Origin of the sequence: Kitasatospora misakiensis (assembly GCF_042656005.1) — a bacterium.
Lineage (GTDB): Bacteria > Actinomycetota > Actinomycetes > Streptomycetales > Streptomycetaceae > Kitasatospora > Kitasatospora misakiensis.
Genome location: NZ_JBHSOF010000061.1, coordinates 1 through 45,315, shown reverse-complemented (window position 1 = coordinate 45,315; position 45,315 = coordinate 1). Strand labels below are relative to the sequence as shown.

General features: G+C 74.2%; 39 protein-coding genes and 1 tRNA gene. 17 read left to right on the top strand and 23 right to left on the bottom strand.

Annotated features, from left to right (window positions below; all coding sequences use genetic code 11):
- Positions 1-108 precede the first annotated feature (108 nt).
- Together ACFP3U_RS32160 and ACFP3U_RS32155 are read right to left on the bottom strand one after the other, a co-directional pair.
- Positions 109-327 carry a heavy-metal-associated domain-containing protein gene (locus ACFP3U_RS32160; protein ID WP_380229280.1) on the bottom strand — a complete coding sequence of 73 codons (219 nt, stop codon included), beginning with the start codon at positions 325-327 and terminating at the stop codon, positions 109-111.
- Positions 328-593: 266 nt separating this feature from the next.
- On the bottom strand, positions 594-1,535 hold the full coding sequence (locus ACFP3U_RS32155) for a PrsW family intramembrane metalloprotease (RefSeq protein ID WP_380229279.1): 942 nt from the start codon (positions 1,533-1,535) through the stop codon (positions 594-596).
- 157 nt (positions 1,536-1,692) lie between these two features.
- On the opposite strand from ACFP3U_RS32155, the gene ACFP3U_RS32150 reads away from it, so the two are divergent.
- A complete protein-coding gene (locus tag ACFP3U_RS32150) occupies positions 1,693-2,892 on the top strand; it encodes a PP2C family protein-serine/threonine phosphatase (RefSeq protein WP_380229278.1) in 1,200 nt (399 codons plus the stop codon).
- Here ACFP3U_RS32150 and dhaL read toward each other — a convergent pair.
- Positions 2,889-3,554, bottom strand: a complete 666-nt coding sequence (dhaL, locus tag ACFP3U_RS32145) for a dihydroxyacetone kinase subunit DhaL (RefSeq protein WP_380229277.1) — start codon at positions 3,552-3,554, stop codon at positions 2,889-2,891. The genes ACFP3U_RS32150 and dhaL overlap by 4 nt on opposite strands.
- 63 nt (positions 3,555-3,617) lie before the next feature.
- Positions 3,618-4,613 (bottom strand): dihydroxyacetone kinase subunit DhaK, encoded by a 996-nt coding sequence (gene dhaK, locus ACFP3U_RS32140; protein ID WP_380229276.1) that lies wholly within the window; start codon positions 4,611-4,613, stop codon positions 3,618-3,620.
- A 133-nt stretch (positions 4,614-4,746) separates the two neighbouring features.
- Between dhaK and dhaM the strand changes: the two genes are divergently transcribed.
- Positions 4,747-5,139: a dihydroxyacetone kinase phosphoryl donor subunit DhaM gene (gene dhaM, locus ACFP3U_RS32135; protein WP_380229275.1), complete on the top strand. Its 393-nt coding sequence runs from the start codon at positions 4,747-4,749 to the stop codon at positions 5,137-5,139.
- Between the two features lie 45 nt (positions 5,140-5,184).
- Here the strand turns inward: dhaM and ACFP3U_RS32130 are convergent, their stop codons facing one another.
- Positions 5,185-6,900 carry a bifunctional 3'-5' exonuclease/DNA polymerase gene (locus ACFP3U_RS32130; RefSeq protein ID WP_380229274.1) on the bottom strand — a complete coding sequence of 572 codons (1,716 nt, stop codon included), beginning with the start codon at positions 6,898-6,900 and terminating at the stop codon, positions 5,185-5,187.
- A gap of 226 nt (positions 6,901-7,126) precedes the next feature.
- Here ACFP3U_RS32130 and ACFP3U_RS32125 point away from each other — a divergent pair, with 226 nt between their 5' ends.
- Complete coding sequence (locus ACFP3U_RS32125) at positions 7,127-9,151, top strand: M3 family metallopeptidase (protein WP_380229273.1); 2,025 nt, start codon at positions 7,127-7,129, stop codon at positions 9,149-9,151.
- Between the two features lie 110 nt (positions 9,152-9,261).
- Here ACFP3U_RS32125 and ACFP3U_RS32120 read toward each other — a convergent pair whose 3' ends face one another.
- Complete coding sequence (locus ACFP3U_RS32120; RefSeq protein ID WP_380229272.1) at positions 9,262-9,888, bottom strand: TetR family transcriptional regulator; 627 nt, start codon at positions 9,886-9,888, stop codon at positions 9,262-9,264.
- Positions 9,889-10,049: 161 nt separating this feature from the next.
- Between ACFP3U_RS32120 and ACFP3U_RS32115 the strand changes: the two genes are divergently transcribed.
- Positions 10,050-11,267, top strand: coding sequence for an acyl-CoA dehydrogenase family protein (locus tag ACFP3U_RS32115; protein WP_380229271.1), 1,218 nt, complete (start codon positions 10,050-10,052; stop codon positions 11,265-11,267).
- A 37-nt stretch (positions 11,268-11,304) separates the two neighbouring features.
- Here ACFP3U_RS32115 and ACFP3U_RS32110 read toward each other — a convergent pair whose 3' ends face one another.
- From ACFP3U_RS32110 to ACFP3U_RS32100, 3 genes are all read right to left on the bottom strand, one after another.
- Positions 11,305-11,892, bottom strand: coding sequence for a hypothetical protein (locus ACFP3U_RS32110; protein WP_380229270.1), 588 nt, complete (start codon positions 11,890-11,892; stop codon positions 11,305-11,307).
- A gap of 101 nt (positions 11,893-11,993) precedes the next feature.
- Complete coding sequence (locus tag ACFP3U_RS32105) at positions 11,994-12,806, bottom strand: enoyl-CoA hydratase/isomerase family protein (protein WP_380229282.1); 813 nt, start codon at positions 12,804-12,806, stop codon at positions 11,994-11,996.
- Positions 12,807-12,918: 112 nt separating this feature from the next.
- A complete protein-coding gene (locus ACFP3U_RS32100) occupies positions 12,919-13,599 on the bottom strand; it encodes a TetR/AcrR family transcriptional regulator (RefSeq protein ID WP_380229269.1) in 681 nt (226 codons plus the stop codon).
- 175 nt (positions 13,600-13,774) lie between these two features.
- On the opposite strand from ACFP3U_RS32100, the gene ACFP3U_RS32095 reads away from it, so the two are divergent.
- Positions 13,775-15,292 (top strand): MFS transporter, encoded by a 1,518-nt coding sequence (locus tag ACFP3U_RS32095; protein WP_380229268.1) that lies wholly within the window; start codon positions 13,775-13,777, stop codon positions 15,290-15,292.
- An 86-nt stretch (positions 15,293-15,378) separates the two neighbouring features.
- Here ACFP3U_RS32095 and ACFP3U_RS32090 read toward each other — a convergent pair whose 3' ends face one another.
- The gene (locus ACFP3U_RS32090; protein ID WP_380229267.1) at positions 15,379-15,939 is read right to left on the bottom strand and encodes a GNAT family N-acetyltransferase; all 561 of its coding nucleotides are present in this window, start codon (positions 15,937-15,939) and stop codon (positions 15,379-15,381) included.
- A 77-nt stretch (positions 15,940-16,016) separates the two neighbouring features.
- Between ACFP3U_RS32090 and ACFP3U_RS32085 the strand changes: the two genes are divergently transcribed.
- Positions 16,017-16,631, top strand: coding sequence for a TetR/AcrR family transcriptional regulator (locus ACFP3U_RS32085; RefSeq protein ID WP_380229266.1), 615 nt, complete (start codon positions 16,017-16,019; stop codon positions 16,629-16,631).
- A gap of 232 nt (positions 16,632-16,863) precedes the next feature.
- Here the strand turns inward: ACFP3U_RS32085 and ACFP3U_RS32080 are convergent.
- Positions 16,864-16,939 (bottom strand) — tRNA-Arg (locus tag ACFP3U_RS32080).
- 657 nt (positions 16,940-17,596) lie between these two features.
- Between ACFP3U_RS32080 and ACFP3U_RS32075 the strand changes: the two genes are divergently transcribed.
- From ACFP3U_RS32075 to ACFP3U_RS32055, 5 genes are all read left to right on the top strand, one after another.
- Positions 17,597-18,112, top strand: coding sequence for a single-stranded DNA-binding protein (locus ACFP3U_RS32075; RefSeq protein ID WP_380229265.1), 516 nt, complete (start codon positions 17,597-17,599; stop codon positions 18,110-18,112).
- Between the two features lie 360 nt (positions 18,113-18,472).
- Complete coding sequence (locus ACFP3U_RS32070) at positions 18,473-19,957, top strand: Cys-Gln thioester bond-forming surface protein (RefSeq protein WP_380229264.1); 1,485 nt, start codon at positions 18,473-18,475, stop codon at positions 19,955-19,957.
- Positions 19,958-20,229: 272 nt separating this feature from the next.
- On the top strand, positions 20,230-21,894 hold the full coding sequence (gene ettA / locus ACFP3U_RS32065) for an energy-dependent translational throttle protein EttA (protein WP_380229263.1): 1,665 nt from the start codon (positions 20,230-20,232) through the stop codon (positions 21,892-21,894).
- Positions 21,895-22,003: 109 nt separating this feature from the next.
- On the top strand, positions 22,004-22,441 hold the full coding sequence (locus ACFP3U_RS32060; RefSeq protein ID WP_380229262.1) for an acyl-CoA thioesterase: 438 nt from the start codon (positions 22,004-22,006) through the stop codon (positions 22,439-22,441).
- 95 nt (positions 22,442-22,536) lie between these two features.
- On the top strand, positions 22,537-23,235 hold the full coding sequence (locus ACFP3U_RS32055; protein ID WP_380229261.1) for a DUF8010 domain-containing protein: 699 nt from the start codon (positions 22,537-22,539) through the stop codon (positions 23,233-23,235).
- Positions 23,236-23,288: 53 nt separating this feature from the next.
- On the opposite strand, the gene ACFP3U_RS32050 is transcribed toward ACFP3U_RS32055, so the two are convergent.
- The 10 genes from ACFP3U_RS32050 to ACFP3U_RS32005 form a co-directional block, all read right to left on the bottom strand.
- Complete coding sequence (locus ACFP3U_RS32050) at positions 23,289-23,693, bottom strand: globin (protein ID WP_380229260.1); 405 nt, start codon at positions 23,691-23,693, stop codon at positions 23,289-23,291.
- A 119-nt stretch (positions 23,694-23,812) separates the two neighbouring features.
- A complete protein-coding gene (locus ACFP3U_RS32045) occupies positions 23,813-25,006 on the bottom strand; it encodes an ABC transporter permease (RefSeq protein ID WP_380229259.1) in 1,194 nt (397 codons plus the stop codon).
- Entirely contained in the window at positions 25,003-25,920 is a 918-nt protein-coding gene (locus tag ACFP3U_RS32040) for an ABC transporter ATP-binding protein (protein ID WP_380229258.1), read from the bottom strand. Before ACFP3U_RS32040 ends, ACFP3U_RS32045 begins: the two co-directional genes overlap by 4 nt.
- 190 nt (positions 25,921-26,110) lie before the next feature.
- Complete coding sequence (locus ACFP3U_RS32035; protein ID WP_380229257.1) at positions 26,111-27,109, bottom strand: FHA domain-containing protein; 999 nt, start codon at positions 27,107-27,109, stop codon at positions 26,111-26,113.
- A 295-nt stretch (positions 27,110-27,404) separates the two neighbouring features.
- Entirely contained in the window at positions 27,405-28,760 is a 1,356-nt protein-coding gene (locus tag ACFP3U_RS32030) for a VWA domain-containing protein (RefSeq protein WP_380229256.1), read from the bottom strand.
- 262 nt (positions 28,761-29,022) lie between these two features.
- Entirely contained in the window at positions 29,023-30,366 is a 1,344-nt protein-coding gene (locus ACFP3U_RS32025; RefSeq protein ID WP_380229255.1) for a PP2C family protein-serine/threonine phosphatase, read from the bottom strand.
- A 3-nt stretch (positions 30,367-30,369) separates the two neighbouring features.
- Positions 30,370-32,907, bottom strand: coding sequence for a serine/threonine-protein kinase (locus ACFP3U_RS32020; RefSeq protein WP_380229254.1), 2,538 nt, complete (start codon positions 32,905-32,907; stop codon positions 30,370-30,372).
- A 5-nt stretch (positions 32,908-32,912) separates the two neighbouring features.
- Positions 32,913-34,367 carry a hypothetical protein gene (locus tag ACFP3U_RS32015; RefSeq protein ID WP_380229253.1) on the bottom strand — a complete coding sequence of 485 codons (1,455 nt, stop codon included), beginning with the start codon at positions 34,365-34,367 and terminating at the stop codon, positions 32,913-32,915.
- Positions 34,368-34,536: 169 nt separating this feature from the next.
- Complete coding sequence (locus tag ACFP3U_RS32010; RefSeq protein WP_380229252.1) at positions 34,537-35,580, bottom strand: glutamate ABC transporter substrate-binding protein; 1,044 nt, start codon at positions 35,578-35,580, stop codon at positions 34,537-34,539.
- Between the two features lie 14 nt (positions 35,581-35,594).
- Positions 35,595-37,019, bottom strand: a complete 1,425-nt coding sequence (locus ACFP3U_RS32005; RefSeq protein WP_380229251.1) for a hypothetical protein — start codon at positions 37,017-37,019, stop codon at positions 35,595-35,597.
- A gap of 308 nt (positions 37,020-37,327) precedes the next feature.
- Here ACFP3U_RS32005 and ACFP3U_RS32000 point away from each other — a divergent pair, with 308 nt between their 5' ends.
- The 3 genes from ACFP3U_RS32000 to ACFP3U_RS31990 all read left to right on the top strand — a co-directional run bounded on the left by ACFP3U_RS32000 (position 37,328) and on the right by ACFP3U_RS31990 (position 40,125).
- Positions 37,328-37,906, top strand: coding sequence for a nucleosidase (locus ACFP3U_RS32000; RefSeq protein ID WP_380229250.1), 579 nt, complete (start codon positions 37,328-37,330; stop codon positions 37,904-37,906).
- A 41-nt stretch (positions 37,907-37,947) separates the two neighbouring features.
- Positions 37,948-38,472 carry a DinB family protein gene (locus tag ACFP3U_RS31995; RefSeq protein WP_380229249.1) on the top strand — a complete coding sequence of 175 codons (525 nt, stop codon included), beginning with the start codon at positions 37,948-37,950 and terminating at the stop codon, positions 38,470-38,472.
- A gap of 108 nt (positions 38,473-38,580) precedes the next feature.
- Entirely contained in the window at positions 38,581-40,125 is a 1,545-nt protein-coding gene (locus ACFP3U_RS31990) for a trypsin-like serine peptidase (protein WP_380229248.1), read from the top strand.
- 93 nt (positions 40,126-40,218) lie between these two features.
- Here ACFP3U_RS31990 and ACFP3U_RS31985 read toward each other — a convergent pair whose 3' ends face one another.
- Positions 40,219-41,169, bottom strand: a complete 951-nt coding sequence (locus ACFP3U_RS31985; RefSeq protein WP_380229247.1) for a sigma-70 family RNA polymerase sigma factor — start codon at positions 41,167-41,169, stop codon at positions 40,219-40,221.
- Between the two features lie 101 nt (positions 41,170-41,270).
- On the opposite strand from ACFP3U_RS31985, the gene ACFP3U_RS31980 reads away from it, so the two are divergent.
- Complete coding sequence (locus tag ACFP3U_RS31980) at positions 41,271-42,098, top strand: SDR family oxidoreductase (RefSeq protein WP_380229245.1); 828 nt, start codon at positions 41,271-41,273, stop codon at positions 42,096-42,098.
- Here ACFP3U_RS31980 and ACFP3U_RS31975 read toward each other — a convergent pair.
- Complete coding sequence (locus ACFP3U_RS31975; protein WP_380229244.1) at positions 42,085-42,708, bottom strand: cysteine hydrolase family protein; 624 nt, start codon at positions 42,706-42,708, stop codon at positions 42,085-42,087. The genes ACFP3U_RS31980 and ACFP3U_RS31975 overlap by 14 nt on opposite strands.
- A gap of 71 nt (positions 42,709-42,779) precedes the next feature.
- On the opposite strand from ACFP3U_RS31975, the gene ACFP3U_RS31970 reads away from it, so the two are divergent.
- Together ACFP3U_RS31970 and gltX are read left to right on the top strand one after the other, a co-directional pair.
- Entirely contained in the window at positions 42,780-43,781 is a 1,002-nt protein-coding gene (locus ACFP3U_RS31970) for a GlxA family transcriptional regulator (protein ID WP_380229243.1), read from the top strand.
- A 50-nt stretch (positions 43,782-43,831) separates the two neighbouring features.
- Positions 43,832-45,205, top strand: coding sequence for a glutamate--tRNA ligase (gene gltX / locus ACFP3U_RS31965; protein ID WP_380229281.1), 1,374 nt, complete (start codon positions 43,832-43,834; stop codon positions 45,203-45,205).
- The last annotated feature ends 110 nt before the right edge of the window (positions 45,206-45,315 follow it).

The window sequence follows — 45,315 nt, the reverse complement described above, 5'->3', positions numbered from 1 at the left end:
ACAAACCCGCTGGCCACAGACCTGAAACGGTCACCCGCGAAGTACGGGCCTAGAAAAGGGCGCGGCGGGGGAGCGGGGTCGCCGGGCCCCGCCGCGCGACGGGGGCTCTCAGGCGGCGCGGCCGACCAGCTCGTAACCGGCCTCGTCGACGGCCGCGCGCACCAGCTCGTCGTCCAGCTGGGCGCTCGTGGAGACGGTGACGGTGCCGGCCTTGGCGTCGGCGGAGACCTCCGTCACCCCGGCGAGGGTGGCGAGCTCCTGGCTCACCGAGTTCTCGCAGTGTCCGCAGCTCATGCCGGTCACGGTGTAGGTGATGGTGCTGGACATCGGGGCCTCCGAAAGTTCGGTACGGCCGCGAGCGTACGCCCGGGCCCTGCTCATGGGAACACCATACCCCTAAGGGGTATTCCGTAGGGATACGGATGATGTGGTGTGGATCGCATTCCGGTTGTCGCTCGGACGGGCCGGACGGCGCTCCGAGAGCAGAGCGTAGGCGGCTGGACACGCTGCGCTCGAATCCGCGCCGTGACGGCGGCGGATTCGGGTGACAGCGGCCGGAGGTAGGACGGCGCGGGCGGCCGGGGCGGCGGACCTCAGGCCGGGGCGGACGGGAGCTGGGTCGGGATCGGCGAGCGCCGCCCGCCGCGGACCAGCAGGCGCAGCCAGGTCAGCCCGCCGAGCGCGACCAGGACCAGGCCGGCCGTGTCGTACAGCGTGTAGAGGTGCACCTGCTCGGTGGTCGGGCTCGGCAGCCGGCCGAGCTCGAACAGGGCGCGCTGCCAGTCCGCGGCGGTGGTCCTGGCCACCAGCCAGACCGCGATGCCGCCCGTCGAGTCCCAGAGCGCGTGCAGCAGCGAGACGCCCAGGTAGGTGAGCAGGACCGGCGCGGTGAACCGGAAGCGGCCGCCGCGCCGCTCGCGGAACAGCACGCCGCCGAGCAGCGCCGTCCACAGGATGTGCCCGACCGGCGCCAGGACGCCGCGCAGGATCTCGCTCTCCACCAGGTTGCGCAGCGAGAGGCCGTCGGCGGTGAGCACGGCGTTGAAGGCGTATCCGGCGCTCTCGAAGGCGGCGAAGCCGGCGCCGACGGTGGCGCCCAGCACCAGTCCGTACCGCAGGCCGCTCACCCGCAGCCGGCGGGTGACCAGCACCAGGGCGGCCAGTTTGGCCGCCTCCTCGATCAGGCCGACGCCCAGGTACATCCAGACCGAGGGGGAGAGCAGGTAGGTCTCCAGGACGGAGGCGCCGAGCACGCCGATGATGCCGCCGACGCCGAAGCAGCCGAGGATCCGGTCCGCGCCGAGGTCGGCGGCGTGGCGCTGGTACGCCCAGGTGGCCACGGTGACCGGGACGAGGAAGCTGCCGAGCAGGACGATCGTCGGCACCAGGTTGCTGTTGCCGGTCAGGAAGGTCACGGCGACGGTCGCGATCCAGAGCGACAGGCCGCCGAGGAGGATCCGAGGCCACTGGGCGGTGCGGACCGCCGGTCGGGCGGTCGGCGCGGAGATGCGCGGGGTGTTGCGGTATCCGGACACCGGCGAGGGCCTCCCTTGTGTGATCCGCTTTCGTCGCACTGTATGACAAATCGGGTGGTTAGGTACCTTTTGGTGCGGCCCGGAGGTCCTGGAGGCCCCGGAGCCCGTGTGTGAGGGTGCGGGGGTGAGCGGGTTGATCGTCCGTTATGTTCGATATGTGTTCCCGATCCGTCGAGCCCGGTCGCCGTCCGACCCGACCGGCGCCGGGCAGCCGTCGGCCCGGCGACGCGGCGCGCTGCTCGCCGTCGACCTGCTCGACATCCCGTTCCGGCGCCGCGCCGCACCCGCCCTGCTCGCGATCGTGCTGGTCGGGCTGGCGGACCTGCTCTCCGGCCGGGACCGCTACCTCGCGCCCCTGATGACCGTCGTCCCCAGCATCGCCGCACTCACCCTGCGGCCGCGCGAACTGCTCGGCGTCTGCGGCGTCGGCCTGCTCGCCGTCTTCGGCCTCAGCCACTACGACCGGGTCGACACCATCAACGACGCCCGTTTCCTGTGGGGCGCGATGATCAGCTACCTGCTGCTCACCGTCTTCTCCGCCTGGGTCGCCAAGATCAGGATGCGCCGGGCCGCCGCCTTCGCTGCGGTCAGCTCCGTCGCGGAGGCCGCCCAGCGGGCCCTGCTGCGGCTGCCCGGCCCGGTCGTCGGACCGCTGCACCTCGCCGTCCGGTACGTCTCCGCCGCCGACGCCTCGCAGATCGGCGGGGACCTCTACTCCGTCCTGGAGACCCCGCACGGCACCCGGGTCGCGGTCGGCGACGTGCGCGGCAAGGGCCTCGGCGCGGTGCAGACCGCCGCCGTGGTGCTCGGCGCCTTCCGCGAGGCCGCGTACGACGAGGCCGGGCTGTGCGGGGTGGCGGCCCGGATCGAGGCCAGCGTCGAGCGGCACGTGCCGGACGGCGAGTTCACCACCGCCCTGTTCGCCGAGTTCCGCCGGCCCGGTGTGGTCGAGCTGCTCCAGTGCGGGCACGTCTCGCCGATCCGGGTCGACCAGGAGGGCCGGGCGCACGTACTGGACGCCCCGGACCCGTGGGTGCCGCTCGGCCTCGGCCGCCTCGCCGTCGGCGAGCCGAGCACCTGGGAGCAGGCGTTCGGGACCGAGGACGTCCTGGTGCTCTGCACCGACGGCGTGATCGAGGCCCGGCACCGCGGCAACGGCGCGTTCTACCCATTGGCCGAACGGGTAGGGCCGCTGGTGTGCGGCGCGGCCCGCTCCGCCGCCGAGCTGGAGGCGGCGGTCGGCCGGGTCTACGCGGACCTGCTGGCGCACACCGGCGGCGAACTGCGGGACGACGCGCTGCTGCTGTTCATCACCCGCACCGATGGGGCTCAGGGTCCGCACATACTCCCCGGCTAGCCGCCCAGGCCCGCCGCGGCCTCGGCCAGGGCGCGGAAGAGCAGGGCGGTGGAGGTGGCGCCCGGGTCCTGGTGGCCGATGCTGCGCGGGCCGAGGTAGGAGGCGCGGCCCTTGCGGGCCTGCAGCGGCACGGTGTCCCGGGCGCCCCGCTCGGCGCCGGCGGCCGCCGCCTCGGCCGCCGCCGGCAGTCCGGCCCCGCCGGCCACCGCCTCCCGGTAGGCGTCCAGGGCGGGCGTCCAGGCGTCCACGATGGTCTTGTCGCCCGGCTCCGCCTTGCCGAGGTCCCGCACCGCCCGGAGCCCGGCCGCCAGCGCCTCGCCGAACCCGGCCGCGTCGGCCGGCGGCTGCCCGGGCTGCGGCAGCGCGGCGCCGATCGCCCGGAACGCCTTGCCGTAGAGCGGGCCGGAGGCGCCGCCGACCTTGGAGATCAGGGTGGAGCCGGTCTTGGTCAGCACCGTGCCCGGGCCGGCCGGCGCGGGGGCGTCCGGGCCGTCCGGGCCGTCCAGGGCGGTCAGCACGGCGGCGAAACCGCGCCGGAGATTGCTGCCGTGGTCGCCGTCGCCGATCGCCGAGTCCAGCTCGGTGAGCCGCTCGTGCTCCTGCTCGACCGCGGCGGCGATCGCGCGGACCCAGGCCTCGGCGAGACGGGTGTCGACGTCCATGCGGATGGCTCCTTCGGTTCCTTCTCCGGGGTGGGCGGGGCCGTGCGAGGGGCCGGCGTCGGCTCAGGCGCGCTTGAGGGCCGGGGTGTCCGCCGGGGCGTCCCACAGCTCCAGCAACTGGCCGTCGGCCTTGGTCAGGGTGAGCGAGAAGCCCGCCATGTCCAGGCTGGTCACGTAGTTGCCGACCAGGCTGCGGGCCACCGTGACGCCGTGCTCGGCCAGCCGGGCGGCGACCTCGCCGAAGACGATGTACAGCTCCATCAGCGGCGTCCCGCCCAGGCCGTTGACCAGCGCGATCACCGTGTCGCCGGCGGTCAGGTGGTGATCGGTGAGGACCGTCTCCACCACCTCGGCGACCAGTTCGCGGGCCGGGCGGAGCTTCTCCCGGCGGCGGCCCGGCTCGCCGTGGATGCCGACGCCGACCTCGATCTCGTCCCCGGCCAGGTCGAAGCCGGGCCGGCCCGCCGCCGGGACGGTCGCCGCGGTCAGCGCGATCGCGAACGAGCGGGAGGCCGCGTTCACCCGCTCGCCGAGGGCGGCCACCTCGTCCAGCGGCGCCCCGCGCTCGGCCAGCGCGCCGGCGATCTTCTCCACCAGCACCGTCGCGCCGGTGCCGCGCCGGCCGGCCGTCCAGGTCGAGTCCTCCACCGCGACGTCGTCGTTGACCAGCACGGTGCGGACCTCGATGCCCTCCTCGGCGGCCAGCTCCGCGGCGAGCTCGAAGTTCATGACGTCGCCGGTGTAGTTCTTGACCACGAAGACCACGCCCGCGCCGGAGTCCACGGCCTTGGCGGCGGCCAGCATCTGGTCCGGGACGGGCGAGGTGAAGACCTCGCCGGGGCAGGCCGCGTCCAGCATGCCGGGGCCGACGAACCCGCCGTGCAGCGGCTCGTGTCCCGAGCCGCCGCCGGACACCAGGGCCACCTTGGGCGCCGCCGGCCGGACGGCCCGGGTGATCACCCGGTTGGCGATGTCCACCGCCAGCTCCGGATGCGCGGCGGCCACTCCGGCCAGCGCGTCGTCCAGGACGGTCTCCGCGGTGTTGATGAGCTTCTTCACGGCGTACGCGCTCCCTCGGCAGACGGTGCTGAACCGACGCTACGCCAGCCGGGCCGCCCGCGACCCGGATCCGACACGCCGGACGACGGGTCACCCGGGTGGACCAGTCGCAGACACGCCCTAGGGTCGGGGCATGAGTGGACACGTGGGCATCGTCCTGGTCTCGCACAGCGCGGCGCTGGCCGCCGGGTTGAAGGAACTGCTGGGGGAACTCGCCTCGGAGGAGGTGCGGGTCGTGGCGGCGGCCGGTACCGAGGACGGTGGGCTCGGCACCAGCTACGAGCTGATCGCCCGCGCCGTGGTGGCGGCGGACTCGGGGGCCGGGGTCGCGGTGCTGCCGGACCTCGGGAGTTCGGTGCTGACCGCGGTGACCGTGCTGGAGGACGAGCCGCGCCCCGGCGTCGTGCTGGTCGACGCGCCGTTCGTGGAGGGCGCCGTCGCCGCCGCGGTGACCGCCGCGACCGGGGCCGCGCTGGCCGAGGTGGTCGCGGCGGCGGAGGAGGCGCGCGGCTACCGCAAGCTGTGAGTCCAGCGGGCGTGCTGAGCGCGGTGCGCCGCTACTTGGCGTCGGCTACTTGGCGTCGGCGTAGCACTCCACCACGGCGGTGCTGAGCGGGAAGCGGACCGGGCTGTCGCCGAAGACCAGTCGGCGGGCCTCGTCCGCCGCCGCGTCCACCGCCGCCGCCACCTCGTCCGCGAAGTTGGCCGGGGTGTGCACCACCACCTCGTCGTGCTGGAAGAACACCAGGTGCGGGCGGTCCGCCGGGTCGGTCACCGGGAGTTCGGCGAGCCGGCGGCGCAGCGCGGCCAGCAGGGCCAGCGCCCAGTCGGCGGCACTGGCCTGGATGACGAAGTTGCGGGTGAACCGGCCCCGGGAGCGGGCCCAGCGTCCGCCGGCCTCCCCGCCGCCCTCGCCCGCCTCGGTCAGGTCGAGGAAGTCGGCGGAGGCCGGCGGGCACGGGCGGCCCAGCCGGGAGGCGACCACGCCGCCGTCCTCGCCGGTGCGGGCGGCGGCCTCGACGTAGCCCATCGCGGCCGGGTAGCGGCTGCGCAGGGTGGCGAGCAGCGGGCCGATGTCGCCGCTGGTCTGGCCGTACATGGCGCCGAGCAGGCCGAGCTTGGCCTTGTCGCGGTCGCCCTGGAAGGCGGTGGCGGCGAGGGCCTGGTACAGGTCGCCGCCGGCCGCGGTGCGGGCCAGCCCGGCGTCCTGGGAGAGCGCGGCGAGGACCCGCGGCTCCAGTTGGGCGGCGTCGGCGACCACCAGCAGCCAGCCCGGGTCGGCGACCACGGCGCGGCGCAGGATGCGCGGGATCTGCAGCGCGCCGCCGCCGCGGCTGGCCCAGCGGCCGGAGACCACGCCGCCGACCACGTACTCGGGGCGGAACCGGCCGCCGCGCGCCCAGGCGTCCTGCCAGGCCCAGCCGTGCGCGACGTGGATCCGGGACAGCTCCTTGTAGCGGATCAGCAGCCGGGCGGCCGGGTGGTCCACCGTCTTCAGCTCCCAGGAGCGGGTGGAGCCGAGCTGGATGCCGACCTCGGCGAAGGCGCGCAGCACCTGGGTGTGCGAGTCGGGGTTGAACGCGCGCCCGCCGAGCGCCTGCCGCAGCTCGGCGGCCAGCTCGGCGAGCAGGCGCGGCTGCGTGCCGGCGACGGTCGGGCGGGGGCCGAGCAACTCGGTGAGCAGCCGGTCGTGCACGTCGGTCCGCCAGGGCAGGCCGTCGTGGGCCATCTCGGCGGCGGCCAGCGCGCCCGCCGACTCGGCGGCCACCAGCAGCCGGAACCGGGCGCGGGCGGTCGGGTCGGCGATCGCGGCCAGCCGGCGCTGCTGCTCGGCGTGGACGGCGACCACGGCGGCCAGCGGGTCGGTGCCGGGCGGCAGCTGGAGCCGGTCGGGGGCGAACAGGGTGTCCTGGCCGTCGTCGGCCTCGGCGGAGCCGGGCTCGGGCAGGTCGTCCGGCACGGGCAGGCCGCGCAGCCGGGCCCAGGCGGCGCCGAGCGACCGCGGGGCGCCGAACCGGCCCTCGTGGGCGAGCAGCAGCGCCTCGACCAGCCGCAGGTCGTGGCAGCGGGCGAGCCGGTCGGGCAGCCGGGGGAGCAGCGGCGCGTACCCGGAGTCGGCGGCGGCCCACACCCAGCGCGGGTGCTCGGCGGCCTCCCGCGCGGCGACGGCGGCGGCGAGGTCGGGCGCGGGGACGGCCGGGCCGAGCGGGGCGCCCGCGTCGTCGAGCGGCTGGAGCCGGCCGCCGGGGCCGTGCGGATCGGGGACGAGGGCGATCCGGGGTGCCATGGGGGGCTCCTCCTCTCGTGCGGACGGGGGCCGTCCGGGGGTGTACGGCCGGTCGGTGTCGACGGTAGCGGGAGGGTACGACAACCGTGGCGCGGACACCGGCGGCCGGGCCGGGGCGTTCGGTGGCCGGGCCCGGGAGCGCCCCGGGGCGCGGCCGACGGCGTCCGCGCCCCGGTGGCCGGGAGGGGCGTAGGCACCGCCGGTGACTCGGCGTAAGGTCGGCCAAATGACCGAGAACCCGTTCTTCACGGCCAGCACCCTGGCCTACGAACTGCCGCCGTTCGCCGAGATCCGGCCGGAGCACTACCTGCCCGCCTTCGAGCGCGGGATGGCCGAGCAGCTGGCCGAGATCGCCGCGATCACGGCCGATCCGCAGCCGCCGACCGTCGAGAACACCCTGGTCGCGCTGGAGCGCTCGGGGACGCTGCTGCGCCGGGTCCGCGGGGTCTTCGACAACCACTCCTCCGCCGACACCACCCCCGAGGTCGACCGGATCGACGCCGAGATCAGCCCGCGGCTGGCCGCGCACCGGGACGCGATCCACCTGGACGCCGCGCTGTTCGCCCGGATCGAGGAGCTGCACGCCCGCCGCGCCGAGCTGGACCTCGACCCGGAGTCGCTGCGGCTGCTGGAGCGCCGGTACACCGCGTTCGTCCGGGCCGGCGCCCGGCTGGGCGCCGAGGAGCAGGCCCGGCTGCGCGGGATCAATGCCGAACTGGCCGCCGCCGCCTCGGAGTTCCGCCAGAATGTATCGGCCGACTCGAAGGCCCGCGCGCTGGTGCTGGACTCCGCCGAGCAGCTGGCCGGCCTCTCCCCGGACGCGATCGCGGCCGCCGCCGAGAACGGCCGGGCGCTCGGGCACGACGGCGCGTACGTGCTCAGCCTGAAGAACTTCTCCAACCAGACCGAACTCGCCGAGCTCACCGACCGCTCGGTGCGCGAGCGCCTGCTCGCCGCCTCGCTCGGGCGCGCCGCCGGCACCAACGGCCCGCTGGCGATCCGGATGTCCGCGCTGCGCGCCGAGCGGGCCCGGCTGCTCGGGTACGACACCCACGCCGCCTACGTGGTGGCCGACGAGACGGCCGGCACCGTCGAGGCGGTCGACGCGCTGCTCGCCCGGCTGGTGCCGCCGGCCGTGGCCAACGCCCGCCGCGAGGCCGCCGAACTGGCCAAGGTCGCCGCCGCCGACGGCGTCGAGGAGATCGCCGCGCACGACTGGGCGTACTACTCGGAGCAGGTCCGGCAGACCTCGTACCAGGTGGACGCGGCGGCGCTGCGCCCGTACTTCGAGCTGGAGCGGGTGCTGCGGGACGGCGTGTTCTTCGCCGCCGGCCTGGCCTACGGGGTGACCTTCACCGAGCGCCCCGACCTGCCCGGCTACCACCCCGACGTGCGGGTCTTCGAGGTGTTCGACGCGGACGGCGCCCCGCTGGGCCTGTTCCTGGGCGACTTCCACGCCCGGGCGTCCAAGCGCGGCGGCGCCTGGATGGACGAACTGGTCACCCAGTCCGACCTGCTGGGGCAGCGGCCGGTGGTCTACAACAACCTGAACATCGCCAAGCCGGCGCCCGGCGAGCCGGTGCTGCTCTCCTGGGACGAGGTGCGCACGCTGTTCCACGAGTTCGGCCACGCGCTGCACGGGCTGTTCTCGGACGTCCGCTTCCCGTACTCCGCGGGCACCGCCGTGCCGCGGGACTTCGTGGAGTTCCCCTCCCAGGTCAACGAGATGTGGATGGTGTGGCCGGAGGTCATGGCCAACTACGCCCGGCACCACGCGACGGGCGAGCCGCTGCCGGCCGAGCTGGTCGAGCGGATCGAGGCGGCGGAGTCCTTCGGCCAGGGCTTCCGGACCGTCGAGTACCTGGCGGCGGCGCTGCTGGACTGGGCCTGGCACACCCTGCCGGAGGGCCAGGAGGTCGCGGACGCCGAGGAGTTCGAGGCGGCGGCGCTGGCCAAGGCCGGTCTCGCGGTGGCGGCGGTCCCGCCGCGCTACCGGACGACGTACTTCGGGCACATCTTCGCGGGCGGGTACAGCGCGGGCTACTACGCGTACATCTGGTCGGAGGTGCTGGACGCCGACACGGTGGAGTGGTTCAAGGGCAACGGGCGGGGCGTGCGGGAGAGCGGCGAGGTGTTCCGGCGGGAGCTGCTGGCGCGCGGCGACAGCCGGGACGCGCTGGACTCCTTCCGCGCGGTGGTCGGGCGCGACCCGGAGACCGGCCCGCTGCTGGCCCGGCGCGGGCTGCTGTAGCGGGAGCTGTTCTAGCGGGGGCGTGCGACGCCCGGCGGCCCGCCCGGGCCGCCGGGCTCGCGCTCGGCGGGCTTCGAGGACGACGCCGACCGCCGTGCCCGGCCGGGAGGTCAGTCGGCCGGGTCCGGGGCCGGGCCGGCGGGCAGCGCGGCGGTCGGCAGGTCGGCGGCGGCGGCGAGCCGGCCCCAGAGCAGGTCGGCGAGGGCCTGGACCATCCGGGTGCGCGAGCAGGGCCGGGCGTCCAGCCACCAGTCGCCGGCCGCCAGCACCATGCCGGTGATGGCCCGGCCCCAGGCCTCGGCGAGCAGTTCGCGGTCGGCGCCGAGGTCGACCTGGTCGGCGACGGCCCGGGTGATCTCCTCGGCGATCTGCTGGAGGGCGGGGGCGAGCGCGTTGCCCGCGCTGCTCGGGTCGCCCGGCTCGGGGTGGGTGAGCAGCCGGTAGACCTGGGGGCGGGCCTCGATCCCGGCGAGGTAGGTGTCCAGCACGTGCTCGACCCGGTCGCGGCGTTCCAGCGGTTCGGCGAGCGCGGCCCGGACGGCGGTCAGCAGCCCGCCGGTGTGGCGCTCGGTCAGCGCCCGGATCAGGCCGTGCCGGTCGCCGAAGTGCCGGTAGAGGATCGGCTTGGTGATGCCGGCCTCGGCGGCGATCGCGTTCATGCTGGCGCCCGGGCCCTCGCGCTGGACGACCCGGTCGGCGGCGTTGAGCAACTGCTCACGGCGGGGCTCTGGGTCCATGCGCTGTTCCTTCGCTTCCCGTGCCGGGCGTTCCGGCGCCGGCGTTGACACCGGTTACCAAGCAGTAGCAGACTCCGACGATGTTACCGGTGGTAACACCCCGGTCGGTCGCACCTTTCGGTCGAACCTTCGGTCGCACCCTTCTTCGGAGGCACCCACCCATGAGCACCTTCTCGCTGGACCCGGGTCCGGACCAGCTCGCCGTCCGCGACTGGCTGCACGGCTTCGCCGCCGACGTGATCCGGCCCGCCGCCGCCGAGTGGGACGAGCGCGAGGAGACCCCCTGGCCGATCATCCAGGAGGCCGCCAGGCTCGGCATCTACTCGCTCGACTTCTACGCCCAGCAGTACTTCGACCCCTCCGGCGTCGGCATCCCGATCGCCATGGAGGAGCTGTTCTGGGGCGACGCGGGCATCGGCCTGTCCATCGTCGGCACCACCCTCGCCGCCGTCGCGGTGCTCGCCAACGGCACCGACGAGCAGATCGGCACCTGGGCGCCACAGATGTTCGGCACCCCGGACGACGTCCAGGTGGCCGCCTTCTGCTCCTCCGAGCCGGACGCCGGCTCCGACGTCTCCGCGCTGCGCACCCGGGCAGTCCACGACGAGGCCACCGGCGAGTGGGTGCTGAACGGCACCAAGACCTGGGCCACCAACGGCGGGATCGCCGCCGTCCACGTGGTGGTGGCCACCGTCGACCCGGCGCTCGGCGCGCGCGGGCAGGCGTCCTTCGTGGTGCCGCCGGGCACGCCCGGCCTCAGCCAGGGCCAGAAGTTCAAGAAGCACGGCATCCGGGCCTCGCACACCGCCGAGGTGGTGCTGGACTCCGTCCGGGTGCCCGGCCACTGCCTGCTCGGCGGCAAGGAGAAGCTGGACGAGCGCCTGGCCCGGGCCCGCGAGGGCGTCCGCAAGGGCGGCCGGAACGCCGCGATGGCCACCTTCGAGGCCTCCCGGCCGGCCGTCGGCGCGCAGGCGGTCGGGATCGCCCGGGCCGCGTACGAGGTGGCGCTCGACTACGCGAAGACCCGGGTGCAGTTCGGCCGCCCGATCATCGACAACCAGGGCGTGGCCTTTCAACTGGCCGACATGAAGACCCGGATCGACGCGGCCCGGCTACTGGTCTGGCGGGCCTCCTGGATGGCTGCCGCCAACCAGCCGTTCACCTCCGCCGAGGGCTCGATGTCCAAGCTCTACGCGGGCGAGACCGCCAAGTGGGTCACCGCGCAGGCGATGCAGATCCTCGGCGGCAACGGCTTCACCCGGGAGTACCCGGTGGAGCGGATGCACCGGGACAGCGCGATCTACTCGATCTTCGAGGGGACCAGCGAGATCCAGCGCCTGGTCATCGCGCGGGCCGTCTCGGGGCTGCCGATCCGCTGAGCCCGGCGGTCGGACTCAGCGGTTCCATCGCGTGGCCTCAGCGCGCGGCCCAGAAGGTGAGCCCGGCCGAGACGGCGCCCACCACCGTGCCGACGACCGTCTGCGCGGTGGTGTGGTCCCGCAGCACCACGCGGGACCAGCCGATCAGCGCGACCAGCGGGTACAGCAGCAGCCACCACGGGGAGAGCGCGACGGCCAGGCAGACCACCGCGCCGCTCGCCACGGCGGTGTGCACCGAGACCTTCCACCAGACGGTGATCACCAGGATCGGGATCAGCGAGGCGAACATCGCCAGGACCGTCGCGGTCAGGTCGCGCGGCGCGTGGGCGGCGAGCATCACCGCGAATCCGGTCGCGACCGAGGCCATGATGAGCGGGAAGATCGTCAGCCGGCGCTGCCGGTGGCCGACGTGCCGGTCGCCCACGGTGCCCTTGCGCATGCCGTACTGGATGAACAGGGTCGGGAGGACGGCGGTGAACACGGCCGCGAACGCGGCCCAGGCGAGGCCGGTCCAGCCGTAGCGGGCGCCGCCCAGCAGGAGCAGCATCGCGATGATGACGTTCTTCGGCTCCAGGCCGTCGGTGGTCCGGCGGGCCCAGGTCGTGGTGGGTGCGGGGGCGGTCATCGCTGTGGTGCTCCAGGGGCAGGTGCGGCTACGGATCAGTCGCATGATCGTACGGCCGGCCTCGGGGCCGCCCCGCCCCCGGAGCCCGCCCCCGGGAGCGGTCAGAAGCGGGGCGGGCGGCGTTCGAGGAAGGCGGTGAGCCCCTCGCGGACGTCGGGGGCCTCGCGGGAGCGGCGCTCCCACGGGGCGAGGGCGGTCGCGGTCTGCTCCGGTGGCACCGCCAGCGCGGCCTTGACGGCGCCGATCGTCTGCGGTGAGCGGGTGGTCAGCAGCCGGGCGAACTCCAGGGCCGCGGCGTCCAGTTCGGCGGCCGGCAGGACGCGTTCGACGAGCCCGAACGCGGCCGCCTCCGGAGCGGACAGCAACTCGCCGGAGAACAGCAGGTACTTGGCGCGGGCCGGCCCGACCAGCCGGGCCAGCCGCAGGGTGGGCACCGCCGGGTAGACCACGCCCAGCTTGGCCGGGGTGATGCCGAGCCGGGCGTCCTCGGCGACGAAGCGCAGGTCGCAGGCGAGCGCCAGCTGGCAGCCGCCGCCGACGCAGGCGCCGTGCACCACGGCGAGGGTCGGGTGCGGGAACGCCGCCAGCGCCTCCTCGGCCGCGACGTTGGTCGCGTGGTACGCGTCGGCGCGGTCCGGATCGCCGTAGACGTCCGCCAGCTCCTCGATGTCGGCGCCCGCGCTGAAGGTACCGCCCGCGCCGGTGACCAGCAGGGCGCGGACGCCCGGCTCCCCGGCCAGCCGCTTCAGCACCTCCGGCAGGGCCCGCCAGATCGCCAGCGTGACGGCGTTGCGCCGGTGCGGGCGGTCGAACTCCAGCACCGCGACGCCGTCCTCGCCGACATGGGCGTTGAGGCCCGCGGTCTCGGTGGGCAGTGGGGCGCGGTCGCGCGTCAGCGGCGGCCGGGTGGCCATGGGCACCTCCGGGAGGGTGTGGGTGCGGCCACTCTTCCAGAGCGGGCCGGCGCGGGTCGGGGCCGGGTCGCGCGGGTCGGGGCCGGCGCGGGTCAGGGCCGGGGTGCCCGGGTCAGGGCCGGGTCGCGCCGTAGCCGCCGAGGCCCCGCTCGGCCAGCGCGAAGGCGCGGTCGGCGTTGGCCAGGGACTCGGGCAGGACGTCCGCGGCCCGCTCGCCGGCCATCATCCGGCGTTGGTTCTCCTCCGTCAGCGTCAGCTGAGTGCCGAGGAGTTGGGCGGCGGCGACCTGGGCGGTCAGCGGGTCGTGCTCCAGGTCCCGGGCGAGCAGCTCGGCCGTGAGCGCCGCCCTGGCCCCGGTGTCGAAGCCGGCGTACGCCCGCAGCGCCAGGACCGGGGTGCGGTGGATCAGCCGGACCACGTCGATCACCTGCTGCTGGTCGCTGAGCCCGGTCGCCGGGTCGAACGCGGCGAGCGCGGCCACGTAGTGGGCGTGCAGCGCGGTCACCGCCGGGACGTCGGGGGCCGCCTCGCGCACCACCCGGGCGGGTTCGCCGATGTGCTGCTCCATCGGCCCGAGGACGAGGTCCTCCTTGGTGACGAAGTAGTTGAAGACGGTCATCTTGGACACCTCGGCGGCGGCGGCGATCTCGGCGACCGAGACCTCGTCGAAGCCGCGTTCGGCGAACAGGGCGATGGCGGTCTGCCAGATCCGGATCGCGGTCTGCCGCTTCTTGCGCTCCCGCAGGCCCAGTCCGGCCTCGTCGGCGTCGCTGCCCACCGCGATTCTCGTCATGAGGTGACTGTACCAGGATCAAAGATGTACCGGGCTGAAGAATTGACCGAGTCAAAAAAGACTGTCATGGTGGAGCCGCGTCGCCCGGTCGGACCGGTCCGGCGCCGGGCTCGACGACACCCGAGACGACGCCCGAGACGACGCCCGAACTCCGCGATCCCTGGGGGGACTTACCATGGCCGCAACCGCGCCGCCGACCGCGCCCGCAGCAGCCCTGATGACCGAGCCGCAGCGCAAGCTGGGCATGCTGCTCTGCCTGATCACGATCGTCCTGGCCGTGCTCGACATGAACATCGTGTCGGCGGCCACCGTGCCGATCGTCCGCGACCTCGACCCCGTCCACGGCGTCGACCGACTGCCCTGGCTGGTCAGCGCGTTCGCCCTGGCCGCCACCGCGCTGCTGCCGCTCTACGGCAAGCTCTGCGACCTCTACGGGGCGAAGCGGGTGCTGATCGGCGCGGTCGGCACCTTCCTGCTCGGCTCGGCGCTCTGCGGGGCGGCCGGCTCGATGGAGCAGCTGATCGCCTTCCGGGCCGTCCAGGGCATCGGCGGCGGCGGGCTGATGAGCGTCACCATGGTGGTGATGGCCCAGCTGAAGGACCCGGAGGAGGACGGCGGCGGGGGCGGCGGCATGGGCGGCATCGTCGGCGGCGGGGGCATGGCCGTCGGTCCGCTGATCGGCGCGCTGCTGGCCGACCACCTCGACTGGCGCTGGATCTTCTACGTCAACCTGCCGATCGGCCTGCTCGTCCTGGTCGGGGCCGTGCTGGTGCTGCGGCTGCCCGCCGGGGCCGGCCGGCGCGGGCTGGACTTCCTCGGCGCGACCCTGGCCGCTGCCTTCGCCACCGGACTGCTGCTGGTCACCGAGTGGGGCGGCCGGACGTACGGCTGGGCCTCGCCGCAGCTGCTCGGCCTGGCCGCGGCGACCCTGCTCGCCTTCGGCCTCTTCCTCTGGCGGCAGGCCACCGCCGCCGAACCGGTGCTGCCGCTCTCGCTGTTCCGCATCCCGGAGGTCCGGATCGGCTTCGCGGTGCAGGGCCTGGTCGGCATGGGCCTGATGGGCGCGATCATGTACGTGATGCTGTACCTCCAGGTCGCCCGGGGCGTCGCCGCGACCTCGGCCAGCCTCTACCTGATCCCGATGGCGGTCGGGATGACCGTGATCGGGATGGTGGTCAACCGGCTGGCCGCCCGCGGCTGGTCGGTCGGCACCCTGCTGGCCACCGGCGCCGCCTGCGCCGCCACCGCGCTGGTGCTGCTCGGGCTGAGCGGGCCGGGGACGTCGCTCTGGCTGATCAGGGCCGAACTGGTGCTGCTCGGCGTGGGGCTGGGGCAGCTGATCGGCCAGCTGATCTCGGTCGTCCAGCTCGCCGCCCCGGCGCACCAGTTGGGCGTGGCCACCACCGGCGTCCGGTTCTTCCAGACCCTCGGCAGCGCGCTGGGCGCGGCGCTCTTCGGCACCGTGCTGGCCCGGGTGTTCGCGTCGAACGAGCCCGGCGTGCCGCTGGGCGCGGTCGGCCGGCTGACCGGCGCGGCCCGGGAGCACGCGGTGGCCGGCTTCGTGGACGCGGTGGACACCGTCTTCCTCTCGGCGGCCGGGGTGATGGTGCTGGCGCTGCTGCTCGCGCTGCGGTTGCGGCGGACGGAGGCGGTCGACGGGCGGGTGCGCGAGGAGCAGGCGCTGGCGGCCTGAACCCCCGAGGGCGCGCGGGGGAGGGGAGCGGGGGAGCGGCGGGGTCCGGTAGAGCGTCCACCGGGCCCCGCCGCCGGGTGCCCGGGTCAGCCGGTGGGGGTGGCCCGGGACTTCCACTCGTGGGTGAGCAGCGACCAGACCTCGCCGTCCTGGTGGACGCCGTTGTGCAGGTAGCTCTCGCGCAGCACGCCCTCCAGGGTGAAGCCCATCCGCTGGGCGACCGCCCGGCTGCGGAGGTTCTCCGGCTTGTTGTGCCACTCGATCCGGTGCATGCCGCGGACGGTGAAGGCGTAGTCGATCAGGTGTCGGACGGCGGTGGTGATCAGGCCCCGGCCCTGGCCGGCGGGCTCGGTCCAGACCCCGATCTCGCAGGTGCCGCCCTTGGCGTCGAACTGTACGAACATCACGCCGCCGACCAGCGTGCCGTCCAGCCAGATCCCGTACAGCCGGGCGGTGTCGGCGGCCTGTCGGTCGGCGTAGCGCTGGAGGACGGCGCGGGCCGAGTCGAGGTCGATGGCCAGGGCGGCCCAGTTGATCCAGGCGTCGATGTGGGCCCGGCCGCGCTCGATGTGCTCCAGGTACTCGGGTGCGTGCCACGGCTCCAGCGGGCGGAGCTCGGCGTTCTCGGCGAGGGGGATGGCGAACATGGGCGTGCCTTTCGCAACGAGGGGTCGGTCGATCGGTGCGTCATGCGTAACAAACGTTTGGTACGTAAGATAACCCCATGACACCGGCCCGTGGAGATCATGAAGCCCGCCGAACCGAAGTCTCGGAGGCGGTCTGGCGAGTGCTGTCCACCCGGGGTTTCGAGGCGCTGACGCTGCGTGCGGTGGCCGCCGAGATGGGGGCCACCACCGGGCTGCTGACCCACTACTTCCCCAGCAAGAAGGCGCTGGTCGCGCACGCGCTGGAGCTGCTGGACCGGCGTTCGCTGGAACGGCCGCGGCGGCTCGCGCCCGCCGACGGGGGGCCGCCGCCGCCCGAGGGGCTGGCCCGGCTGCGGGCGGCGCTGCTCGACGTCCTGCCGCTGGACGGGCCGGGGCGGGCCGGCAACCGGATCTGGGTCGGCTCCTGGGACGTCGCGCTGGCCGATCCGGAGCTGGCCGAGGCGCACGCGGCGCGGTACGCGCGGGCGCGGCGGCTGCTGACGGAGTGCGCCGCGGACGCGCAGCGGCTCGGCGAGCTGCCGGCCGGGCGCCCGGCGGAGGAGCTCGCGGCGGGGGCGCAGGCCTTTGTGCTGGGGCTGGTGGTGCAGGCGATGTTCGCTCCGGCGGAGTTTCCGGCGGAGCGGCAGACGGCGCTGCTGGACACCTACCTGGCGGGGCTGGCCGCGGGCTGACGGCGGCGGCGTCCGGGGCCGGTGTCGGCGGGAGCGGTCCAGGGTCGGTGCCGGCGGATGTTCACGGCGCCGGAATTCCCCGGCGGGGACTTTTCGGCGAGTGCATGACACGCTCGGTCACGGATTGTGCGCGCTGGGTGCCGAAGGGCGGTAGGCCGGTCCCGGGGCGTCCGCAATTGACCGGTACGGGTAATACGCGAACCGTCGGGCGTGGCCGCGGCGCGGTGGTGCGTGGTGCCCCCAGCAGGATTCGAACCTGCGACCTACCGCTTAGAAGGCGGGTGCTCTATCCGCTGAGCTATGGGGGCGGGACGGGCGGCGCCCGGGCGGGCGTGACCGTTGCCGGGATCGGGCGGTGGGCGCGTGGCGCCCGCTGTCCGTCCCCGTGCCTGAGGGTGGGGTGTGGGGGGTGGCGGGCCCCTGCCCTGTCAGGGGACAGGATAAGGGTGCCCCGTTCCTCGACCGGCTGTTACGACATCGTCACGGGTGTGTCGGCCTCGGTGGAGCGGTCCGATAATCGCAGGTGAAGGCCGTGAGTGCAGCGGTCTGGCGGTGTTCCGCGCCGGACGTTGTGCACTCGTTACGGGGCTGTCTGCCCACCCGTTATGGATTCGGCACGGAGAAAGCGCCGGGACCGAGGCCGGCATCGGCGCGGGTGGGGGGCCGCATTCGGGTTCGTTCGGTCGGATGACGTGGCAGGACGGCCGGCGGGGCCACCCCTGGGGGTGGCCCGCGGTCTCCCGGGGCGGCCCGCTGGCCTGCGGTTTGTTGTCATGGCCGCGCAGAGTTGGGGTGCAATCGTCATACAAAGGCTGAAATTCACCCCTGCGGGCGACAGGCGTTTTCCACAGGCCCGAGTTGTCCACAGGATTTCCGATCCGCTATGCGCGGATTTCCCGAGAAGCGCACTCTCAAGGCGCACCGGTCGATTCCGTACGGTGCAACCGGGAGAACGGAGCGTGGCTGTGAACGGGACGCAGGTGACGGTGATCGGAAATGTCGCCACGGAGGTGACGTACACCCAGACCCCCGCCGGGGTGCCGGTGGCGAACTTCCGGCTCGCCTCGACCGAGCGGCGCTACGACCGGGCTCGGGACGGCTGGGTCGACGGCGAGACGCAGTGGCTGACGGTGACGGCCTGGCGGGCGCTGGCGGGTCATCTGATCGGCTCGCTGTCGAAGGGCGACCCGGTGGTGGTGAGCGGGCGGCTGCGGGTGCGGGAGTGGGCGGAGGGGGAGGCGAAGCGGAGCCGGGTCGAGATCGACGCCCGCTGGGTCGGGCACGACCTGAGCCGAGGTACGGCGAAGTTCACCTGGGCGCCGGGCGTGCGGGGTGGGTCGGCGGACGGCGCGGCCGACGGGGCCGGGGCGGCCTTCGGTGAGCCGGTGCCGGGCTGGATCGTGGACGCGCTGCGCGGCCGGCGGTCGGCGGAGGCCGGTGGAGGGCAGGTGTCGGAGGGGGAAGGCAAAGGTGGCGTCTAGGGCCTGACGGGGTGTCGGGCGAGTCGTGTGACTGTCGACAAATATGCGAATCGAGAAGGTCATTGCGCCCGCACGCGCAATGCCGTCCCGGTTAGCGGAATGATCCGGAAATTCTGGCTGCCCGTCAGCTTGTGATGATATTGGGAGGGTTGATAACGATACAGATACGGTATCGTCCTGATTTCGCATGAGGGTTTCGGGGCCTCCGGGGCTCCATAGGATGCGTCTGGTTCACATCGTGAAGCAGCGCCACAGTGGGCGCGGCAAGCAAGGCGGGCTGCCCATGGCATGGCCCGGCCCGGAGGGATCCCAAAGATGTTCCAGAGGCAGGGGCGGACGCTTCCCCGTATAACCACTGTCATGCTCGCGACCGGCGTTGCGCTGGGCGGGGGCCTGTTCGCGGCCGGTGCGGCGGCTGCGGCCGACGCCCCCGGCGGGGCGGTCACGGCAGTGATCCAGCCGACCCTGATGAGCGAGGAGATCGCCATCGAGGGCAGCCACGCCATCCAGGGCGGCCTCTTCACGCTCAAGACCGCCGACGGCGAGATCAAGACGTACTGCATCGACATCGACCACCCGGTCGACATCACCAGCGGGATCGAGTACCAGGAGTCGGACTGGAAGTCGAGCTCGCTCGGCCGCCCGGAGAAGGCCCAGGACGCCTCCAAGATCCGCTGGATCCTGGAGAACTCCTACCCGCAGGTCACCGACCTCAAGAAGCTGGCCGCCGACGCCGGCGTCAAGGGTGAGCTGACCAAGGAGGACGCCGCCGCGGGCACCCAGGCCGCGATCTGGAAGTTCTCGGACGGCAAGAACGCCATCCCGGTCGACGCCGAGGCCAAGCAGCTGCGCGACTACCTCGTCAGCGACAAGAACAAGGGCATCGCCGCCGAGCCGAAGCCGTCGCTGAGCCTCACCCCGGACTCGGTGTCCGGCAAGCCCGGCGGCAAGATCGGCCCGTTCACCCTCAACTCCAGCGCCAACGAGGTGAAGTTCGCCGTCGCCGGCGACTCCGCCGACAAGGTCAAGCTGGTGGACAAGGACGGCAAGCCGGTCACCGACCTGGCCGGCCCGATCCAGAAGGACACCCCGCTGTTCCTGGACGTGCCGGAGGGCACCGCCGACGGCACGGCCACCGTCCAGGCCGCCGCCGAGACCGTCGTGCCCAGCGGCCGCGTCTTCCTCAGCAAGGGCTACACCCCGGCCAAGCACAGCCAGACCATGATCCTCGCCGGCTCGACCAAGCTGAGCGTCAAGGACGCGGCCAAGGCGACCTGGAAGGCCGCCAAGGGCCCGCTGGTCGACAGCAGCGCGGTCGTCGAGTGCGTGTCCAACGGCGTCAAGGTCTCCGTCGCCAACGGCGGCGACGAGGCCGCCAACGTCTCCGTGAAGCCGGGCAAGGACATCACCGTCCAGCCGGGCAAGATCGAGACCGTGGTCGTCCCGGTCGCCGAGGACACCGCCTACGACATCACGGTCACCGGCCCCAACGGGTTCAGCAAGAACTTCAAGGGCGTGCTGGACTGCAAGACCACCAGCGTGACCACGCCGACCCCGACCCCGTCGGCCACCACCCCGAGCACCAAGCCGTCGACGCCGGCGCCGACCACCGCGGCCCCGACGGGCGCCGCTTCGGTCACCCCGAGCAGCACGGTCTCCGCCACCGCCACGGCCGCCCACCCGGCGCCGACCAGCTCGGCCCCCGGCAGCACCGGTGGCCTGGCCCAGACCGGTGGTAGCGACGCCACCCCGATCATCGCCGCCGTCGCCGGCGGTCTGGTCGTGGCCGGCGGTGCCGCGGTCTTCCTGCTGCGCCGTCGCCGCAACGGTGGCAACGCCGCCTGAGGCACCCGCCGCCGGACACCGATCCGGTAGCACCCGGGCGTAGCTCCGCCCGTACGGCCCGGCTCCCCGCACCCCGTGTGCGGGGAGCCGGGCCGCGCCGCGTCCGGACACCGCACATCGCAGCCCGCCGGGTCCGCCCGCCGGGTCCGGGCCGCCCAAGTCGGGCGGGGCCCAAGGCGGGCGGGGGAGCAGCCGTTCGGGGCTCCCGGTCCGGTGCGGCACAATGGAAGGCTGCAAGCCGAATACTCCCGACGACGCCGGAGCGATCTCACGTGGCGGAATACATCTACACGATGCGCAAGGTGCGCAAGGCGCACGGAGACAAGGTCATCCTTGACGACGTGACGCTCAGCTTCCTCCCCGGGGCGAAGATCGGCGTCGTGGGCCCCAACGGTGCCGGTAAGTCCACCGTGCTGAAGATGATGGCCGGCCTGGAGCACCCCTCCAACGGCGACGCCTTCCTCTCGCCGGGCTTCACCGTCGGCATGCTGCTCCAGGAGCCGCCGCTCGACGAGTCCAAGACGGTCCTGGAGAACGTCGAGGACGGCGTCAAGGAGATCAAGGGGAAGCTCAACCGCTTCAACGAGATCGCCGAGCTGATGGCGACCGACTACTCGGACGCGCTGCTGGACGAGATGGGCAAGCTCCAGGAGGACCTGGACCACGCCGAGGCCTGGGACCTGGACGCCCAGCTGGAGCAGGCCATGGACGCCCTGGGCTGCCCGCCCGGCGACTGGCCGGTCACCAAGCTCTCCGGTGGTGAGAAGCGCCGCGTCGCGCTCTGCAAGCTGCTGCTGGAGGCCCCCGACCTGCTGCTCCTCGACGAGCCCACCAACCACCTGGACGCCGAGTCGGTGAACTGGCTGGAGCAGCACCTGGAGAAGTACAAGGGCACCGTCGTCGCCGTCACCCACGACCGGTACTTCCTGGACAACGTCGCCCAGTGGATCCTGGAGCTCGACCGCGGCCGCGCCTACCCGTACGAGGGCAACTACTCCACCTACCTGGAGACCAAGCAGTCCCGTCTCAAGGTCGAGGGCCAGAAGGACGCCAAGCGCGCCAAGCGGCTCAGGGAAGAGCTGGAGTGGGTCCGCTCCAACGCCAAGGGCCGCCAGGCCAAGTCCAAGGCGCGTCTGGCCCGCTACGAGGAGATGGCGGCCGAGGCCGACAAGATGCGGAAGCTGGACTTCGAGGAGATCCAGATCCCGCCGGGCCCGCGTCTGGGCAGCGTCGTCATCGAGGTCGAGAACCTCAACAAGGCCTTCGGTGAGAAGGTCCTGATCGACGACCTCAGCTTCACCCTGCCGCGCAACGGCATCGTCGGCATCATCGGCCCGAACGGCGCCGGCAAGACCACCCTGTTCAAGATGCTCCAGGACATGGAGACTCCGGACAGCGGCACGGTCAAGGTCGGCGAGACGGTCAAGATCAGCTACGTCGACCAGAGCCGCTCCAACATCGACCCGAAGAAGACCCTCTGGGAGGTCGTCTCCGACGGTCTGGACTGGATCAACGTCGGCCAGGTCGAGATGCCGTCCCGCGCCTACGTCTCGGCGTTCGGCTTCAAGGGCCCGGACCAGCAGAAGCCGGCCGGCGTGCTCTCCGGCGGTGAGCGCAACCGCCTCAACCTGGCGCTCACCCTGAAGCAGGGCGGCAACCTGCTGCTCCTCGACGAGCCGACCAACGACCTCGACGTCGAGACCCTCTCCTCGCTGGAGAACGCGCTGCTGGAGTTCCCCGGCTGCGCCGTGGTCATCTCCCACGACCGCTGGTTCCTGGACCGGGTCGCCACCCACATCCTCGCCTACGAGGGCGAGAGCAAGTGGTTCTGGTTCGAGGGCAACTTCGAGTCGTACGAGAAGAACAAGCTGGAGCGACTGGGCGCCGACGCGGCCCGTCCGCACCGGGCCACCTACAAGAAGCTGACCCGAGGCTGACACCCGGTTGTCACAACGGCCCGGCAGACTGCCCTTCGGGGCGGCCTGTCGGGCCGCGGGCCGACCGGCACACACCGCCGCCGGCCACCGAACGTCGAGGAGAACACCCGTGGCACGCCACATCTACGCCTGCCCGCTGCGCTGGTCCGACATGGACGCCTTCGGGCACGTCAACAACGTGGTCTTCCTGCGCTACCTGGAGGAGGCCCGGATCGACTTCATGTTCACCCAGGCCGCCGAGGCCGGCGCGGGCGAGTTCGCGGGCGGCTCCGTCGTGGCCCGCCACGAGATCGACTACAGGCGCCCGTTGGTGCACCGCCCCGAGCCGGTCACCGTCGAGACCAGGGTGACCCGGATCGGCGGCGCCTCGCTGACGGTCGCGTACGAGATCAAGGACACCGCGGCCGACGGCACCGAGACGGTCTACGTCCAGGCGTCCACCGTGGTCGTCCCCTACGACCTGGCCGAGGGCCGCCCGCGCCGGATAAGCCCGGTGGAGCGGGAGTTCCTGAGCCGTTTCATGGACGAGGAGGTCGTCGCGGTCTGACCGCGCACGCCCCCTCCCCGGGCCGCCCGGCCCGGGCCGCCCGGCCCGGGCCCGCCCCCTCGATGCCCCTCGATGTCCGGATGTGAGCCGAAGCGTTGAACAGCACCGCCGCCCTCGCCCTCGCCGACACCGGGGAGGCCGCCGACCTGGCCGCCTTCCTGGTCCGCCTGCTGCGCTTCGACAAGGCGGCGGCGGTCCGGCTGCAGGGCGTGCCGCGACCGGACGGCGGCGGCGTGCTGGCCGTCTTCGGACGGCTGCCGCTGGGCGGTTCCGGCGCGCTGGCGGTGCGCACCGCCCGACTGGCCGGGCCCACCGAGTCGGTCGACCTGACCGTCTCGGCCGGGCAGTTGCTGGACGGCGTCGACAGCGAGGCGAACACCGTCGCGCTGCCCGCTCCGGTGACCGGCCCGGCCTGGGCCGGGCTGCTGCCCCCGCGCACCGGCTGGCGGCCGGTCGGCGCACCGCCCGCCGCCCAGGTGTACGTCGAACTGATGGCCGCCGTGCGGGAGTTCCGCGAGCGCAGCGAGGCCGTCCCGGAGCACCACCGGACCCGCGCGGTGCTCGACGGGCTGGCCGACGAGATCTGGTCCCGCCCGGTCACCGTGCTGCCCGAACTGCCGCTGCGCGCCGCCCACGCGGCCCGGGTGATCGGCTTCCTCGACCCGAAGGCCCCGCTCACCGTGCACCGGGCCGGTGGCTGGCTGCGGCTCTCCGCCCCGGCGGGTTCGGTGGCCGTCCGGACGGCGGCGGCGCCCGGTGCGGGCCTGGGCCTCAGCCCGGTCCGCCCGGCGTAGCGCTCGTCGGCCCGAGGGAGGCCCGAAGAGGCCCGAGGGGTCGAACGCCCCGCTCAGCCCTCGGTGTTGATCATCGAGGCGGCGGCGTAGGTGAGGTAGTCCCAGAGCTGCTGCTCGGCCTCGGCCGGCAGCCCCAACTCGTCGACGGCCACCCGCATGTGCTTCAGCCAGGCGTCGTGGGCCGCGCGATCCACCTTGAACGGCACGTGCCGCATCCGCAGCCGCGGGTGCCCGCGCTGGTCGCTGTATGTGCGCGGGCCGCCCCAGTACTGCATGAGGAAGAGCGCGAACCGCTCCTCGGCCGGCCCGAGGTCCTCCTCCGGGTACATCGGCCGGAGCAACTCGTCCTCGGCGACGCCCTGGTAGAACCGGTGGACCAGCCGCCGGAAGGTCGGTTCGCCACCGACCTGCTCGAAGAAGGTCTCCTCGCTGAGCGTGCCACGCCGGATCTCGTTCACCCGACCATGGTCGCAGACGGCGGCGGGGCCGTACACCGGGACCTGGGGACCAGGACCGGAGGTGTACGACCCCGCGGGGCCTGCTGCGGACGCCGCCGGAACCCGGCCGTCCCGGCGGCTCAGTCCTCCCAGCGGAAGAGCTTCCAGGAGATGCCGGTCAGCACGGCGGCGAAGAGCAGCAGTCCGCCCATGGTCGGCAGCGCGTCCATCACGCCGCCGCCCCGGGTCAGCACGGACTGCGACGCGGTGACCAGGTGGCGCAGCGGCAGCGCCTCGGAGATCGCCTTGAGCCAGCCCGGCATGTCGTCGGTCGGGAAGAACGAGCCGGACAGGAACGACATCGGCAGCACGATGATCTGCGAGATGCCGTTCGCCGCCTCCTCGGTCTTGGCGATCGAGCCGGCCAGCAGACCGATCGACATGAACGCGATGGTCGCGCAGACCACCAGTGGAACGATCAGCCACCAGTCGCCGGTGAGCCGGAGTCCGAAGAACGGCGTGGTGGCCACCACAAGGAAGACGGCCGTCTGGGCCAGCGCCGTCAGCACCGAGACCGCGACCCGGGAGCCGACGATCGCCCCGGCGCTCACCGGGGCGAGCCGCAGCCGGCGCAGCACCTTCTTCTGCCGCCAGCCGACCAGGGTCAGCGAGGCGCCGAAGACCGCGCCGGTGGCCACTGCCCAGCCCAGCAGGCCGGGGGTGAGGAACTGGATCGGCTTGAGCGACTCGTCCTCGACCCGGCTGCTCTCCAGGACGAACGCCGGGGGCTTGCCGCTGGCGGCCTGGTTCGCCTGCTGGACCACGGAGTTGACGATGCCCTGGATGGCGCCGGCGCGGACCTGGTCGGCGGCGCTGTAGCGCACCACGACCTTGCCGTCCGGGCCCTCCTTGATCATGGCGTCGAGGTCGCCCTTGCGGACCTTCTCCAGCGCGGCGGCCTCGTCCGCGCTCTTGGTGATGGTCAGCACCTGCTCCAGGCCGGCCCGGGCCTCGCCCTGGACCGAGTCCAGCACCTGGACGGCGCCGACCTGTTCCACCTTGGCGTGCGGGCTGGAGGCGCCCTTGAGCAGGGTGCCGAAGAACATCAGGAACAGCAGGGGGAAGAGCAGTACGAAGAACAGCGCGGTGCGGTCGCGGACGAAGGCGACCACCATCACCCGGGAGAGGCTGACGAAGGCGGAGACCCGCTCGCGCTCGACCGGCGCCGGGGGCGTGCCGCCCGGGGAGGCCGGCCGCGGGCCGGGGACGGCGGCGGAGTCCGAACCGGACCCCGAGCCCGAGCCGGCCTCCGCGGTGGTGTGCTCGACGCTCATGCGCGGTACTCCCGTCCGGTGAGCTGGAGGAAGACGTCCTCCAGGGTGGCGCCGCGGACCTCCAGGCCCCGCAGGGCGCCGCGGTCGGCCAGCACGGCGAGCACCGGCGCCGGCAGGCGGGTGGACAGCGAGAGGGACACGCCGTCGTCCTCCAGCGAGGAGATCTCGGCCCCGGCGGCGGCGAACAGCTCGCGCGCGGTGTCGAGGGGCAGCAGCCCGGACTCCACACTGATCCGGACGGTGTCGTCGATCTCGCGGACCAGCGCGGCGGGCGCCCCGGTCCGCAGGACCCGGCCGCGGTCCATCACCGAGACGCGGTCGCAGAGCACCTCGGCCTCGTCCAGGTAGTGGGTGGTGAGCACGACGGTGCGGCCCTCGGCGTTGATGTCGCGCAGCAGGTCCCAGAGGTTGCGGCGGGCCTGCGGGTCGAGGCCGGTGGTGGGCTCGTCGAGGAAGACCAGCTCCGGGCCGTGGACCAGGGCGCAGGCGATCGAGAGCCGCTGGGCCTGGCCGCCGGACATCTTGTCGGTCATCACCCCGGCCGACTCGGTCAGGCCGACCCGCTCCAGCATCGCGTCCGCGCGCTTGGGGCCGATGCCGTAGAAGGAGCCGAAGGTGCGGATGGTCTCCCGGGCGGTGAGGCGGTTGAAGAAGGCGGAGGCCTGGAACTGGACGCCGATGCGCGGCAGCAGCTTGGGGTTGCGCGGCCAGGGCGCCATGCCCAGCAGCTCGATCCGGCCCTCGTCGGGCTTGCGGATCCCCTCCAGGATCTCCAGCGTGGTGGTCTTCCCGGCGCCGTTCGGGCCCAGGAGTCCGTAGAATTCGCCGGCCTCGACGGTGAGTGACACCCCGTCGACGGCCTGCACGTCCCCGTACCGCTGACGGATTCCGTCGGCGGATATTGCAGCAGTCATAGCGACTGAGGGTAGGGGCGCCCGGCCGTTGGCGGGAGAGATATGAGCATCATTTGATGATCATTTTTACAACGGTGTCGATTGCCGGACGTGCGCGATCGACCGTGCGGTTCGGCCGGTCCGGCCGGTCCGGTCAGGGGAAGCCCCGGACCGGCCGGACCGAAACGCCGTCGTCCGCGTCCGCGTCCGCTCAGGCGCGGTGCAGGGTGATCGTGGTCCAGGCGCCGATGTGGATCCGGTCGCCCTCGTTCAGCGGGATCGCGGTGTGCGGGGAGACCGGCTCCGCGCCGCCGTTCATCGTGGTGCCGTTGGTGGAGTCCTGGTCGACCAGCACCCAGCTGCCGTCGGGCTGCTCGGCCAGCAGGGCGTGCTGGTGCGAGGCGCCCGGGTCCTCCGGCGCGACCGAGAGGTCGATCTCCGGCACGGTGCCGCGGTGCTGGCTGCGCCGGCCGATCCGCAGCTGGCCGCGCCCGGTCAGCGGGATCCGCCGCTCGGGGCAGTACGGCGGGAAGAACAGGCCGGCCGCCTCCGGACCGCTGCGGGCCATCATGTCGGTGAAGTAGTCGCGGTCGGCCGCGATCACCGCGAACCAGGTGGTCCGCACCGGCTCGGCGGCCGGGGCGTGCGGCGGCTCGGCCTGCGCGGACACCGGCGGGGCCAGGTGGAACGAGGTGCCGAACTCGTCGCCGCGCCGGGCCGGGCCGGGCTGGGCGTAGACCGGGCCGGAGTCCTCGCGCGGCACCGGCACCGGCTGGGGCTGCTGATGCTGGGGCTGCTGATGCTGGGGCTGGAACTGCTGCGGATGGGACTGCGGGTGCGGCTGGGGGTGGGACTGCGGGTGCAGCTGCTCCGGCGGCGCGGGCGGAGCCCCGTACGGCGCCGGGGCGGGCGGCGGGTAGCCGTAGCCGGAGGGCGCGGCGGGCTGCGGCGGGGCCTCGGCGTACGACGGGGCGGCCGGTGCCTCCGGGGCGCCGCCGTACGCCGCCGGGATGTTCAGCGGGGCCGGTGCGGGCGGCGGGGCGGCGGCCGGGAACGGCTGCGGGGCACGCTGCGGCGCGGACAGGTCGTAGTCGTAGCCGCACTCCTCGCAGAACCGCCCGGTCTGCGGGCTGCGGCAGATCGGGCAGATCACCAGGCCCTCGGTGAGGTCGGGGAAGCCCTGCGGGCCCGGCGGCGGGGGCGGCGGCATCGCACCAGGGTGCGGCGGCATGGCACCGGGCGGCGGCATGGCGCCCGGGGGGAGCGTGGCACCGTACGGCGCGCCGGGCCCGCCGTGCGCTCCCGGGGCCCCGGGAGCGCCGGGGAGCGAGCCGGGCGGCGGCGGCAGCGGCTGCGGCGGCGTCATCGGAAAACCGCAGAAGTCGCACCAGTCCTCGGCCTGCGACTCGTGGCCCCTCGGGCAGATCGGCATCAGGTCCCCCCTCAATTCCTGCACGGCCGGGGCTGGGCCCGGCCGGTTCGCGGCCCGGTCGGCGCTTCGGCGGTCACTTCTTCACGCGGACGGTCTTGGTCGACCGGGTCTCGATGATCATCGAGTCGGCCTCGCTCACGTTCTTACGGAACCGAACGGTACCCTCCTTCGGGTCCACCACGTCCACCACCTTCTGCAGCAGCTTGAAGGTGCCGTCGTTCCCGGTCGCGTGCGCGATCCGGACGGCGTCCCCCAGCTTGGCGGTGGCGAGGTGGACGTTCCCCGCGCGGTGCGCCTCCATGCCCTCCCGGACGGCCGCGGCCAGCTCCGCCTGCCCGGTGTAGTGGGCGACCTGCGGGCTGATCCGGGTGGACGAGGCGAGGTCGTCCGTCCAGACCGCCTTGACCAGGCCCTGCGACAGCACCTCGGGCGTCCCCCCGGAGACCGACGGCGGCAGGACCAGGCTCACCCGGGCGGCCAGCATCTCGTTGCCGACCGCCGCGGCCGGGACCTCCACGCAGACGTGGTAGTCGCGGCTCTCGTCGCCCCAGGAGCCGGTCGGGTAGTCGCCGGCCCGCGGACCGGCCTCGGCCCGGCGGGCGGTGAGGTCCTCCAGCGAGGGGGCGACCTGCTTGACGAACTTCACCACCGCGTTGGCGGGCGTCCAGATCCGCAGCGCGACGTCGGCGACCTGCTTGCCCATCGCGCCGGCCATCATCGAGCGGAAGTCCTCGGTCAGGCCGGACGGTTCGGGGACGATGTCGACGGTGCCGAGCAGCGCGGAGGAGATCTTGCGCAGCTCCTCGACCTTCCAGTCGGTGCCGACGCCCCGGCAGTCGGCGGTGAAGTGGCCGGTGACCCGCCCGATCGCCCGCTCCAACTCGGCGGCGGTCTCGTGCTCGTTGTTGCCGTCGGTCAGCAGGATGGCGTGCCGGATCGGGATGTCGCGGCGGGTGAGGAAGAGCTGGTCGGCCTTGGTCAGCCAGCTGCCCATGGCGGTGCCGCCGGCCGCGGTGAGCCGGCGCAGCGACTCCCGGGCCCGGGCCCGGGTCTCCGGCGAGGAGACGGCGAGGGTGCCGTCGCCGGGGAAGACCTCGCGGGCCTCGTGGGTGCCGGCGACCACGGCGAACGCCACGCCGTCGCGGACGGTGTCGATGGCCGCGGCGGTGGCCTCGCGGGCGCCGCGCATCTTGCTCGACGGGTAGTCCATCGACCCGGAGCAGTCCACCAGGATCACCACGGCGGCGGACTGCCCGTCACCGGCCGCCGCGGCGTCGGCGATCCCGAGCGGCCGGCCGCCCGAGGTGCCGCCGCCGGTCGCGGTGACGGTGACGATGGCGTTCACCTCGCGGGCGCCGTCCGCGAGGTACTCGTTCTGGAAGATCTCCACGTCGAACCTGGGCAGGTTCGGCTTCGCCAGTGTTGCCATGGGCCGGTGGCTCCCGTCGGATCGTCGGATGGTGCGCGGGGTGGTGGCCGCGCCGGTGGGACGGGGCGCGGGCGGTCGTGCGGTGCGTGCGTACCGGTACGGAGCGGTGGGTGGCGGTGCGTCCACGTGCGAGCGCGTCCACCTGCGTCCCGGCGCGTCCAGGTACGGGCGGCTCGGCGCGGGCGGCTCGTGCGTGCGGTCGTGGTCGGCGGTCGCGCGGTGGGGCCCGCGCCGAGGGGCGCGGGCCCGGGGTGCGGCCGGGTCAGCGGGCCGGGGGCACCGGCGGGCGGGGCGGGCCGGCGGGCGGGACGGTCGGCGGGACGGCGGGCGGCGGCGGGACCGGGGGCAGCGGGGCGGCGGCGGAGCCGATCACCGGGATGTCCGGCAGGGTCGGCTCGTACTCCTCCTCGTCGGCCGCGCCGCTCCCGGGGGCCGCCCCGGTGGCGGTGATCACCGGCAGGTCCAGCGCGGTGGCGGTCCGGCCGTCCTCCGCCGGGGCCCCGGCCGCCGGCGGGTCGATCGGCAGCACGGCGACGGTGATGTTGTCGTGGCCGCCGGCCGCGACGGCGAACTTCACCAGCGTCTGCGCGGCGGCCAGCGGCTCGGTCCGGGCGTCCGGCCGGACGTAGTACGCCAGGTCGGTGGCCGCCTCGGCGTAGTTCCACAGCCCGTCGGTGCAGATCAGCAGCACCCCGGGCACGTGCGGGGTGAAGTCGAGGGTGTGCGGCACGACCTCCTCGGCGTCCGCGCCGAGCCAGCCGGTGATGGCGTGGGCGCGCGGGTCCGCGTACGCCTCGGCCTCGCTCATCAGCCCTGCCTCGACCATCCGGGCGGCCCAGGAGTCGTCCTGGGTGAGCCGGAACGGCTCGGCGGCGACCCGGTCGTCGGGGATCCAGTAGGCGCGGGTGTCGCCGACCCAGCCGATGGTGATCCGGCCGCCGGAGGCGATCGCGCTGACGTAGGTGCAGGCGGGCGCGTTGAGGTCGGGCCGGGGCGGCCGGGTGCCGTCGGTGGCGAGCGCGGCCACCGCGTCGGCCGCGTCGGCGACCGCCCGGACCATCGCCGCGGTCGGGTCGGTGCCCGCCTCCAGCGAGCTGAGCAGCGACTCGGAGGCGGCGTCGACCGCCGTCTCGGAGGCCTGGTCGGGCCGGTCGGAGGAGGAGACGCCGTCGCAGACCACGGCCACCACGACCGGCTCGCCGCCGGGCAGCGAGGAGGCGGCGACGGTGAAGGAGTCCTCGTTGCGGTGGTGCCGCACGCCGCGGTCGCTGACCCCGGCGACGCCGGCCAGCGCCTTCTCCATGTGGTCGCGGGGGCGCGGCTGGGCGCCGCCGCAGGCCTCGCAGTAGCCGTCGGGGGTCACCTGGTGGAGTCCGCAGTGCGCGCAGGCGACCGCGCTCTGCGCGGCGGCCTGGGCGGGCACGGCCGGCGTGTTGGGCAGGGTCGGCGGGTGGTCCTCGTCGCCGGCGGTCCGGGTGGCGGACCAGCCGGCCGGCATCGCCCCCGGGGCGGGACGGCCGTCCCGACCGACCCCGCAGGACCCGCAGAAGACGTCCTCCGGGTCCATCGGCTCGGCACAGCTCTGGCACACGGTCTGCTGCGGCATCAGTTACACCCACGTCCTGGGACGGGCCCGGTTGGCCCGCTCCACCATCTCGATCCTGGTCTCGGCCCGGTCGGCCAACCGGGCGAGTACCCGGTAGGACTGCTCCAGGGCGAGCCGCAGTTCCCGTTCCACCGCGGGCCGTCCCAGCACGTTGACCTCGCCCGTCGCCCGGCCGTGGCTTGCCCCGCCGGGGGAGCCGGCGGTGACCCAGCCGAGCGCCGCGCCGAGCACTTCGACGGCGAGCTCCTCACGGCGTCGGTCGTCCAGGCGCAGCGCGGTCAGCTGCTCGGAGCTCGCGCCGAGGTCGGCGCCGAGCGGGTCGGTGGTGGGCCGCTCGCGCAGCCGGGCCCGGACGGCGGCGATCCGGGCGGCGGTGTACTGGCTGGAGGTGGCCGGGACGGTCTCCAGGACGGCGACCGCCCCGGCCCGGTCGTCCTCGGCGAGCCGGACCCGGGCCAGCCCGAAGGCGGCGCTCAGGTAGCCCTGGTCGGTGCTCCACACCAGACGGTAGAACTCGGCCGCGTCGCCGCCGTCGCCGAGGAGTTCGGCGCAGACGGCGAGGGCCAGCTTGGGGGCGGCCTCGCCGGGGAAGGCGTCGTAGACGGCGTCGAAGGCCTCAGCGGCGGAGCGCAGGGCCTGCTCGCGCGCGTCCGGTGCCGTGCCCTCCGCGCCCGTCGCACCGGCCTCGGCGGCGGTGACCAGGGAGGCCAGGCCGCGGTACCAGACCACCCGCCAGTCGTCCGGGTGGTCCTGCTCCAGTGCGGCCAGCGCCTCGGCGGCCTGACGCTGCCGGCCGAGTTCGAGCAGGGCCCGCAGGGCCCGCAGCCGGCGCTCGACCGAGTCGGCGGGGGCGCCGTCGAGCGCGGTGAGCGCCTCCTCCGGGTCGGTCGCCAGCAGGGTGGCGAGGAAGCCGGCGTTCGGGTCGGCCGGGTCGACCCGGGGGACGGGCAGCGCGAGCGCGGCGGCGGCCGGGTCGACGGCGGTCAGCCGCAACTCCCCGGGCCGCACCGTGGGGGCCACCAGCTCGGTGTCGACGACCCGCAGCTCCGGGCCGAACAGGGTGGACTGCGCGGGCCGGGCCCGGCCGTCCTGGAGCGCGAGCACCTCGCGCAGCACGCCGGTCAGCTGGTCGGCCATCTCCTCGGCGGAGCCGAACCGGCGGGCCGGGTCCGGGTCGGTGGCGCGCACCAGCAGGCGGTAGTAGGACTCGTAGGCGGCGAAGACCGGGACGAACTCCGGTCCGGGCAAGGTCTCCCGGTAGGTGGTGGAGTACCCCTGGAAGTCGAAGCTGAGGACGGCGAGGGTGCGGGCCACCGTGTAGAGGTCGGAGGCGGGGGAGGGGCCGTCGGTGGCGATCTCGGGCGCCTGGTAGCCGATGGTGCCGTAGATCGGGCCGTCGTCGTCGAGGCGGCGGACGGCGCCCATGTCGATGATCTTGAGCGTGTCGCCGCTCTGCAGCACGTTGTCGATCTTGAAGTCGCAGTAGACCAGGCCCCGGGAGTGCAGGTAGCCCAGCGCGGGCAGCGCCTCCAGGGCGTACGCGATCGCCTGCTCGACCGGCAGCGGGTCGCGCCGCCCGTCCGCGCCGCGGCGCTCGTTGGCGATGTCCTTCAGGGACTTGCCGCCGACGTACTCCATCACGATGTAGCCGTCGGTGGCGCCGGTCCGCAGGTCCGGGTGCTCGGCGAAGTTGATGATGCGGACGATGTTCGGGTGGTCCACCTCGGCGAGGAAGCGGCGCTCGGCGACGGCCACCGCCAGGGCGTCCTCGTCCCCGGTGTCCAGCAGGCCCTTGAGCACCACCCACTTGTCGTTGACCCGCCGGTCCACCGCCAGGTAGATCCAGCCCAGCCCGCCGTGCGCCAGGCAGCCCACCACCTCGTACTGCCCGCCGACCAGGTCGCCGCGGCGCAGCTTGGGGGTGAACGAGTACGGGGTGCCGCACTTGGTGCAGAAGCCGTCCGGGCGGCCCGGCGTGCCGTTGCGCTCCCGGCCCACCGGGGTGTCGCACTTGGAGCAGAACCGCTTGCGCTCCGGCACCTCCGGGTTCTCCAGCACCGCCTCCGCCGGATCGGCGTCCGGGACGGAGGGCACCGTCACCAGGCCGGCGCCGAGCCGGTGCCGGTTGGCGGTGGCGCTGCCGCGGCTGCTGCGCACCGAGACCGAACGGCCGCTGCCGGTGCGGGTCGAGCGGTGCGAGCGGGACCGGCCGGACAGGGTGCGGGACGAGGAGCTGCGCACCGAGCCGCTCCGTACGGATGTGCTCCGTACGGAGGAGCTGCGGGCCGAGCCGGCGCGTCCGGTCGGGGCCTCGGGCGCGGTGAGGCCGCACTCGTCGCAGTAGCCGTCGGCGTCGATGGTCCCGGCGCAGTCGCGCGGGCAGGGGTCACCCGGCCCGGTCGCGCCCGCCGTCCCGGTGGCGGACCCGGTGGCACGCACCGAGGAGGTGCTCACCGGGGCGAGCCCGCACTCGTCGCAGTAGCCGTCCGCGTCGATCGTCCCGGTACCGCCGCACTCCGGCCGCACGCACGTCTCGCCCATCACCGTCAGCCCCCCTGAACCCGTCCGTCGACAGCCTGCCCGTCGACCGGCTCCCCGCCGGCCGCCGCCCCACCCCGCACGATCCCGTCCTGCACGATGCCGTCCTGCACGATCCCGTTCGCTGCGATCCCGTTCGGTACGGCGCCGCCCGGCTCCGCGGCCGGCTCGGCCTGCGCCGGGCGCAGCGCCTGCTGGAACCGGGCCACCGCGCCGGCCGCCGCCCGCAGGTCGCACGGCGCGCTCCACAGCAGCCAGCGCGCCTTCTCGTAGCGCTCCACCACCTCCGGGTCCTCGGCCACCCGCAGCCGGGCCGCCATCGCCTTGTACGCGTCCAGGCGCCCGCGCAGTTCGGCCCGGACGGCCAGCGGCTGGGTCACCTCGGTGAGCGACTGCCGGGCCCGGGCCAACTCCTTGGAGGCCGCGTCCTCCAGCGCGTCGAGCAGCGGGGCGAGCCGGTACCACTGCCCGTTCTGCCGCAGGTCCAGCGCCAGCACGATCCGTTCGCGCAGCGCCGAGGCCGGCCCCGGGACGGCCGGCACCTCGGTGGCGGCGATCTTCGCCAGTACCTCGCCGCGCGCCCGGCGGGCCTCGGCCAGGGTGGCGTCGGCCCGCTGGAGCAGGTCGCCGACGCCCTGCAGCCGCTCCTCGGCGTCGTCGCGCAGCCGCAGCAGGTTCTCCAACTCCAGCCGGACGCCGTCCAGGGCCCGCCCGGCCCGGTCGAAGCGTTCGGTGTCCACCACTCCGGAGGGCGTGGCCGAAGCGCCGTTGTCCGGCACCGTGCCGCGCTGGGCGGGGACCCGGGCCGGCCGCCAGAGCGCCAGCGGGTCGTTGCGCACCTCGGTCCGCAGCCCGGCCAGGTCGGCGTCCAGCGCGTCCAGGTCGTCGCCGAGCGGGTGGGTGCCGGGGCGCACGCCGAGCGAGGCCGCCAGGGTCTGCACCCGGCGCAGTTCGGCGATCAGCAGGTCGATCCGGGCGGGCAGCGCCGTCCAGACCGCGTCGGCCGCCGAGACCACCTCCAGAACGGTGGCGTACCAGGAGTTCATCCGCTCCATGAGCTCGTCCAGGCTGACCCGCTCGACCAGCCTGGCCGGTGCGCCGAGCCGCTGCGGGCCGTCCGGCGCGCCGCCGGGCACGGTGACCGCGTCGCCGGTCAGCAGCTCGCTCAGCTCGGCGAGTTCCGGTCCGCCGGGCCTGGCCTTGCGGGCCCGGACGGCGCGGGCCGAGGCGAGCGCCTCCGCGTAGCGGTCGAACAGCGCCCACAGCAGCGGCATGCCGGGGCCGACGGCGGCCCAGCGCTCCGAGGTCCGCCCGGTCAGTTCGGCGCCGTCGAGCAGGCGCAGGCCCGGGTGGTCCTGGAGCGAGAGCAGCGCCGACTCGACCGCGTCGCGTTCCGCGCCGAGGCGCGCCAGCGCGCGGTCCACCTCCTCCCGGTTCAGGACCGGGCCGGCCGAAGCCGCCATCGCGCTCTCCCCTCCTCAGCCTGCCGTGTTCCGTCTTCCGGGCTTCCGGTTCCGGGGGTTCCGGCTCCCCGGGAGTCCGCCCCGACCCTAGCGCGCGTCCCGGCCGCCCGACCGGGCCCGGTCGCCGAGGGGCCGTCAACCGGACGCCAGGCCCCGCCCGTCAGGCCCGTCACCGGGGCGTCGGCCAGTGCCGGTCGGCGTCGTCCTGCAGGTACGGCTTGAGCCAGGTGTCGTACGCGCGCCGCCAGCTGCCGTTCGCGTAGTAGTCGTTGAGCACCTGGTTCACCCGGGCCGTCAGGTCGGTGCTGGTCTTCAGCATCGCGATGCCCATCACGCCCGGCCGGACCTCGCCGTCGATCACCCGGACGGTCTGGTCCTGCGCCGCCTGGCTGGCCGCGAGGCCGTCGTCGGTCATGGTGGCGTCGACCTTGCCCAGCTGCATCAGCACCAGGCAGTCGAGGTGGTTCTCCACCGTGACCAGCTTCTTGACCGGGCGCGTCTTCAGCTCCTCCTGCGCCGAGGAGCCGGACGCGGCGCAGGCGGTGGCGCCGTTCAGCGCCTCGTCGAGGGTCTTCGCGGGGGAGGAGCGCGGCACCAGGACCCGCTGGCTGGTGGTGAAGTACGGCCGGGAGAAGGCCACCTGCTCCAGCCGCTCGCAGGTGATCGACATGGTCCGGACGATGATGTCGACCCGGCCCTCCTGGATGAACTTGACCCGGTCGGCGGTGGGTACGGCCTTCAGCACCACCTTCTCCGGGTCGCCCATGATGGCGGTGCCGATCGCCCGGGCGAGGTCGATGTCGAAGCCCTCCACCTGCCCGGTGTTCGGGTTGCGCGAACCCCACCGGTAGCTGTTCAGGTCGATGCCGACGACCAGGCTGCGCTTGGCCTTGACGGCCTTCACCGCCGGGCCGTCCTCGGTGCTCGGCGGGACGCTCCGGTACAGGTCGCAGGAGCCCGCCTGACCGGTCTGCTCCGACCGGTCCTGCTGCCCCGACTGCTCCGACTGCCCCGACTGCCCCGACTGCGCCTGCTGTGCCGCGAGCGGCACCTGGTGCGGTGCGCCGGCGGCGGGCGCCGCGCCCCGCGGTCCGCCCACGTCCAGTACCAGCGCGCCGGTGGCCAGCAGCGCCAGCGCCGCCGCCGTCCGGGCCCCGCGCAGCGCGGCCGCCCGGCGGCTCCGGTCCCGGCTCCGGTCCGTGTTCGTGCCCATGTCGTCTCCCCCTCCTACCGGTACTCGGCCAGTCGCCGGCCGAGGCCGCGCAGGGCCGCGGCGGCGGCCAGCAGGCCCAGCGCCGCGATCGCCACGGCGGCGGTGCGCAGATCCTTGTCGACCCCCAGGGCGAAGTCCCGGAACTCGCCCTCCTCCAGTACCGCCGCGTCGTAGAGCTCCCGGTCGGCGGCGGCGAAGGCGGCCTCGGCCGTTCCGGCCGCGTCCGCCTCCCGGGCCGTCACGGTGGCGTCCAGCGCGGCCTGGTAGTCGCCCTGGTTCTCCAACGCGGTCGCCGCGGTGTGCCGCTCGCGCCACTGCTGGTAGTCGCTCAGGGCCCGGGCGAGCGGAGCCTGGGCCACCGCCGGCGCCAGCGACTGGGCCCGTACCAGGGTGCCGGTCCCGGTCTCGCGCCCGGGGTTGGTCGTGACCAGGTGCTCCGTGGTCTTCGACCACAGGTCGGCGTAGGCACCGCTGGAGCCGCGCGCCACGTAGTGCAGGTTCTCCGCCAGGCGGGCGGTCAGCACGTCCACCCGGGCGGAGTTGAGCGCCCGCAGTGGCACCCCGCCCTCGCGGTTGGCGCGTGCCAGCGCCGTGTCGGCGCCGGTCGCGGTCACCGTCAGCCACAGCACCGCGGCCAGGACGGAGGCGGTGGCGGCCAGTAGCCCGAGGTTGAAGACCCGGTTGGTCCGCCGGAACAGCGCGAGCTGCACCCAGACCAGTCCGGTGAGCGCCAGCAGGCCCAGCAGGTACCCGGCCCACGGGGTGGCCCGGGCGGCCGCCATGTCGGCGGCCAGCAGAGCGTCCTCGGAGGCCGAGAACTCCGCGGCGGCCGGCAGCAGCACGGTGCGCATCTGCTCGGAGGCGTACCGCTGGTAGGCGCCGCCGAGCGGGTAGCCCTGCCGGTTGTTGGCCCGGGCGGTCTCCACCAGCCCCGCGTACACCGGCACCTGCTGGTTCAGCTTGGAGAGCAGCTCCCGGAGCGGCGACGAGTCGGGAGTGCGGGAGGCGGACTCGGAGATCAGCTGGGAGGCCGTCCTGAGGTCCTGCTCGTAGCGCTCCCGGACGGCCCTCGGCTCGGCGCCCGCCAGCAGGAAGCCGGTGGCGGCGGTGGCGTCCGCGTCGGCCAGCGAGCGGTTGATCTCGGCGGCCGACTGGCTGAGCGGCTGGCTGTTGCGCACCACCCGCTGCGCGGCGGCGGCCCGGGAGTTCACCTGGACGGCGGTCAGCGCGCCGAACACCAGGGTCAGCACCGCGAGCAGCGCCCCGGCCAGCCGCAGCCGCCCCGGCGCCGTGCGGGTCACCCGCCCCAGCCGGGCGATCGGCCCGCCGGACGGCACCACCGCCCCCGTGCCGCCGGCCCGTCGCGGCGCCGGTACCGAACCCGTGGGCCGGTCGGGCGCGAGCGCGCCCGGTCCCTCCGTACGCACCGGTGTCGCCACCAGCCACCCCCTCCCCTGTGGCCCGCCCCGTGTCTCCGGGGCACGGCCGTTGCCAGCAGTATGGCCGTCACTCCCCACGGCCACACCCGAGTTGCGCGGATCTTGAGCCGTGCGTCCCGCTTCGGCCGCCGGGCCCGGGTCCCCCCTCGGGCGGCGGCGAACGGGTCGACGCGGCACGCACCCTACGCGGTTCCCGAATTGAACGGAGGGCGGGGGTCCGATTGCGGGGGTGCGGTGGTGCGGGCCCGGGGTGCGGCCCAGAGGTGTGCCGCCGGGATACGTCGCCGGGACCTTCGTACGATGGCGCCATGCGCCTTCTGGGAACGATCTCCGCCGACCGTCCGCTGCTCGTCGTCGCCGTCCAGGAGGAGGCCGCCCACCTCGGCGACCACCTCCCGGTGCTGCTCACCGGCATCGGCAAGGTCAACGCCGCGTCCGCGCTGGCCACCGTCCTCGCCCGGGGCCCGCACCCCTCCGAGGTGGTCAACCTCGGCACCGCCGGCGCCCTGCGGCCCGGCTGGGAGGGCACCCACACCGTCACCCAGGTGATCCAGCACGACCTCGACACCCCGACCCTGTACGCGCTCACCGGCCGCACCTACGGCGCCCCGCTGGTCGTCGGCAAGGGCGGCGACGGCCCGGTCCTGGCCACCGGCGACCTCTTCGTCTCCGACCCGGCCGCCCGCGACCGCCTCGCCGAGCACGCCGACCTGGTCGACATGGAGGGGTACGCCGTCGCGACCGTCGCCCACCGGGCCGGCCTGCCGGTCCGCCTGGTCAAGCACGTCAGCGACGAGGCGGGCGACAACGCCGGCCACACCTGGCGCGAGTCGGTCGACGACTGCGCCCGCCACCTCGCCGACTGGCTGCACGGGCAGGGCTGGTGACGATCAGCCGGTCTGTCAGTGCGAAGGCCTAGGGTGACGGAGTGACCGATGACACCGACGCCCCCGTGCGTGAGCGGAGCGACCTGCGGCCGCCCGGGATCAACGCCGACGAGCACAGCACGCTGCTCACCTTCCTCGACTACCTGCGCACCTGTGTGATCGCCAAGACCGACGGGCTCTCCGACGAGGACGCCCGGCGGCCCGGCGTCGCCTCCGGGACCAGCCTGCTCTGGCTGGTGCGCCACCTCACCGCCGTCGAACTCAACTGGTTCCTCTGGGCCTACCGGGGCGACGACGTCGAGCTGTGGGACGACGACGCGCCCTCGCCCGGCGACGAGACGGTGGCCGGGTCGGTCGCCGCCTACCGGGCGGCGATCGCCCGCGCCAACGAGGTGATCGTGGCGGCGGCGGACCGGATCGACCGGCCCGGGGTGCGCTCGCTGCGCCCCAACGCCGAGGCGCCGTCGATGCGTTGGCTGCTCGTCCACATGATCGAGGAGACCGGCCGGCACGCCGGTCACGCCGACATCCTCCGTGAGTGGCTGGACGGTTCGGTCGGCCGCTGACGGGGGCGGGTGGGCGCCCTGTTGACGGACAGTGGCATACTCCCCGCGCAGTACCCGGTGCCGCTCCGGCGGCGCCGGGTGTTTTTCACACAGGGGGAACACAAGTTCATGTCATCGTCTGACAGCAAGAGCGGCCGTCGCCGCACTATGCACACCGCCAGGACGGCGCTCGGGGCCTCGGCGCTCGCGCTGACGCTGCTCACCACCGCGGCCTGCGGGCCGGACAACAGCTCGGCCGACGCCGCCGCCACCGCGGCTGCGGGCGCGGCTGCGGGACCGAACCTCGGCCTGCCGGCCAACCTCGACGACCTGAAGAAGTGGAAGTTCGAGGACTGGGAGAAGTGGGCGAAGGACTACGCCCTCCCGGCCGCCGCCAAGGGTTTCTGGACGCTGGACAAGCTGCTCAAGGCCAAGCCCATCGAGCCGATCGCGCCGCCCGCGGCACCTCCGGCCGCACCTCCGGCCGCACCTCCGGCCGCGCCCACCCAGGCCCCGGCGCAGCCGTCGCAGCCCGCCCAGCCTTCGCAGCCGCCCGCCCAGCCCAAGCCGCCGGCCGGCCAGCCCACCCAGCCGGGCCACCCGACCCCGCCGCCCGCGGCGCCGAAGCCGTCGAACACCCAGCAGCCGGCCTCGCAGGCCCCGGCCCCGCCGGCCCAGCCGGGACAGCCGACGCAGGCCCCGGCCCAGCCGGCCCAGCCCTCGCAGCCCGCGCAGCCGCCGGCCAAGCCCGCGCAGCCGTCCCAGGCCCCGGCGCAGCCGGCCCAGCCGGCCCAGCCCTCGCAGGCCCCGGCCCAGCCGGCCCAGCCGGCGCAGCCCGCGCAGCCCGCCGACAACGGCAACGACCCGCTGCCCAAGACGGTGAACGCCCAGCCCCTCCCGCACCCGTACACCAAGCTCGGTGTGCACGGGAAGCTGTTCGCCGACGCGCCGGGCAGCGGTGCCGAGGCCGCCGCCGGGCTGAGCCACTACCAGTGCTCCGCCACGGTGGTCGCCGACCCGGCGCACCCCGGCAAGAGCAACCTGGTCTGGACCGCCGGCCACTGCATCCACCAGGGCAAGGGCGGCAAGTACTTCAGCAACATCTCGTTCATCCCGGCGTTCAACAGCACCGGCGCGCTGAGCGGCGGCAAGCAGGCCGAGGAGGCGCAGTACGCGCCGCTCGGCATCTGGAACGCCACCCAGGCGGTCACCTCGCCGCAGTGGAAGGCCGAGGGCGGTGACGGCGGTTCGCCGGCCACCCAGTACGACTTCGCGATCATCCGGGTGCAGCCCGGCGAGGGCGGCAAGTCGCTGGAGGAGACGGTCGGCGGCGCCCTGCCGGTCTGGTTCAACGCCCCGCGCGAGCAGCTCAGCGTCACCGAGTACGGCTACCCGGCGGCCCCGCCGTTCGACGGCATGGAGCTCAACCGCTGCGAGAGCGGCCGGCCGACCCGGCTCTCCTACGACCCGACCCGCCCGTCGATGCTCACCATCGGCTGCACCATGACCGGCGGTTCCAGCGGCGGTGGCTGGCTGGCGACCAAGGACGGCCAGCCGGCGCTGGTCAGCAACGTCTCGGTCGGCAAGCACACCGGTGACCCGAAGTACCAGGCTGGTCCGTACCTGGACGACGTCGCCGCCGGTGCGTACGACTTCATCTCCAAGAAGGGCTGACGCAAGAAGGGCTGACGCCCGCCGGACCACGACGGCCGCCCCCGCGCACCCCGGTGCGCGGGGGCGGCCCGCGTGCCCGCCCGTCGCGGTGGCTCAGTCGGTGAACGCCGTCAGGTCCAGGGCGGCCAGCCGCTCCGGGTCGGTGAGCACGTCGATCTCCACGATCACGCCGCCCACCACGGTGAACGCCATGATCGACACCGGCCGGCCGTGCGCCCCGATCACCACGACGCCGGCCGCGCCGTTGATCAGCGCCGGGCGCGCGTACGGCGACAGGCCGCGGAACATGACCGCCTGGCCCGCGACCGTCCGGGCGCCGTTGAGCACCACCGGACGCCGCTGCTCCCGCCCGGCGGCGGCCCCGTCGGCGCGCAGCACCACGTCCGGGTCGAGCACGGCGAGCAGCGCGTCGAGGTCCCCGGTGCGGGTGGCGGCGAAGAACGCGTCCACGGCCACCCGCTGGCGGGCGAGGTCGCGGTCCGGCGCGGGCGCCCGGCCCTGCACCTTGCGGCGGGCCCGGCTGGCCAGCTGCCGGGTGGCGGCCGCGGTCTTCTCGACCAGCGGGGCGATCTCCTCGAACGGCACCGCGAACATGTCGTGCAGGACGAAGGACACCCGCTCGGCGGGCGCCAGCGACTCCATGACCACCATCAGCGCCAGCCCGACCGAGTCCGCCAGCAGCACCTCCTGCTCCGGGTCCGGCGCGTCCGCCCGCCTGATCAGCGGGTCCGGTATGCGCGGTGGCTCCGGCTCGCCGCCGACGCCCGCCCCGATCCGCGACTCGAAGGACTCCTCGCGCCGCTGGGCACGCGAGCGGAGCTGGTTGAGGCAGATCCGCCCGATCACCGTGGTCAGCCAGCCGCCGAGGTTCTCCACCTCGGCGGTGTCCGTACGGTCGTAGCGCAGCCAGGTGTCCTGGACGGCGTCCTCCGCCTCGGCGATCGAGCCGAGCATCCGGTAGGCGACGGCCCGGAGGTGCGGCCGGTGCTCCTCGAACGAGTCCGCGGCCCCCGCCGCCCCCACCGCCAGAATTTTCTCGTCCACCCGCGTCACATTCCTTCGTCGCCGAGGGTCAAAGCATCGGAACCACGAAACTAGCGGGTCCGCCGGAAGCACGGCTTCCGTTCGGCGAAGGAGAGACGATCATGACCAACGCGACCAACGCCCCCGTTCTGGTGACCGGCGGCACCGGCACCCTCGGCCGTCACGTGGTGCCGCTGCTGCGCGCGGCCGGCCACGACGTCCGGGTGCTCACCCGCAACGCCCGCCCGGCCGCCGACGGCGTCGAGTACGTGACCGGCGACCTGCTCAAGGGCACCACCGGGGAGGGCGTGGACGCCGCCCTCGCCGGGGTCGAGGTGGTCCTGCACCTGGCCGGCGACGCCAAGAACGACGAGGCCACCACCCGCGACCTGGTCGCCGCCGCCCGCCGGGCCGGGGTGCGGCACCTGGTCTACATCTCGGTCATCGCCGCCGACCTGGTGCCGCTGGGCTACTTCCGCGCCAAGCACGCCGCCGAGCGCCTGGTCGCCGAGTCGGGCATCCCGTACACCACGCTGCGCGCCGCCCAGTTCCACGACCTGACCGCCAAGACGGCGGCGGCGATGGGCAAGATGCCGCTGGTCCCCAAGCCGGGCGGCATGCGCTGGGAGCCGGTGGACTCGCGGGACGTCGCCGAGCGCCTGGTCGAACTCGCCCTCGCGGCGCCCGCCGGGCTCGTCCCGGACCTCGCCGGCCCGGCCGTCCGCTCGCTCGGCGACCTGACCCGCGACTACCTCCGGGCCGCCGGCCGGCGCCGCCCGATGCTGCCGCTGCGCGTCCCCGGCAAGGTGGGCCGCTGCTACCGCGAGGGCGTCAACCTCGCCCGGCCCGGGGCGGCGCGCGGCACCCGCACCTGGGAGGCCTTCCTCGCCGAGACCTTCCCGGCGGGCGGGGCGGCCCCGGCGGCGACGGGCGGGGTCAGGACCAGCTGACGACCGCCGGCCCGCCGGTCTTCGCGGCCTCGGCCACCGCCGCGGTGGTCACCACCTTCGCGAACTGCATCGCGTGCAGCACCGTCACGGTGGCCCGGGCGAGTTCGGCGGCGGGCACGGTCACCCCGTCCGGGCCGGTCAGGTCGAAGGCGTGCATGGCGTCGACCGGGAAGACCGCGTCGTACCCGAGGTTGCCCGCCATCCGGCAGGTGGTCTCTACACAGACGTTGGTGATGATCCCGGTGGTCACCACCTGCCGGGCACCCCGCTCCTGGAGCCAGGCGTGCAGGTCCGGGGTGCCGTAGAAGGCGCTGTTCACCGTCTTGGTGATGTGCAGCGCCGGCTCGACCGCCGCCACGAAGTCCTTCAACTCGTACCCCGGGGTGCCCGGTTCGAGCGGGCTGCCGGGCGCGGAGTGCTGGACGACGACGATCGGCCGCCCGGTGGCCTGCCACACCTCGATCAGTTCGCCGATCCGCTGCTCGGCCTCGGGGTTGTCGCGCTCGCCCCAGACCGCGTACTCCTCGAAGCCCTTCTGGACGTCGATGACGACCAGGACGGCGTCGGGGTCGATGGTGAGCGGGGCGTCGAAGGCGCTGGTGTTCGTCATGCGTCCATGCTGCGGCCGGCCCCGGCGGAGCCGTGAGCGGCGGTGGAGCCACCCATCGATAGGATCCTGCCATGCGCACGGTGGGGTGTCTGATCTTCGACGGCGTCCGGCCCTTCGACTACGCGGTGATCGGCGAGGTCTGGGGCGAGCAGGCGGAGCTTCCCGGCGTCCCCGGGTTCGAGCTGCGGATCTGCGGCCCGGACGGCGCCCGGGTCCGGCTCGGCGGCGGGCTCGAACGCGTCCCGGACTTCGGGCTGGACGCGCTGGCCGACTGCGACCTGGTCGTCGTGCCGGGCGTGGAGCAGCCGGACGAGCCGCGCGACCCGGCCGTGCACGCCGCGCTGCGCGCCGCCCACGCCCGCGGCGTCACCATCGCCTCCCTCTGCGCGGGCGCCTTCGTCCTCGCCGAGGCCGGCCTGCTGGACGGCCGCACCGCCACCACCCACTGGGCCCTCGCCGACCGCCTGGCGGAGCGCTTCCCGGCGGTGGACGTCCGGCCCGAGGTGCTGTTCACCGGCGAGGGCCGGCTGTGGACCTCGGCCGGGGTGGCCGCCGGCATCGACCTCTGCCTGCACCTGGTCCGCGCCGCCCACGGCGAACGGGCGGCCGCCTCGATCGCCCGCGCCATGGTCACCGCGCCCTTCCGCTCGGGCGGCCAGGCCCAGTTCATCCCCTCCCCGGTCCCGGAGCCCACGGCCGCCGACGACGACCCGCTCGCCCGCGTCCGCACCGAGGTCCTCGCCGCCCTCGACACCCCCTGGACCGTCCGCCGGATGGCCGTCCTCGCCCTGATGTCCGAACGCACCTTCGCCCGCCGCTTCGCCGCCGCCACCGGCACCACCCCACTGCGCTGGCTTCTCGACCAGCGCATCCTCACCGCCCAGCGCCTCCTGGAGGACACCGACCTCCCGGTGGACGCGGTCGCCGTCCACTGCGGCTTCTCCTCCGCGGTCTCCCTCCGGCCGCCCTTCACGGCCCGCCTCGGCGTCCCGCCCCGCGAGTACCGCCGGACGTTCCGGGGGGCGTGCGTGGACGGACGCCCCGCCGCCGCCCGATACCCTTTGGTTCCATGACCGAGGTTTCCCGTCCCGTCCGCGTCCGTTTCGCTCCGAGCCCCACCGGCATGTTCCACGTCGGCGGTGCCCGCTCGGCGCTGTACAACTGGGCGACGGCACGACAGCAGGGCGGTGTCTTCGTCCTGCGGATCGAGGACACCGACGCCGCCCGCAACAAGCCCGAGTGGACCGAGGGCATCATCAGCGCCCTCGCCGCGATCGGCATCCACGAGGGCGACCCGGGCTTCGAGGGCCCGTACTTCCAGTCCGCCAACGCCGACATCCACCGCACCGCCGCCGAGAAGCTGTACGCGGCCGGCCGGGCCTACTACTGCGACTGCACCCGCGAGCAGACCGCCGAGCGCACCGGCTCCGCCCAGACCGGCTACGACGGCTTCTGCCGCGAGCGGGGCCTGGAGTACGCCGAGGGCCGCGCGCTGCGCTTCCGCACCCCGGACGAGGGCACCACCGTCGTGGTGGACCTCATCCGCGGCGAGCCGGCCTTCCCGAACTCCGCGATCGAGGACTTCGTGGTCGCCCGCGGCGACGGCAGCCCGGTCTTCCTGCTCGCCAACGTGGTCGACGACCTGGAGCAGGGCGTCACGGAGGTCATCCGCGGCGAGGAGCACCTGTCGAACACGCCGAAGCAGCAGCTGCTGTGGGAGGCGCTCGGCGCCACCCCGCCGGTCTGGGCGCACCTGCCGGTGATCGTCAACGAGAAGCGGCAGAAGCTGTCCAAGCGCCGCGACAAGGTGGCGCTGGAGGACTACCTGGCCGAGGGCTACCTGCCCGAGGCCATGGTGAACTACCTGATGCTGCTGGGCTGGGGCCCGAAGGACGACGTCGAGATCCGCCCGTACGCCGAGCTGGAGCAGCTGTTCCGGATCTCCGAGGTGAACGCGGCCTCGGCCTTCTTCGACGTGGCGAAGCTGCGCTCGTTCAACGGCGAGTACATCCGCGCCCTGTCGGTGGACGGGTTCATCGCCGCCTGCGCGCCGTACCTGGCCGCCGACCGCGCGCCGTGGCCGGCCGAGGCCTTCGACGCCCAGGCCTTCGCCGAGCTCGCCCCGCTCGCGCAGTCCCGGATCGCGGTGATGAGCGAGATCGTCGAGCAGGTCGACTTCCTGTTCCTGCCCGAGCCGGTCCAGCACGAGCAGTCCTGGGCGAAGGCGATGAAGGACAAGGACGGCGCGCTGGCCCTGCTGGGCACCGCCCGGGCCAAGCTCGCCGCCCTGGCGGACTGGAAGGCCGACGCGCTGAAGGCCGAGCTGGAGGCCGTGGCGGCCGAGCACGGGCTGAAGCTGGGCAAGGCGCAGGCGCCGATCCGGGTCGCGGTCACCGGCCGCACGGTGGGCCTGCCGCTGTTCGAGTCGCTGGAGGTGCTGGGCCGCGAGCGGACCCTGGCCCGCCTGGACGCCGCGGCGGAGCGCCTGGCCGCCTGACGCTGGACCCGTTTCGCGCGGGCCGCATCCCCACCTCGGGGGTGCGGCCCGCGGTCGTTGTGCGCCCAGCATGGGCGATTGCTTGAGGGTGAAAGTCCCTTGGGGGAAGA

What these genes read in the sequence shown, in the direction of transcription:
- ACFP3U_RS32095 (WP_380229268.1), top strand. Translation starts at nt 13,775, where the DNA reads ATGGCCGCAACCGCGCCGCCGACCGCGCCCGCAGCAGCCCTGATGACC.
- dhaL (WP_380229277.1), bottom strand. Translation starts at nt 3,554, where the DNA reads ATGGACGTCGACACCCGTCTCGCCGAGGCCTGGGTCCGCGCGATCGCC.
- ACFP3U_RS32125 (WP_380229273.1), top strand. Translation starts at nt 7,127, where the DNA reads ATGACCGAGAACCCGTTCTTCACGGCCAGCACCCTGGCCTACGAACTG.
- ACFP3U_RS32090 (WP_380229267.1), bottom strand. Translation starts at nt 15,939, where the DNA reads ATGTTCGCCATCCCCCTCGCCGAGAACGCCGAGCTCCGCCCGCTGGAG.
- ACFP3U_RS32160 (WP_380229280.1), bottom strand. Translation starts at nt 327, where the DNA reads ATGTCCAGCACCATCACCTACACCGTGACCGGCATGAGCTGCGGACAC.
- ACFP3U_RS32015 (WP_380229253.1), bottom strand. Translation starts at nt 34,367, where the DNA reads ATGGCGGCTTCGGCCGGCCCGGTCCTGAACCGGGAGGAGGTGGACCGC.
- ACFP3U_RS32110 (WP_380229270.1), bottom strand. Translation starts at nt 11,892, where the DNA reads ATGACCGCCCCCGCACCCACCACGACCTGGGCCCGCCGGACCACCGAC.
- ACFP3U_RS31990 (WP_380229248.1), top strand. Translation starts at nt 38,581, where the DNA reads ATGTCATCGTCTGACAGCAAGAGCGGCCGTCGCCGCACTATGCACACC.
- ACFP3U_RS32130 (WP_380229274.1), bottom strand. Translation starts at nt 6,900, where the DNA reads ATGGCACCCCGGATCGCCCTCGTCCCCGATCCGCACGGCCCCGGCGGC.
- gltX (WP_380229281.1), top strand. Translation starts at nt 43,832, where the DNA reads ATGTTCCACGTCGGCGGTGCCCGCTCGGCGCTGTACAACTGGGCGACG.
- ACFP3U_RS31980 (WP_380229245.1), top strand. Translation starts at nt 41,271, where the DNA reads ATGACCAACGCGACCAACGCCCCCGTTCTGGTGACCGGCGGCACCGGC.
- ACFP3U_RS32020 (WP_380229254.1), bottom strand. Translation starts at nt 32,907, where the DNA reads ATGGGCGAGACGTGCGTGCGGCCGGAGTGCGGCGGTACCGGGACGATC.
- ACFP3U_RS31975 (WP_380229244.1), bottom strand. Translation starts at nt 42,708, where the DNA reads ATGACGAACACCAGCGCCTTCGACGCCCCGCTCACCATCGACCCCGAC.
- ACFP3U_RS32085 (WP_380229266.1), top strand. Translation starts at nt 16,017, where the DNA reads ATGACACCGGCCCGTGGAGATCATGAAGCCCGCCGAACCGAAGTCTCG.
- ACFP3U_RS32120 (WP_380229272.1), bottom strand. Translation starts at nt 9,888, where the DNA reads ATGGACCCAGAGCCCCGCCGTGAGCAGTTGCTCAACGCCGCCGACCGG.
- ACFP3U_RS32115 (WP_380229271.1), top strand. Translation starts at nt 10,050, where the DNA reads ATGAGCACCTTCTCGCTGGACCCGGGTCCGGACCAGCTCGCCGTCCGC.
- ACFP3U_RS32070 (WP_380229264.1), top strand. Translation starts at nt 18,473, where the DNA reads ATGCTCGCGACCGGCGTTGCGCTGGGCGGGGGCCTGTTCGCGGCCGGT.
- ACFP3U_RS32045 (WP_380229259.1), bottom strand. Translation starts at nt 25,006, where the DNA reads ATGAGCGTCGAGCACACCACCGCGGAGGCCGGCTCGGGCTCGGGGTCC.
- ACFP3U_RS32100 (WP_380229269.1), bottom strand. Translation starts at nt 13,599, where the DNA reads ATGACGAGAATCGCGGTGGGCAGCGACGCCGACGAGGCCGGACTGGGC.
- dhaM (WP_380229275.1), top strand. Translation starts at nt 4,747, where the DNA reads ATGAGTGGACACGTGGGCATCGTCCTGGTCTCGCACAGCGCGGCGCTG.
- ACFP3U_RS32010 (WP_380229252.1), bottom strand. Translation starts at nt 35,580, where the DNA reads ATGGGCACGAACACGGACCGGAGCCGGGACCGGAGCCGCCGGGCGGCC.
- ACFP3U_RS32105 (WP_380229282.1), bottom strand. Translation starts at nt 12,806, where the DNA reads ATGGCCACCCGGCCGCCGCTGACGCGCGACCGCGCCCCACTGCCCACC.
- ACFP3U_RS32025 (WP_380229255.1), bottom strand. Translation starts at nt 30,366, where the DNA reads ATGCCGCAGCAGACCGTGTGCCAGAGCTGTGCCGAGCCGATGGACCCG.
- ACFP3U_RS32000 (WP_380229250.1), top strand. Translation starts at nt 37,328, where the DNA reads ATGCGCCTTCTGGGAACGATCTCCGCCGACCGTCCGCTGCTCGTCGTC.
- ACFP3U_RS32035 (WP_380229257.1), bottom strand. Translation starts at nt 27,109, where the DNA reads ATGCCGCCGCCCCCGCCGCCGGGCCCGCAGGGCTTCCCCGACCTCACC.
- ACFP3U_RS32030 (WP_380229256.1), bottom strand. Translation starts at nt 28,760, where the DNA reads ATGGCAACACTGGCGAAGCCGAACCTGCCCAGGTTCGACGTGGAGATC.
- ACFP3U_RS31970 (WP_380229243.1), top strand. Translation starts at nt 42,780, where the DNA reads ATGCGCACGGTGGGGTGTCTGATCTTCGACGGCGTCCGGCCCTTCGAC.
- ACFP3U_RS32040 (WP_380229258.1), bottom strand. Translation starts at nt 25,920, where the DNA reads ATGACTGCTGCAATATCCGCCGACGGAATCCGTCAGCGGTACGGGGAC.